37 protein-coding genes and 4 pseudogenes are annotated in these 46,076 nt (G+C 46.1%); 14 read left to right on the plus strand and 27 right to left on the minus strand.

The window, feature by feature from the left end; all coding sequences use genetic code 11:
• Positions 1 to 140: 140 nt before the first annotated feature.
• The 3 genes and pseudogenes from RAC86_RS07890 to RAC86_RS07900 form a co-directional block, all read right to left on the minus strand.
• Positions 141 to 473, minus strand: coding sequence for a YckD family protein (locus RAC86_RS07890; protein ID WP_014112608.1), 333 nt, complete (start codon positions 471 to 473; stop codon positions 141 to 143).
• Positions 474 to 555: 82 nt separating this feature from the next.
• A pseudogene (locus tag RAC86_RS07895) lies at positions 556 to 929 on the minus strand (RDD family protein).
• Positions 926 to 1,105: pseudogene (locus RAC86_RS07900) on the minus strand (hypothetical protein); the annotation flags it as partial. The pseudogenes RAC86_RS07895 and RAC86_RS07900, both read right to left, overlap by 4 nt.
• 237 nt (positions 1,106 to 1,342) lie before the next feature.
• Between RAC86_RS07900 and RAC86_RS07905 the strand changes: the two are divergent.
• Entirely contained in the window at positions 1,343 to 2,206 is an 864-nt protein-coding gene (locus RAC86_RS07905; RefSeq protein ID WP_072565723.1) for a transporter substrate-binding domain-containing protein, read from the plus strand.
• A gap of 9 nt (positions 2,207 to 2,215) precedes the next feature.
• The gene (locus RAC86_RS07910; RefSeq protein WP_072565722.1) at positions 2,216 to 2,896 is read left to right on the plus strand and encodes an amino acid ABC transporter permease; all 681 of its coding nucleotides are present in this window, start codon (positions 2,216 to 2,218) and stop codon (positions 2,894 to 2,896) included.
• A gap of 46 nt (positions 2,897 to 2,942) precedes the next feature.
• Here RAC86_RS07910 and zinU read toward each other — a convergent pair whose 3' ends face one another.
• The 5 genes from zinU to RAC86_RS07935 form a co-directional block, all read right to left on the minus strand.
• Positions 2,943 to 4,136: a zinc metallochaperone ZinU gene (gene zinU, locus RAC86_RS07915; protein WP_014112603.1), complete on the minus strand. Its 1,194-nt coding sequence runs from the start codon at positions 4,134 to 4,136 to the stop codon at positions 2,943 to 2,945.
• Between the two features lie 37 nt (positions 4,137 to 4,173).
• Positions 4,174 to 5,346 carry an NAD(P)-binding domain-containing protein gene (locus RAC86_RS07920; protein ID WP_072565721.1) on the minus strand — a complete coding sequence of 391 codons (1,173 nt, stop codon included), beginning with the start codon at positions 5,344 to 5,346 and terminating at the stop codon, positions 4,174 to 4,176.
• A gap of 82 nt (positions 5,347 to 5,428) precedes the next feature.
• Positions 5,429 to 6,013, minus strand: coding sequence for a L,D-transpeptidase (locus RAC86_RS07925; protein ID WP_072565720.1), 585 nt, complete (start codon positions 6,011 to 6,013; stop codon positions 5,429 to 5,431).
• Positions 6,010 to 6,924 carry a GTP cyclohydrolase FolE2 gene (gene folE2, locus RAC86_RS07930; protein WP_072565719.1) on the minus strand — a complete coding sequence of 305 codons (915 nt, stop codon included), beginning with the start codon at positions 6,922 to 6,924 and terminating at the stop codon, positions 6,010 to 6,012. Before folE2 ends, RAC86_RS07925 begins: the two co-directional genes overlap by 4 nt.
• A gap of 115 nt (positions 6,925 to 7,039) precedes the next feature.
• The gene (locus RAC86_RS07935; protein ID WP_014112599.1) at positions 7,040 to 8,245 is read right to left on the minus strand and encodes an MFS transporter; all 1,206 of its coding nucleotides are present in this window, start codon (positions 8,243 to 8,245) and stop codon (positions 7,040 to 7,042) included.
• Between the two features lie 165 nt (positions 8,246 to 8,410).
• On the opposite strand from RAC86_RS07935, the gene nirB reads away from it, so the two are divergent.
• The 5 genes from nirB to cobA all read left to right on the plus strand — a co-directional run bounded on the left by nirB (position 8,411) and on the right by cobA (position 17,266).
• A complete protein-coding gene (gene nirB / locus RAC86_RS07940) occupies positions 8,411 to 10,726 on the plus strand; it encodes a nitrite reductase large subunit NirB (protein ID WP_072565718.1) in 2,316 nt (771 codons plus the stop codon).
• A gap of 6 nt (positions 10,727 to 10,732) precedes the next feature.
• Complete coding sequence (gene nasC, locus RAC86_RS07945; protein ID WP_072565717.1) at positions 10,733 to 12,865, plus strand: assimilatory nitrate reductase catalytic subunit NasC; 2,133 nt, start codon at positions 10,733 to 10,735, stop codon at positions 12,863 to 12,865.
• 120 nt (positions 12,866 to 12,985) lie between these two features.
• Positions 12,986 to 15,403 carry an NADPH-nitrite reductase gene (gene nasD / locus RAC86_RS07950; protein ID WP_072565716.1) on the plus strand — a complete coding sequence of 806 codons (2,418 nt, stop codon included), beginning with the start codon at positions 12,986 to 12,988 and terminating at the stop codon, positions 15,401 to 15,403.
• Positions 15,404 to 15,434: 31 nt separating this feature from the next.
• On the plus strand, positions 15,435 to 15,755 hold the full coding sequence (nirD, locus tag RAC86_RS07955) for a nitrite reductase small subunit NirD (protein ID WP_024120163.1): 321 nt from the start codon (positions 15,435 to 15,437) through the stop codon (positions 15,753 to 15,755).
• A 59-nt stretch (positions 15,756 to 15,814) separates the two neighbouring features.
• Entirely contained in the window at positions 15,815 to 17,266 is a 1,452-nt protein-coding gene (gene cobA / locus RAC86_RS07960) for a uroporphyrinogen-III C-methyltransferase (protein ID WP_072565715.1), read from the plus strand.
• Between the two features lie 27 nt (positions 17,267 to 17,293).
• Here cobA and ffoR read toward each other — a convergent pair whose 3' ends face one another.
• Positions 17,294 to 18,304, minus strand: a complete 1,011-nt coding sequence (gene ffoR / locus RAC86_RS07965) for a ferredoxin--NADP(+) reductase (RefSeq protein ID WP_072565714.1) — start codon at positions 18,302 to 18,304, stop codon at positions 17,294 to 17,296.
• A gap of 162 nt (positions 18,305 to 18,466) precedes the next feature.
• Here ffoR and RAC86_RS07970 point away from each other — a divergent pair, with 162 nt between their 5' ends.
• The 3 genes from RAC86_RS07970 to RAC86_RS07980 all read left to right on the plus strand — a co-directional run bounded on the left by RAC86_RS07970 (position 18,467) and on the right by RAC86_RS07980 (position 21,167).
• The gene (locus RAC86_RS07970) at positions 18,467 to 19,321 is read left to right on the plus strand and encodes an alpha/beta fold hydrolase (protein WP_072565713.1); all 855 of its coding nucleotides are present in this window, start codon (positions 18,467 to 18,469) and stop codon (positions 19,319 to 19,321) included.
• Positions 19,322 to 19,420: 99 nt separating this feature from the next.
• Positions 19,421 to 20,305, plus strand: coding sequence for a permease (locus RAC86_RS07975; protein WP_072566806.1), 885 nt, complete (start codon positions 19,421 to 19,423; stop codon positions 20,303 to 20,305).
• A gap of 4 nt (positions 20,306 to 20,309) precedes the next feature.
• Complete coding sequence (locus RAC86_RS07980) at positions 20,310 to 21,167, plus strand: TIGR03943 family putative permease subunit (protein ID WP_072565712.1); 858 nt, start codon at positions 20,310 to 20,312, stop codon at positions 21,165 to 21,167.
• Positions 21,168 to 21,203: 36 nt separating this feature from the next.
• Here the strand turns inward: RAC86_RS07980 and putR are convergent, their stop codons facing one another.
• From putR to RAC86_RS08015, 7 genes are all read right to left on the minus strand, one after another.
• On the minus strand, positions 21,204 to 22,439 hold the full coding sequence (putR, locus tag RAC86_RS07985; RefSeq protein ID WP_072565711.1) for a proline utilization transcriptional regulator PutR: 1,236 nt from the start codon (positions 22,437 to 22,439) through the stop codon (positions 21,204 to 21,206).
• Between the two features lie 152 nt (positions 22,440 to 22,591).
• Positions 22,592 to 24,046 (minus strand): sodium/proline symporter PutP, encoded by a 1,455-nt coding sequence (gene putP / locus RAC86_RS07990; protein ID WP_072565710.1) that lies wholly within the window; start codon positions 24,044 to 24,046, stop codon positions 22,592 to 22,594.
• Between the two features lie 91 nt (positions 24,047 to 24,137).
• Positions 24,138 to 25,685: an L-glutamate gamma-semialdehyde dehydrogenase gene (pruA, locus tag RAC86_RS07995; protein WP_003224827.1), complete on the minus strand. Its 1,548-nt coding sequence runs from the start codon at positions 25,683 to 25,685 to the stop codon at positions 24,138 to 24,140.
• Between the two features lie 16 nt (positions 25,686 to 25,701).
• On the minus strand, positions 25,702 to 26,613 hold the full coding sequence (gene putB, locus RAC86_RS08000) for a proline dehydrogenase PutB (RefSeq protein WP_072566805.1): 912 nt from the start codon (positions 26,611 to 26,613) through the stop codon (positions 25,702 to 25,704).
• A 187-nt stretch (positions 26,614 to 26,800) separates the two neighbouring features.
• Entirely contained in the window at positions 26,801 to 27,583 is a 783-nt protein-coding gene (locus RAC86_RS08005) for a nucleotidyltransferase domain-containing protein (protein WP_014112589.1), read from the minus strand.
• A gap of 84 nt (positions 27,584 to 27,667) precedes the next feature.
• Positions 27,668 to 28,624 (minus strand): cephalosporin C deacetylase, encoded by a 957-nt coding sequence (gene cah / locus RAC86_RS08010; RefSeq protein WP_014112588.1) that lies wholly within the window; start codon positions 28,622 to 28,624, stop codon positions 27,668 to 27,670.
• Positions 28,625 to 28,695: 71 nt separating this feature from the next.
• Positions 28,696 to 29,670 (minus strand): LysR family transcriptional regulator, encoded by a 975-nt coding sequence (locus RAC86_RS08015; protein ID WP_014112587.1) that lies wholly within the window; start codon positions 29,668 to 29,670, stop codon positions 28,696 to 28,698.
• A 117-nt stretch (positions 29,671 to 29,787) separates the two neighbouring features.
• On the opposite strand from RAC86_RS08015, the gene RAC86_RS08020 reads away from it, so the two are divergent.
• The gene (locus tag RAC86_RS08020) at positions 29,788 to 30,549 is read left to right on the plus strand and encodes a class I SAM-dependent methyltransferase (protein WP_014112586.1); all 762 of its coding nucleotides are present in this window, start codon (positions 29,788 to 29,790) and stop codon (positions 30,547 to 30,549) included.
• Between the two features lie 26 nt (positions 30,550 to 30,575).
• Here the strand turns inward: RAC86_RS08020 and RAC86_RS08025 are convergent, their stop codons facing one another.
• Positions 30,576 to 31,136, minus strand: a complete 561-nt coding sequence (locus RAC86_RS08025) for a shikimate kinase (RefSeq protein WP_003224806.1) — start codon at positions 31,134 to 31,136, stop codon at positions 30,576 to 30,578.
• Positions 31,137 to 31,443: 307 nt separating this feature from the next.
• Here RAC86_RS08025 and tmrB point away from each other — a divergent pair.
• Positions 31,444 to 32,037: pseudogene (gene tmrB / locus RAC86_RS08030) on the plus strand (tunicamycin resistance ATP-binding TmrB).
• 272 nt (positions 32,038 to 32,309) lie between these two features.
• Here tmrB and nadE read toward each other — a convergent pair.
• The gene (gene nadE, locus RAC86_RS08035; protein ID WP_014112583.1) at positions 32,310 to 33,128 is read right to left on the minus strand and encodes an ammonia-dependent NAD(+) synthetase; all 819 of its coding nucleotides are present in this window, start codon (positions 33,126 to 33,128) and stop codon (positions 32,310 to 32,312) included.
• Between the two features lie 132 nt (positions 33,129 to 33,260).
• On the minus strand, positions 33,261 to 33,857 hold the full coding sequence (locus RAC86_RS08040) for a DUF1989 domain-containing protein (protein ID WP_014112582.1): 597 nt from the start codon (positions 33,855 to 33,857) through the stop codon (positions 33,261 to 33,263).
• Between the two features lie 129 nt (positions 33,858 to 33,986).
• On the opposite strand from RAC86_RS08040, the gene RAC86_RS08045 reads away from it, so the two are divergent.
• Complete coding sequence (locus tag RAC86_RS08045) at positions 33,987 to 35,327, plus strand: amino acid permease (RefSeq protein WP_003224799.1); 1,341 nt, start codon at positions 33,987 to 33,989, stop codon at positions 35,325 to 35,327.
• 1 nt (position 35,328) lies between these two features.
• On the opposite strand, the gene RAC86_RS08050 is transcribed toward RAC86_RS08045, so the two are convergent.
• The 3 genes from RAC86_RS08050 to RAC86_RS08060 form a co-directional block, all read right to left on the minus strand.
• Positions 35,329 to 36,090 (minus strand): YqcI/YcgG family protein, encoded by a 762-nt coding sequence (locus RAC86_RS08050; RefSeq protein ID WP_014112580.1) that lies wholly within the window; start codon positions 36,088 to 36,090, stop codon positions 35,329 to 35,331.
• Positions 36,091 to 36,159: 69 nt separating this feature from the next.
• Entirely contained in the window at positions 36,160 to 36,789 is a 630-nt protein-coding gene (locus RAC86_RS08055) for a LysE family translocator (protein ID WP_014112579.1), read from the minus strand.
• 74 nt (positions 36,790 to 36,863) lie between these two features.
• Entirely contained in the window at positions 36,864 to 37,328 is a 465-nt protein-coding gene (locus RAC86_RS08060; RefSeq protein WP_061187021.1) for a MarR family transcriptional regulator, read from the minus strand.
• A gap of 112 nt (positions 37,329 to 37,440) precedes the next feature.
• Between RAC86_RS08060 and bmr3 the strand changes: the two genes are divergently transcribed.
• Positions 37,441 to 38,979, plus strand: coding sequence for a multidrug efflux MFS transporter Bmr3 (gene bmr3, locus RAC86_RS08065; protein WP_072565709.1), 1,539 nt, complete (start codon positions 37,441 to 37,443; stop codon positions 38,977 to 38,979).
• A gap of 41 nt (positions 38,980 to 39,020) precedes the next feature.
• On the opposite strand, the gene RAC86_RS08070 is transcribed toward bmr3, so the two are convergent.
• From RAC86_RS08070 to RAC86_RS08090, 5 genes and pseudogenes are all read right to left on the minus strand, one after another.
• A complete protein-coding gene (locus RAC86_RS08070; RefSeq protein WP_072565708.1) occupies positions 39,021 to 40,646 on the minus strand; it encodes an L-lactate permease in 1,626 nt (541 codons plus the stop codon).
• A 31-nt stretch (positions 40,647 to 40,677) separates the two neighbouring features.
• Entirely contained in the window at positions 40,678 to 41,643 is a 966-nt protein-coding gene (locus RAC86_RS08075) for an L-lactate dehydrogenase (RefSeq protein WP_014112575.1), read from the minus strand.
• A gap of 173 nt (positions 41,644 to 41,816) precedes the next feature.
• A complete protein-coding gene (gene amyE, locus RAC86_RS08080) occupies positions 41,817 to 43,796 on the minus strand; it encodes an alpha-amylase (RefSeq protein WP_072565707.1) in 1,980 nt (659 codons plus the stop codon).
• Between the two features lie 171 nt (positions 43,797 to 43,967).
• A pseudogene (locus RAC86_RS08085) lies at positions 43,968 to 44,535 on the minus strand (DUF6773 family protein).
• Between the two features lie 115 nt (positions 44,536 to 44,650).
• Positions 44,651 to 46,076: YfcC family protein (locus RAC86_RS08090; protein ID WP_377885485.1), on the minus strand; the 1,426-nt coding region annotated here is incomplete at its 5' end.

Genomic DNA, 46,076 nt, shown 5'->3' on the forward strand with positions numbered 1-46,076 from the left:
TTCCATCATACACACCCCTTTATATCTCATTATACGATATAACTGACTACTACGACATTATTTTCTAAAACTTTACTCATTTATTACAGGAACTTTTTCACAATAAAAAAGCACCCAATTCCCATTGGATGCTTACCGTCTTAATGTCTTTTTTCAAATTTATGCTGATGAGGATGGGGCTTTGGAACAAAGCCGTTTTGTTTCATCATTTCAAAGTGTTTGTCCATGTGATTTTTGATGTGTTCTCCTCTTTCTTTAGGCAGGACACCGTATTGCACATACTTTGAGATTACGTCTTTGCGCTTTTTTAATATGTCTGCTTCCAGCTGTTCAATTTCTTTCTTTTGCTGATCTGTCAGTGTGACATTTGCGGGAGGCTGCTGCTGTTTTTCAGCGGCTTCAGCTGTGCCGGTCAGAGATATGACAGCTGCGGTTATGAACATTGTGATGATATTGATTTTTATCCGTTTCATCCAATTTATTCCTCCAATCCTATTTTTCATATGTTTTGCTGCATTGCATTTTTTATACATGCAAAAGAAAAAGAGCGAACCATTATTCGCTCTTTCTGATCTGTTCATCAGTATAAAGTTCTTCTTCACCCAGGGGCGCGTAAGTGACATACGTTCCCGCGATTAAATCATGCAGTGTCCGTTTGTCTTCTCGGACGCCGATCAGAATCAGGCTGGCGATCAAGCCGAGTCCGAAAGTTATGCCGTAAACCAGACCCGCAACAATAACCCGCAAAAACATCGTTAACAGGCTGACCTGTGATCCGTCTTTTTTTACGATTCTGATACCGCAGATTCTTTTTCCGATAAGGTAGCCGTTCCAAAACCAGGCAGCAAAAGATGCACCGAGACAATCATGTAATCCAGCAATGAAGCTCCTAATCTAATCCGGAATCCGGCTGGTTTGTAAATATTCATTTGACTCCCCCATATGTCTTCAATATGACTTTGATGTTTCCATCTTCTTTCTTATCGAATATATCATATGCCTTAGGGCCATCAGCAAGACTTAATTTATGCAAAAGATCGATTTCATGCTTCTTGACCATTTCATACAGCATTGGCATTAGATGAATAACGAGTGCCCGGCCCACTGGTGTAATGGCATCCTGGATCTGGGATCAGCTCAACATGCTCTTTTCCTTGATATGTCAGTGCTTTCATCCTTGGACAACTCCTTTATTGTCACTGGTTCCCTGTACATCCGCTTTTAAACGCTCACACGCTTTTGTATACACAATTCGAACTTTTTGAAAACGTCATCAACATATTGCAACCCCTTATGTTCAGTGCTATCTTTTTAGTTGATTAACAGATTGGGGGAAACATAGGTGAAATCATTCATGCAATCCAAAGCCGTTATATTCAGTTTCACAATGGCTTTCTTTCTTATATTGGCAGCCTGTTCCGGCAAAAATGAAGCCGATTCCAAGGATACAGGCTGGGAGCAGATCAAAGACAAAGGGAAAATTGTTGTCGCTACATCAGGCACGCTTTATCCCACTTCTTATCACGATACCGATTCTGGTTCCGATAAGCTGACGGGCTATGAGGTTGAAGTCGTTCGTGAAGCGGCAAAACGCCTGGGTCTGAAGGTTGAGTTCAAGGAGATGGGCATTGACGGAATGCTGACAGCGGTGAACAGCGGCCAGGTTGACGCAGCCGCAAATGACATCGATGTGACGAAGGACCGCGAGAAGAAGTTCGCGTTTTCCACTCCATATAAATATTCATACGGCACGGCAATCGTCCGAAAAGACGATTTATCAGGGATTAAAACGCTTAAGGATTTAAAAGGGAAGAAGGCCGCTGGCGCAGCTACGACAGTCTACATGGATGTAGCGAGAAAATACGGCGCTCAAGAAGTGATTTATGATAATGCGACCAATGAGCAGTATTTAAAAGATGTCGCCAACGGACGCACTGATGTCATTTTAAACGACTATTACCTGCAGACACTTGCGCTCGCAGCATTCCCGGATCTTAACATTACGATCCATCCTGACATCAAGTACATGCCGAACAAACAGGCGCTTGTCATGAAAAAAAGCAATGCAGCACTTCAGAAAAAGATGAACGAAACATTGAAAGAAATGAGCAAGGATGGCACTTTGACAAAGCTGTCGAAACAATTCTTCAATAAAGCAGATGTATCAAAGAAACTGGATGTCGACGTTCAGGACGTTGATTTGTAATCGGACGCCATGATAAATACCATTCAGTGGGAATATATTTTCAACACAAAGCTGGCCATTGAATCGTTCCCTTATGTCATAAAAGGCATTGGATATACGCTGCTCATCTCTTTTGTGAGCATGTTTGCGGGAACGGTGATCGGCCTGTTCATATCACTCGCCAGAATGTCTCAGCTTGCCTTGTTAAGGTGGCCGGCGAAGCTCTATATCTCATTTATGCGAGGCGTTCCGATTTTAGTGATCTTGTTTATCCTTTATTTCGGATTTCCTTATATCGGCATTGAATTTTCCGCTGTCACAGCCGCTTTAATTGGCTTTAGTCTTAACAGCGCCGCCTACATTGCAGAAATTAACCGTTCAGCCATTTCATCCGTTGAAAAAGGACAGTGGGAAGCCGCATCCTCTCTCGGCCTTTCCTATTGGCAGACGATGAGGGGTATCATTTTGCCGCAATCGATCCGTATTGCGCTGCCTCCGCTTGCCAATGTATTGCTCGACTTAATCAAAGCGTCCTCTCTCGCTGCAATGATTACAGTGCCGGAATTGCTCCAGCATGCGAAAATCATCGGCGGCAGAGAGTTTGATTACATGACCATGTATATTCTGACCGCTCTCATTTATTGGGCCATCTGCTCAGCAGCGGCAGCTTTTCAGAATATCCTTGAGAAAAAATACGCTCATTATGTTTAAACAAACGTTTTATTAAAAAAGCCGCTCCTCAGGAGACGGCCTTTTTCTATTGATTCAGCTTCCACTTGAACGGGTCCTCAAACAGCGACCAGTCGGAATCAAATTCGTACTCAGTCAGCAGGCATTGATCAAGCTCTTTCGTGATCGCTTCTTCATCCAAATCTGTTCCGATAAACACAAGCTGCGTCAAGCGGTCGCCGAATTCCGGATCCCAGTCCTCCAAAATTTCGGGCTCCTGCTGTTTGACTTGCTCCTGCTCAAGCTTTGGCAACGCCGCCACCCAATACGATACTGGCTCAAGCGTAACCGACGGTCCTGCTTGCGACATCAGCAAAGCGAGATTGTTATGCGAGGCGCACCAGACGATTCCTTTGGCACGAACCACGTTCTTTGGCATTTGATCCATCCAGCGATAAAACCGTGTAGAATGAAACGGCAAACGTCTTTTATACACAAATGAAGAGATGCCGTATTCTTCTGTTTCTGGGGTGTGTTCCGCATGGCCTGCTGTCAGCTCTTGAATCCAGCCTGCTGACCCGCTCGCTTCCTCGAAGTTAAATAACCCTGTATGCAAAATCTCCTGCGGTTTTACATTTCCTTTGACGGAACGAATGAATTTGGCTCTTGGCTGCAGTGTGCGAAGCACTTTTTCAAGCTGTTCGAGCTCTTGCTCACTGACCAGGTCACATTTATTCAAGATCAAAACATCACAAAACTCTATTTGATCGATCAAGAGGTCGGCAATGTCTCTTTCATCCTCTTCCCCCAGCGCTTCTTTGCGATCCAGAAGGCTATCGCCTGACTGATAATCATGCCAAAAACGGTTGGCATCAACCACTGTCACCATCGTATCCAGCTGACAGAATTTTGTAAGGTCGATCCCCATCTCTTCATCGATATAAGAAAAAGTCTGAGCCACCGGGATCGGTTCACTAATTCCTGTCGATTCAATCACGATATAATCAAACCGCCCGTCTTTTGCCAGCTTCTCGACTTCAATTAATAAGTCTTCGCGAAGCGTACAGCAAATGCAGCCGTTTGACATTTCCACAAGCTTTTCATCTGTTCTGGAAAGGCCTCCTTCCTGCTTAACCAAGCCTGCGTCAATGTTCACCTCACTCATATCGTTGACGATGACCGCTATTTTTAAGCCTTCACGATTTTGCAGAATGCTGTTCAGCAATGTTGTTTTTCCAGCGCCAAGATAACCGCTCAGTACGGTAACCGGAATTTTTTTCATACTAATGTCCTCCCTTATAAAATAGAATCATTACGATTTAATTCGTATGCTTCGCCGTATAGGCAATGGTGTAAGCAGCTTTTCGTGCTCCGGAAATATTTCTCGCTGTCGGCCCGATTTCTAATTCAGCAAAGGCTCCCATCACATATAAGCCTTTTCCCCATTGCAAATCCTTGCCAACAATCGGAAAACCGCAGCCTGCATAAGGCAATTGCTCCGCTTGCGCTGCTCTCTGTACCCAATCGAACCGGCTGATGTCCGAGGTAAAACCTGTTGCCAATGCGACACGCTCGTATTCGTATCGCGATTCGCTGGTTTTACAGTGTATCTGTATCTTGCCGTCATCTGTTTTTTGGCAAGAATCAATTTCATCCTGAATGACTTTTATTCTGCCCTCCTCCTTATAGACAGCAAGTGTTCTTGAAATGTCCTTTGGAAAAGAGCCACGATGTCTGGCGCTTGTAATCCATTGCCTTCGCTTTTGATAGTCAGACGTTTTACTGAATGCTTTCATATATTTCGGACCAAGCCATCCTGGATCACTATCGAAGTCATAGATCCGGAACGGATGCCTCACCAGCATCGTCACATCATGGCCGTCATCTGCGAGCTTTATGGCGTAATGAGCCGCCGTTATCCCTCCGCCCACAACTGCCATTTGCACACTTTCATTGCTTACATCGTGCACCTCTCTGTCAAACACATGATAAATGCCGTCATTCTGATATGGTTTTGTCCACTCCGGCCAAGAAGGCTGATGAGAAAAACTCATGGCTAAAACCACTCGTTCCCCCGTGAGAGTTCCAGCGGTATCTGTCTCCGCTTCCCACAACCCGTTTTTCCTTCTCAAATTTGTCACCATGCCTGTTTTCCATGCTTGATCAATATGTATCTCATTCAGCACAGTCTCGCAGTGCTGATTGAAGAGCGACAGCGAGGGCCTCTTATATCTTCCAAAGAATACTTCCGGCCATTGGCTTTTATCCGCATACGTTTGCAGGCTGAACGGCTCTGTGTCTACATGATGAACCGATGGAGAGCGCAAGTATTTCATCTGAATGCGGCTTGTGTTTCGTTTCCAGCATTCAAGAGGCCGTTCATGGGGATCAATGACAGCAAGATCCTCAATCGATGCCCTTCCGCTTTTCACCAGATGCACAGCCAAGGTTGTGCCTTGGATGCCGCCGCCAATGATCAGCCATTTATACATGGGAGAATCTCCTCTCTACAAAACGTAATTATTACGATTTAAATCGTATGGCTTTTTTTCCTTTTTGTCAACCGCTTTCCATTCAAGCGATCACAACTTTTGTATGTTCAGGGATGTTTTCATATATCCATTTCGCATCTGGGATGGCCAGCCTGATACATCCATGAGATGCCTTCACCCCTAGTTTTTTCGCTTCTTTTTCGATGACTTTTTTATCCTTTGTCATCGGCACACTGTGAAATAGAAATTCGCCATGGTTTTTCCATGAGACCCAGTATTCCGCACCTTCCTGATATCCTTCGGAGAAAAACCATTCTCCCCGTTCAGGCTCTATATAAAAGGTGCCCTTTGGCGTAGCATCATCTTTTGTTTGATCCAGTCCTGACGAGACAATCATTGTATATAAGGTTTTACTTCCTTCTTTGATGTAAGCCTTCTGGTCTTTCACGTCTACATCAATCCAGACATGTTTCTGCTTGATATTCGGGTATTCACCGCCTGATGGTTTGGTCCAATCGATGCTAGTTTTTTCTGTCTTTTGGTCGGACGTTACGTGCTCTGCTGTTTTCTTTGTATCAGCGCTTGCGTGTTCTTCCGCATGATCAGAGCAGGCTGACAGCAGGCTGGCCGGCACAAGAACAGCAACAAATAATAATAAGAGTTTCATATTCTATCCTCCTGTTTCGAAAAACGCAGCTTCGCATAGGCATCGTGGAGATGGATTGATTCTTCATTGCGGCATTCAATCTCAAAGGCTGACACCCATTCAAGCTCATACAAATCCGCGGCAATCAGCCGGGCGAGATCCTCAACAAATCTCGGATTCTCATATGCTGTTTCCGTCACGGCTTTTTCATCCGGGCGCTTAAGAACCGGATGCAGTCTCGCAGAAGCATTTGATTCTGCGGCGTCAAGCAAATCAGCTTTAAAATCGCTTGGAAGCGATACTGCCGGATGAATATCAGCCCAAATGCTGACCGTCCCCCTCTGATTATGAGCGCTGTATTCACTGATTTCCTTGGAGCAAGGGCACAGGGTCGTTACTTTCGCTGAGATGCCGGCACGCTGTTCAAACGGCTGATCTTCGCGATGGGTGACAGACATCAATATGTCAGCATGCATCAAACCCGCTTTCTCAAGCTTCGGACTTTTCCGTTCGAAAAACCATGGAAACCGCACTTCGACTGAAGCTGATGACTGGTCCATGTTTTCTGCAAGCTCTTTCGTAAATTGCTGTAGAGAGGAAAATGAGAGAATCCAGCCGTTTTGATGATAGATTTGGAGCAGCTCTGTTAACCGGCTCATATTAATCCCCTTCTGATTCCTCCGCAAATCACAAGTCATTGTAAAGTTCGCAGTCGTTGTTTGCTCAGCAGGCGTCATGGCAGAAGTGATTGTGACCGGATGGGACACATTAGCGACACCTACATGCTGAATGTCAAAAAAATAATCCTTCCTGATATTTTGCAGATCCTTCATTTTCTCTTTTTCTACAGGTTTCTCGCCTTTTATCGGACTGACCGACCCAAAGTATTGAAGACGTTCCGGTTTTCCCGGAAGCGGCATTTGTTGATTCAATCAGAAAACTCCTCTCATTAACAAATCGTAATAATTACTATTTATTTTGATGGGTTCACTGATTAAAATCAAGAGAAAATAAAAAAGACACGCACAAATGCGTGTCCGTCAAAACCTAAATATCAGCGGGGCTGCTTTCCGCGCTCCAGCTTTTTCTCCAGTAATAGCCTGCGGCAAGCACGAGCGCAAACGCCAGCAGCGCGATACAGGAAAACGTGATAAAACCGATAGCATATGTGCCTGTCATCTGTTTTAGCGATCCTAAGATGTTCGGCAGGAAAAATCCTCCTATGCCGCCGGCCGCGCCGACGATTCCCGTCACCATGCCGATTTCTTTGCGGAAGCGCTGCGGTACGAGCTGGAATACGGCTCCGTTGCCCATTCCGAGCCCCATCATTCCGACAAACAAAAGAACGATGACCATTGAGAGAGACGGCAGGCTGCTGACCCCAGCCATACACAGGGCCACGATGACAAACAATACAGAAAGCACTTTTGTGCCGCCGACACGATCGGAAATCCAGCCCCCGACAGGCCGGAAAAAGCTTCCCGCCGCCACACATAATGTAACGAAATCGCCCGCGTGAATTTTTGACAGCTGGTATTGATCGACAAAGAAAATAGATAAAAAGCTTGATAGCCCGACAAATCCCCCGAATGTGACACTGTACAGCAGGCAGAAAAACCATGTTTCCTTTTGCCCGAACACATGCAGATAGCTTTTGAGCGGCTGCGGCGCCGGCTGTGCAGGGGAATCCTTTGCCATGGACACAAAAAGAATAAAGACGATCAGCAAAGGAATAAGCGCAATTCCCATAACAATGTGCCAGCCGAACTGCTCTGCAAGACGCGGGCCAAACAGGGTTGCAAACAAAGTGCCGCTGTTCCCCGCGCCGGCGATCCCCATCGCAAGCCCCTGCAAATGAGGCGGATACCACCGGCTTGCCATAGGCAGCGCAACGGCAAAGCTTGCCCCCGCCACGCCAAGCAGAATCCCGATGGCATACAGCTCAGGCAGCGAGCGGCCGCCAAATGTCCCCCACAGCAGCGGAATCATTGTCACCAGCATCCCGATCATTGCCGTTTTTTTCGGTCCGATTCTGTCCGTTAAAACACCTAAAATGATACGAAACACAGATCCTGATAAAATCGGCACAGCCACGATAAGCCCTTTCTCAAATGGGGACAGGCCAAAATCCTGAGAAATATAAACACCCAGCGCCCCAAGCATAACCCATATCATAAAACTCACATCAAAGTATAAAAAGGAACAGAGCAAAGTGAGTGGATGACCGCTAGTTTTCAGTTCCGACAGCTTCATAAGATTCCCCTTTCTTGACCCTTAATTATTTTAAATTTTCTGAATCAAGAATATATGACCATTTTTTTCTGGAAAAGACATGTGTAAGTTTTTGTGACACGTTTAATGCGTTAACAATGCATTGTGACATAATTTTTAATAGGAGAATCAAAGGAGGTCTGGCACATGAAGAAACAAAGATTGGTGTTAGCAGGGAACGGCATGGCCGGAATCCACTGTATTGAAGAAGTTTTAAAGCTGAATCGCCAAATGTTCGAAATTGTCATTTTCGGAAGCGAACCGCATCCCAACTATAATCGCATTCTCTTATCCTCTGTATTGCAGGGTGAGGCGTCACTCGATGACATTACACTGAACAACAAGGATTGGTACGACAAGCACGGGATTACGCTTTACACAGGCGAAACGGTTGTTCACATTGATACAGTTCAGCAGCGGGTTATCACGGACCGGAAACGCACCCATTCTTATGACAAATTAATAGTGGCAACAGGCTCCTCCCCTCATATTCTCCCCATCCCCGGGGCGGACAAAGAAGGCGTCTACGGATTTCGAACAATAGAAGACTGCCAAGCGTTGATGAGCATGGCCAAACACTATCAAAAGGCAGCGGTGATCGGAGCCGGCTTATTAGGACTGGAAGCAGCAGTCGGTTTACAGCATCTCGGCATGGATGTCAGCGTCATTCATCACTCTGCCGGCATTATGCAAAAACAGCTGGATCAAACGGCGTCGAGGCTGCTGCAGACAGAGCTGGAACGGAAAGGCTTAACCTTTCTTTTGGAAAAAGACACCGTATCCATTTCTGGCACCTCGCGGGCAGACGGCATCTGTTTTAAAGACGGCTCTTCATTGAAAGCTGACTTGATTGTGATGGCGGCTGGCGTGAGGCCGAATATTCAATTGGCTGTGTCAGCCGGAATCGCAGTGAACCGCGGGATCATCGTGAATGACTACATGCAGACGAGTGAACCGAATGTGTATGCCGTCGGCGAATGCGCCGAGCATAACGGAACGTTGTATGGTTTGGCAGCCCCGCTTTATGAACAGGGAAAAGCTCTCGCCAAACATATTTGCGGTGCTCCATGTGAGGGGTATCAAGGGTCAGCACCATCTGCAGCTTTAAAAATAGCTGGAATTGATGTGTGGTCAGCTGGAAAGGTTCACGAAGATGAACGCACGACGAGTATTAAAATCTACGATGAACAAACAGGCATTTATAAAAAAGCACTCTTTGAGGATGACAAACTGGCCGGCGCTATTTTATTCGGAGATACACGTGACAAGCAGCGGTTTCTCGACAGCCTGCTCAAACAAAGAGACATCTCCATTGTCAAAAAACAGATCATCGAACCCGAGAATACCGGCACTTTATTTGATTCCATGTCTTCCAGTGAAACGATTTGCCAATGCAACTCAGTGACGAAAGGCGCGATTGAAGAAGCGGTACACACGAAAGGCCTAACAACTGTTGAGGAAGTGAAGCACTGCACCAAAGCATCCGGTTCCTGCGGAGGATGCAAGCCGCTCGTTAAAGACCTTTTGAGGCACATGACCAGCAGCGAATATACAGAGCCCGCCGTCACTCCTTCGTTTTGCGGCTGTACTGATTTTACAGAAGACGACATCATTGCCGAGCTTCAGCGCAGGCCATTCACTAATCCGGGAGAAGCGATGAGCCAGCTTGGCTGGAAAACGAATAATGGATGCCGCAAATGTGTTCCGGCGATTCAATACTACCTGGAAATGCTTCATCCCGGTTTTGTTCAGCCTGAATCAGCTGCCGAAGATACATACATCCTGATTCCACAAATGTACGGCGGGCGAACGAATGCGGAGCAGCTAAGAAACATCGCCAATATCATCGAGGCGTACAGCATCTCCGACGTATCCATCACTCACGGCCAAAGACTGAAGCTTTCCGGGATCAAACCCGCGGATCTCCCAAACATCAAAAAAGACCTGAAAATGCCCGTACGCTCAAACGAACACCACCGCACGCTGCAAAGTGTCAAAGCATGTACATGCGGACAAAACCGATCGATTCAACAGCTGGCAGCCCAGATCGAGAGACATCTTGAGATGCTTTCCATGCCCGCTTATATTTCTATCAGCTTATCATGTGAAACAGACTGCACCGATGCCGCCATACAAGATGTCGGCGCGATTCGAACGCAAGCTGGCTGGGACATTTACATCGGCGGCGTCCGGGGAACTCATGCCCGTTCCGGAGCTCTGTTTTGCGTTACTGACAACGCAGACAGCACTGCCAGCATGATCAAAGGACTGATCCAGTATTACCGTGAAACGGCTCATTACTTAGAAGCCGTTCATCAGTGGATGGACCGTCTCGGGATCGTGCATATCAGAGAAGTGCTATTTGAAGAGGAGCTTAAGACACAGCTGCTGGAAAGCCTCCAAACAGACCTGTCACTGATTCAAAACCCGCCTGTACAGGCTGGCGCACATAAGAAAGGATGAGGCATTTTGACTGAACGACTGCTTAGATATTTCCGTGATAAACAGCAAGACATCCAATCAGAAAAAACGTATGACACCCAATGCCCGTTTTGCAGCATGCAGTGCAAAATGCAGCTTGTGGAACAAACCATCGTCACACGGAAAAAGTACACAGCGATCGGGATTGATAATCCTACGACACAGGGCCGATTATGCATGAAGGGCATGAACGCCCACCAGCATGCCCTGAACTCCTCCCGCATCACCCGGCCGCTGCTGAAGAAAAACGGTGAATTTATGCCTGTTTCCTGGGAAGAAGCACTGAATCATATCAAAGACCAAGTGACTATGATTCAACAAGAACACGGCCATGACGCCATGGCTGTATACGGAAGCGCCTCGATTACGAATGAAGAGGCATATTTGTTAGGAAAATTCGCGCGGGTGGGCTTACAGACAAAATACATCGACTACAACGGGAGACTTTGTATGTCCGCCGCAGCAACCGCAGCCAACCAAACATTCGGCGCGGACAGAGGCTTAACGAATCCCTTATCAGACATTCCCCACACCCGTGTGATCATTCTGGCCGGCACCAATATTGCGGAATGCCAGCCTACGATTATGCCGTATTTTGAAAAAGCGAAAGAAAACGGTGCTTACATCATTGCCATTGATCCGCGCGAAACAGCGACAACGAAAATCGCCGACCTTCATCTGAAAATCAAACCCGGCACAGACGCCGCCCTTGCCAACGCTCTCGTCAAAATCATGATCGACGAACAGCTCGTAAACGAAGATTTCATTCGATCACGAACAAATGGATTCGAAGAGCTGAAACAGCATACTGACGCGTTGAGCCTGAATGATATCTCCGAACAGACGAGTGTTCCGCTGGCGCACATGCGAAAAGCCGCTGTGAAGTTTGCCAAGGAAACATCCGGCATGCTGTTTACAGCCCGCGGGATTGAACAGCAAACCGATGGAACAGCGGCTGTGAAAGGCTTCTTAAACATGGTGCTCATCACAGGAAAAATCGGCAAACCTTACTCGGGCTATGGGGCGATCACCGGACAAGGCAACGGGCAAGGCGCCAGAGAGCACGGCCAAAAAGCCGATCAGCTCCCGGGCTACCGTTCTATTGAAAATGAAGAACATCGGTCGCATATTGCGAAAGTGTGGGGAATCCATCAGGATGATTTGCCGCGAAAAGGTGTCTCAGCTTATGAAATGATGGAAAAAATCAATGACGGTGACATCAAAGGGCTGTTCCTCATGTGCTCAAATCCCGCTGTCTCCAGCCCAAATGCAAATCTCGTGAAAAAAGCTCTGAGGAAACTGACATTCTTTGTCGCGATCGATTTGTTTATTTCTGAGACTGCGAAATACGCTGATGTGATTTTGCCCGCCTCCTCTTATTTAGAAGATGAGGGCACCATGACAAATGTCGAAGGCCGCGTGACATTAAGAGAAGCAAGCAGGCCGTGTCCCGGTGAAGCAAAGCATGATTGGCAGATCATTTGTGAGATCGCATCCGCTCTCGGGAAGGGCCGTTATTTTTCTTACACGTCAGCAGAGGATATTTTTAATGAATTGAGAGAAGCAAGCCGAGGCGGGATTGCTGATTATTCAGGCATCACATACGACAGGCTCAGACATGAAGGCGGCATTCACTGGCCGTGTCCAGAACCTAATCATCCCGGAACCGGGCGCTTGTTTACAGACTCATTTGCACATCCGGATCAAAAAGCAGCATTAAGTGTGATCCCAAACGAACCGGCTGTTCCAAAAGAGAAGCCGACAGCCGATTATCCGCTGTATTTAACGACAGGCCGAGTCATGTCTCATTACTTAACAGGCGTCCAAACGAGAAAAAGCGCCGCCCTTACCGCGAGACACTTTGAATCTTTTATGGAAATCCACCCGCAAACAGCGGCGTCCTTCCATATTGAAGACCGTGTTCTCGTAAAAATAGAATCGCCGCGGGGAAGCATCACCGTCCGCAGCAAATTATCAGAACAAATCAGAAAAGACACCGTTTTTGTTCCCATCCACTGGGCAGATGCTCAAAATGTGAATGATTTAATCAGCGAAGCCTTAGATCCAGCCTGCAAAATGCCCGGTTTTAAGGTATGCGCCGTCCGAATCAGGCCTATTTAAATTTTTCATAAAATTTTTAGAACTTTTCGTATATTTTGTTACATTTTATAACATGTATCTTAAATATTCCTTTTTGCTGTGCTACGCTGGAAAAAACATTGATAAGGAGCGGATCATCTGATGGGAAAAAAACAGCTAGTTCTTGTTGGAAATGGAATGGCCGGGGTAAGGGCCATTGAAGAGATACTGAGTGTTGCAAAAGACGAGTTTCAGATCACAATTTTCGGTGCCGAACCGCATCCCAACTACAACCGAATCCTTTTGTCAAAAGTGCTTCAAGGCGATACAGATATTAAAGATATTACGTTAAACGATTGGGACTGGTACGAAGAAAACCATATTCAATTATATACAAATGAAACAGTTATTAAAGTGGACACCGAAAACAAAACCGTCATCACAGATGCAGACAGAATACAGCCTTATGATGAACTGATCCTGGCTACGGGTTCTGTCCCTTTTATCCTGCCGATTCCGGGCGCAGACAAAAAAGGCGTCACAGCTTTCCGGGACATAAAAGATACAGACACGATGCTTGCCGCGTCAAAACAATATAAAAAAGCAGCCGTCATCGGCGGAGGCCTGCTTGGTTTGGAAGCCGCACGCGGACTGTTGAATCTCGGCATGGACGTGTCCGTCATCCACCTCGCCCCATTCCTGATGGAACGCCAGCTTGATGCAACGGCAGGACGCCTGCTGCAAAACGAGTTAGAAAAACAAGGAATGACCTTTTTACTTGAAAAGCAAACCGAAGAAATTGTCGGTGATGACCGCGTCGAAGGCGTCCGCTTCAAAGACGGAACAAGTATTGAAGCTGATTTAGTCGTCATGGCTGTCGGCATCCGCCCGAATACACAGCTTGGCGCAGAAAGCGGCATTCCGGTCAACCGCGGAATCATTGTCAACGATTATATGCAAACTGAAATCCCGCACATTTATGCGGTCGGCGAATGCGCTGAGCACCGCGGAATCGCATACGGGCTCGTGGCGCCGCTCTATGAACAGGCAAAAGTGCTGGCGAAGCATATTTGCGGCATCGAAACAAAACCGTATGAAGGCTCCATTCTCTCCACTCAGTTAAAAGTATCAGGCGTCGAGGTCTTCTCTGCCGGTGACTTTAACGAATCAGATGAGAAAAAAGCGGTTAAGGTTTTCGATGAACAGGACGGCATCTATAAAAAAATCGTCCTGAGAGGCAATCAAATTGTCGGTGCTGTTTTATTCGGCGACAGCAGCGAGGGCAATCGCCTGTTTTCTATGATTCAAAAAGAAGCCGATATCACTGAAACCTCTAAAATATCAATCTTACAGCCTCTCAACCAAGAAGCAGGCACAAGCATTACCGCAGCGATGAGCGACGATGAAATCATCTGCGGCTGTAACGGCGTGTCAAAAGGTATGATTATTCAAGCCATACAGGAAAAAGGCTGCTCGTCAACAGACGAGATCAAAGCATGCACCGGTGCATCCCGCTCATGCGGAGGCTGTAAGCCGCTCGTAGAAGAAATCCTCCAGCATACGCTCGGATCAGACTTTGATGCTTCAGCGCAAAAAGAAGCGATTTGCGGCTGTACCACATTGTCGAGAGATGAAGTCGTAGAAGAAATCAAAGCCAAAGGGCTGTCACATACAAGAGAAATCATGAACGTGCTCGGCTGGAAAACGCCAGAAGGCTGTTCAAAATGCCGACCGGCCCTGAACTACTACTTAGGCATGATCAATCCAACCAAATACGAGGATGACCGGACATCCCGCTTTGTTAACGAACGAATGCACGCCAATATTCAAAAAGACGGAACATATTCAGTCGTGCCTCGGATGTACGGAGGCGTGACCAACTCCACAGATTTGCGCAAGATCGCAGATGTCGTCGACAAATATGAGATCCCGCTCGTGAAAATGACTGGCGGTCAGCGAATTGATCTCATCGGCGTGAAAAAAGAAGACCTTCCGAAGGTATGGGAAGATCTTGATATGCCGTCAGGCTACGCGTACGGAAAGACACTGCGCACAGTAAAAACATGCGTAGGCGAGCAATTCTGCCGCTTCGGCACCCAAGACTCCATGGCACTGGGCATTGCGCTTGAGAAAAAATTCGAAGGGCTGAACACGCCTCATAAAGTGAAAATGGCCGTGTCTGCCTGCCCGCGGAACTGTGCGGAATCCGGCATTAAGGACCTTGGCGTTGTCGGCATTGACGGAGGCTGGGAGCTTTATGTCGGCGGAAACGGCGGAACTCATTTACGTGCCGGTGATTTGCTGATGAAGGTGAAAACAAATGAAGAAGTCTTAGAATACGCAGGCGCTTACCTGCAATATTACCGGGAAACCGCGAACTATCTGGAGCGTACTTCCGCTTGGCTTGAGCGCGTCGGTTTATCCCATGTCCAATCCGTGTTAAACGATCCGGAAAAACGGCAGGAGCTGAACGACCGAATGAATGAAACACTCTCTGTCCACAAGGATCCGTGGAAGGGCTTTTTGGATAATAAACAAACCTCTAAAGAGTTATTTGAAAATGTCGTAACCACATCGTAATGACAAAAACAAACATTAAGGAGGAATGGACATGGTAAACAAAGACGTAACAAAAGTATGTATCGGAAAAATTGAAGAATTGCCTGAACAATTAGGCAAAACAGTGTATATTGAAGATAAGGAGCTCGCAGTTTTCAAGCTTTCAAACGGAAGCATCCGCGCCATCGAAAACCGCTGTCCGCATAAGGGCGGCGTCCTGGCAGAAGGGATCGTCAGCGGAGAATATGTTTTCTGCCCGATGCACGATTGGAAAATCTCCTTAGAAGACGGAATCGTCCAAGAACCAGATCACGGATGCGTCAAAACATACGAAACGCTGATCGAGGGAGAATATGTTTATCTCGTATATTGATCAAAAGACCGGATCACTTTTAAGTGATCCTTCATTTTTTACAGTGACGGAAGGATGACATGATCATGAAGAACGGAATCGTATATTTCGTGGGAGCGGGCCCCGGAGATCCAGGACTGCTCACCATCAAAGGAAAACAGGCGCTGGAGGAAGCAGATGTTATTTTATATGACCGGCTCGCCAACCCGAAGCTCCTCGAATTCGCATCACCGGACTGCCAGTTTATTTATTGTGGAAAACTGCCAGACCGCCATTTTATGAAACAAAGAGAAATCAATGCCCTGCTGGTTGAAAAAGCATCAAAGGGGTTAACCGTCGTCCGTTTAAAAGGCGGAGATCCAAGTGTATTCGGCAGAGTCGGCGAGGAAGCAGATGCTCTCCATGAGCACGGCATCCGTTATGAAATGGTGCCGGGGATCACTTCCGGAATTGCAGCGCCGCTATATGCGGGCATCCCCGTTACACATCGGGATTTCGCATCGTCTTTTGCCATGATTACTGCGCATGATACATCATTAAAAGGCACGCCGAATCTCGACTGGGAAGGGCTTGCCCGAAGCGTTCAAACCCTAGTCTTTTACATGGGCGTCAAGAATTTATCTTATATTTGCCAGCAGCTCATCGCATACGGAAAATCGCCTTCTGTCCCTGTCATTGTGGTCCAATGGGGTACGTGGGGCCGCCAGCGGAGTGTGAAAGGATCGCTAGAGAACATTCAGCAAAAAGTACAGGAACACCAGATCACAAACCCTGCGATTATCGTCATCGGAGATATCGTCAATTTTCAAACACACAGCTGGTTTGAAAGCAAACCACTCATCGGCCAGCACTTGATGGTTGTCACTCATGGCGAAGATGAAGATCCGCTTGCAGACAAGCTGCGTGCTTCCGGTGCTGATGTCATCGAATGGCCGAAATGGCGGACTGAGAGCATGCCTGTCAATGAAGAGATTCTTCAAAAGATCGGCACCTTTGAAGACATTTTTTTCACATCGCGCCATGCAGTTTGTGAATTTTTCCAAGCGCTGGCTTCCAAGAAAATCGACATCCGCCAGCTGACAGCCCGACTGAGTGCAGCATCTGAGCAAGCAAAGACGGAGGTTGAAAAACGGGGTTTTCTCGTCTCCGCCATTCAGCCTGATTCAGAAAAACGTCTTGTTGTCGGGAGCCGGCATACAGTGGAAAACATGCAGAAGCATGAGTCCTGTTCGTTTTATATCACCCATGAAAACGTCATAGATGATCGGTTCACCCACATGATTCAGCGAACCATCAGTGAATCTCCGCTGTACATGATCGTATGCCCGAGCAAACCGTCCGTTCAGCAATTGATCAGCACAGGCGAACAAATTGGCATTTCGCCGGAACCCGCAGCAAGCCGACCTCCCATCGTCTGCATAGGCGATGACTCAGTTGCCGGCGCTTATGGATTCACAGCGGTCCAAAAGCAGGATGAATTGTTGGCTTTTATTCAAAATCAACAGGCGGAAAAAAAGCTTCTTCATAGCTGATTGCGGCAGCCCTCTTTAAGGGCTGTTTTATTTATGCACCAATTTTTTGTGATGGGTTGAATACATCGCCATATTTTCGGCCTTAGGGTCCAAATAAGCCTTCGCGCTGTTGACCGCTGTCGGCCCTTCCGTAAAGCCGCCGGCAATCAATCTCAGTTTACTTTCATAAAAAGCCGCGTCACCCGCCACAAACACACCCGGAAGATTCGTCCGCATATGTCTGTCCGCTTTCACCCTGCCTTCTTCAATCTCAAGCCCCCACTCCTTCATCGGTCCGAGATCAATTTTGAACCCATGATTAATGATCAGCTCGTCAACCTCTATGTCTTCCCTCTGGCCAGACGCAGTATGACAAACAGTCACACTCTGGATGCGCTCTTCATCGCCGCTCAGCTGCCCCAGACGATAAGGAGTGAGCACCCGCACCGATGATTGCTTCATCTTCGTCACGCTGCTTTCCATTCCACCGAATTCCTCGCGCCGGTGAACGACAGTCACAGACGCCGCAATCGGTTCCAGCTCATTGGCCCAATCGACCGCAGTATCACCGCCGCCTGATATCACGACCCGCTTCCCTTTAAACGCATCAAGCTTCTCCACTCCATAATGAAGGTTTTTGCCCGCATACCGGGTCGCATCCTCACTGTCAAACTCATTAACCTCAAGCGTTCCCATGCCGACAGCTAAAATCACGGTATGTGTATAATGCTTTTCTCCTTCAGAACCTGTCAGCACAATGGTGCCGTCTTCCAAGCGTTCAAATCCGATCACACGCTGATTCAGCACGATGTCAGGATCAAACGTCGCCGCCTGCTCCTTCAGCTGCTCGATCAGCTGTTTTCCCGCAATCCCCGGTATTCCACCGATATCGCGAATGATTTTCTCAGGAAAGAATAAAGACACCTTCCCTCCGAGCCGTGGCAAAAATTCGATTACTTTCGTTTTCAGCTCCCGCATCCCGCAGTAAAAAGCCGTAAACAGCCCGATCGGCCCCCCGCCTATAATCGTAACGTCATATATCTCTTGATTCTCAGCCATCCGTCCTGCCTCCGTTCACATCTATATCAAAACCACTTTAATTGAGAATGAATATCAGTACAAAGTATATCATATTTCCCGAGCCTTTGTTTATTCATTTCTTCTCCTTGTGGTAAATTGTTGAAAACTCTATAATAGGCAGAAAACAAATAGGAGAAACAGATGAAAAGACGAGTCGAAATGATCACTATCGAAGGACATACACTAGAATATTCTGTAACAGGCAAGGGAGCCCCCATTTTTGTCATGCATGGCGGGCATTCAAATTGTTACGAGGAATTCGGGTACACGGCGCTGATTGAGCATGGGTATTCCATTATCACGCCTTCAAGGCCCGGCTATGGACGAACGTCAAAAGAGATTGGAAAAAGTCTTGCCGACGCCTGCCGTTTCTATGTGAAGTTATTAGATCATTTACAAATCGACAGTGTCCATGTGTTGGCCATCTCAGCAGGAGGGCCGAGCGGCATATGCTTTGCCTCACATTATCCGGAAAGGGTAAACACTCTAACCCTGCAATCCGCGGTCACCAAGGAATGGCTCACCCCCAAAGATACTGAATATAAAATGGGGAGAATCCTCTTCCGCCCGCCGGTGGAAAAGTGGATATGGAAGCTGGTTTCTCATCTGAATAACGCCTTCCCGCGTTTCATGTTTCAAGCCATGAGCCCGCAATTCAGCACACTTTCGTTTCAGCGGATCAAGTCCCTGATGGATGAAAAAGACATAGAAGCATTTCGGAAAATGAACAGCCGGCAGCGCTCAGGTGAAGGATTTCTGCTTGACTTGTCACAAACAGCCGCTATCTCTTCAAAAGAGCTGCAGGCCATCTCATGCCCCGTACTGATTATGCAAAGTGTTTATGATGGGTTTATCGACAAGTCACATGCACATTATGCAAAAGAACATATTCCTGACGCTGTTCTCTGTTTGCTTCACTCATGGGGGCACCTGATTTGGCTCGGGAAAGAAGCTGCTGAAACAGATAGAGTCATACTCGGCTTTTTGGAATCCTAAACAAAGTGAAACGATCCTTCCCCCTCCTCCGTCAAACAAGCAGTGCCTTTTTTTCTGGTATCATAAGAGAGGCAGCTTACCATGAGCGGAGGTTTTATTGTGACAGCACAATCATCTTTTCTTCAGCTGAATTCTATTTTTATCAGCATTTTAATAGAAGCCATTCCGTTTATTCTGATTGGCGTCATACTTTCCGGAATCATTCAAATGTTTGTTTCTGAAGAAATGATTGCGAGGATCATGCCGAAGAACCGCTTTCTCGCCGTTTTATTCGGTGCGCTGGCCGGGGTTTTATTTCCTGCCTGTGAATGCGGCATTATCCCGATTACGAGGCGGCTCCTGTTAAAGGGGGTTCCTTTGCATGCGGGCGTTGCTTTCATGCTGACAGCGCCTATCATTAATCCTATCGTTTTATTTTCTACTTTTATTGCGTTCGGGAATAGATGGAGCGTTGTCTTTTACCGGGGCGGACTGGCGCTCGCCGTTTCGGTGATCATTGGGATCATCTTATCCTATCAATTTAAGGATAACCAGCTGTTAAAGCCTGATGAACCCGGACATCACCATCATCATCACCATAGCCTGCTTCAAAAGCTGGGAGGGACCTTGCGTCATGCCATTGATGAATTTTTCTCCGTGGGGAAATACTTAATCATCGGCGCCTTTATCGCAGCCGCTATGCAGACATACGTCAAAACATCCACTCTGCTTGCGATCGGGCAGAATGATGTATCCTCTTCCCTCGTGATGATGGGTCTAGCGTTTGTCTTGTCGCTTTGTTCAGAAGTTGATGCGTTCATCGCGTCTTCCTTCAGCAGCACATTTTCATTAGGATCGTTAATCGCCTTTCTCGTCTTTGGTGCGATGGTGGACATTAAAAACCTATTGATGATGCTTGCGGCCTTCAAAAAACGATTTGTTTTCCTGCTGATTACGTACATTGTCGTAATTGTCTTAGCGGGATCACTACTGGTAAAGGGGTGATTGGATGTTTCGTCTATTGGTGCTGATGGGATTTACGTTTTTCTTTTTCCATCTGCATGCCTCAGGAAATCTAACAAAATATATCAATATGAAATATTCCTATCTTTCCTTTATTGCGATCTTCCTGCTGGCCATTTTGACAGCCGTTCAAGCATATGTATTTATCAAATCGCCTGAAAAAGGCGGGCATCACCATGATCATGATTGCGGGTGCGGCCATGATCACGAGCATGACCATGAACAAAACAAGCCATTTTATCAGCGTTATTTGATTTATCTTGTTTTTCTTTTTCCTTTGGTGTCGGGCATCTTCTTTCCGATTGCGACGCTTGACTCATCCATTGTTAAAACAAAAGGGTTCTCGTTTAAGGCGATGGAAAGCGGAGATCATTACTCCCAAACACAGTATTTGCGGCCTGATGCCAGCCTTTATTATGCGCAAGACAGCTATGACAAACAAATGAAACAGCTGTTTAATAAATATTCCAGCAAGAAAGAGATTTCTCTGACCGATGATGATTTCCTAAAAGGAATGGAAACCATTTATAACTATCCGGGTGAATTTCTCGGACGGACGATTGAATTTCATGGATTTGCTTACAAAGGAAACGCGATTAACAAAAACCAGCTGTTCGTGTTGAGGTTTGGCATCATTCACTGTATCGCTGATTCCGGCGTGTACGGGATGCTTGTGGAGTTTCCGAAGGACATCAACATCAAGGATGATGAATGGATTCATATAAAAGGCACTCTGGCCTCTGAATATTATCAGCCATTCAAATCAACTCTCCCTGTTGTGAAAGTGACTGACTGGAACACCATTAAAAAACCTGATGATCCGTATGTTTACAGAGGATTTTAAGTGAAGACGAAACCAGTACAAGTACTGGTTTCTTTTTTATTTCTTTTTCATCAGCATCAAATCAAGATAAAGCTGGCATCGTGTTCTGAAATCGCTTAAATCGATCGACGTCATTTCATTAATCTGTTTGATGCGGTAATTCAATGTATTTTGGTGAATAAACAGCTGTTCTGCTGCTGGTTTTGTTTTGCAGTTGTTGAGGAGATAGATTTCCAAGGTTTTAAGCAGCTCGGTGCTGCTTTCTTGGTCTTTTGCTTTTAATAAAGCCAAATCCTTATTCTCATATTCTAAAAATTCATTTTTCTGTTCAATGCTTTCTAAATAGCGGTAAATGCCGAGTTTGGCATATTCATATGGAATGTTTTCCTGATTGCCGGTGATTTCTGCGGCTTTGATGACTTCAAGTGCTTCTGTATAGCTCTTGCCGAGTTTTAAAAGGTGATCATATTCGTTTCCGATACCGATATAAATAGGGGTAGGTATTTTCTGAAAGTGAAAATGTGTTAACAGCTTATTAATAAATTCTGAAGCTGCCGAGGAGACGGAGCTTTTTTGGGAAAAACTCGCTACGACGATGACAATATTTGATTCGATCGTTAAGACATGACTGACTTTATCCCGCAAATTCAGGTACGACCTGATATTTTCCTTTAGATCCTCAACCGCTTCCCCATCCCCATTCGCGGCGTGCAGGATGACAACTGAAAACATGGAAGGCAGCACGGTGTTGATTCTTTCGGCTTCCCGTCTGAGTTCCTTCTCAGTGGTAAATTGCTGATAGATCGCCCGTTTGATGAGATCTTCTGCTTTTTCTTCCTTTTCCTGTTTCAGCTTGTTCGTTTTATAAATGATTTTCCCGACATGGAAAGAGGTCTCATACAAAAAGTCGAGTTCTTCTTCCGTCAGATTTTGGTCCAGCTCCTGAACCCAGATGTAGCCCATGACTTCCCCTTTGTGCTTCGCACTCACGACTACCCTCTGGTTTAACCCAATGCTTTCAATTTTATTGACGCGAAAAGGCTCAGGTTCGGTTTTCAGTTTTTCAATGATTCCGTCCTTCAAAAACCTCTCAAAAATCTGAACCGGACATTTTTTCGAAAAAATAGTCTGCTGGTTGGCAGAATCAAAATGGTTAATATAGTAAGAATTATAGGCTAACAAAAAGAAATCCGCGCTTTCCAGTATGACTGGTTTTTGCAGTTCATAACTGATAAAATCAATCAGCTTATCAACATCTGAAAATGAAAAAACTCTCTCTAAAAGCTCTTCCATACCTTTTTCTCCTATACTTTTTTTACTTTAATCATATCCATACGGGGGCTTTTTGTATAGAAAAAAATACGTTTGTTTCCAAAAGAAAAAAACAGCCGTTTAAAAGGAGAAAAGAGGAAAAAGGGACAGCCCCTTCCTCCTCCTTTCGATCTTTATTGTGACATTGTATCTTGGTAGTCTTTAAACTGGTCTTCGACAGCTTGTGACGGAGCCTGCGTCAATACACTGACGATAAAGACAGATAATAGACTCGCAGCAAAACCAGGTATGATTTCATACAGAAAGTCCGAAAGACCGGCATTCGCCCAAATGATTACAGTTGCTGCTCCCACAATCATGCCGGCGAGTGCCCCCCATTTGGTCATTCGTTTCCAAAACAGACTGAGCAGTACGACCGGCCCGAATGATGCACCGAAGCCCGCCCAAGCGTAGCTTACCAATCCAAGGATTGTATTATTTTTCTCCCAAGCAAGGAATAATGCGATGACAGAAATCACAAGCACAGCCATACGGCCCAAAAACACCAGCTCTTTATCAGAAGCTGAGCGTCTGAACATCGACTTATACAAATCTTCTACCAGAGAGCTTGATGTTACAAGCAGCTGGGAAGAAATTGTACTCATAATCGCGGCCAAAATAGCTGAAATCAGAAAACCTGTGATAATCGGATGGAACAAAATATTCCCTAATTGAATAAAAATCGTCTCAGGGTCCTTCAGTGTCATGCCATTCTGATGGTAATAAGCGATTCCGCCCAAACCGGTCAGCACAGCGCCAACTGCCGACAAAATCATCCAGCCCATTCCGATTCTGCGCGCTCTTTTGATCTCTTTGACAGACGTTATCGCCATAAAACGCACAATGATATGCGGCTGTCCAAAGTATCCCAAACCCCAGGCAAACAAAGAAATAATGCCAAGGACGCTTGTTCCTTTGAAAATATTAAACATATCTGGATCAACAGAGCGGATTTCAGTAACTGTTTCACTTGCTCCTCCCGTGTGGAAAAACGTAACGATCGGAACAAGGATGAGTGCGGCAAACATAATGATCCCCTGAACAAAATCTGTCCAGCTGACTGCCAAAAAGCCGCCAAACAGGGTATATACCACAACAACACCAGTCACAACCCACAAGCCTGTATGATATTCCATCCCCAAAATACTGTTGAATAAAACGCCGCCGGATACCATTCCAGACGAAACATAAAATGTGAAGAAGACTAAAATCACAATCCCTGAAAACAGTCTCAGCAGCTTCGAATGGTCTCCGAAGCGATTCTCAAGGAACCCGGGAATTGTGATGGAATTCCCCGCTTGTTCAGTGTAGGTTCTCAGCCGAGGCGCAACGTAGAGCCAGTTCGCCCATGCTCCAAGGCAAAGTCCGAACACAATCCAAATACCGCTCAGACCTGTTGAAAACATGGCACCCGGGAGCCCCATCAGCAGCCAGCCGCTCATATCGGCAGCACCGGCACTGAGAGCGGTTACCGCCGGACCCAAAGAGCGTCCTCCAAGCATGTAATCCGTCAGATTCGACGTACGCTTGTAAGCAAAGTAGCCGATCAGCAGCATCCCCGCCATATAAATACAAATCGAAATAATCAGCTGTGTGTTTTCTATGGCACTTCCTCCTCTTTTTTATGGTATATGGATGAAATGGACATCCCCGCAGGGAGGATGCCCATTTAGTCCCGCTTTAGAACATTTCACTGATTGTTTTAGCCTGCATGTGCAGTGCCAAGTAATCCGGTCCGCCTGCTTTTGAATCCGTTCCGGACATTTTGAAGCCGCCAAACGGATGGTACCCGACGATAGCGCCTGTACAGTTGCGGTTGAAGTACAGATTTCCGACATGGAATTCCTGTTTCGCACGCTCAATGTGCTTGCGGTTGTTTGTGATAACTGCGCCTGTCAAACCGTATTCAGTATTGTTTGCGACTTCTAAAGCTTCATCAAAGTTTGACACTTTAGAAAATGCAACGACAGGTCCGAAAATTTCTTCCTGCATGAGTCTTGCTTTCGGATCAAGGTCAGCGAAGATCGTCGGTTTGATGAAGTATCCTTTCGAATCGTCACCAGTGCCGCCGCTTACTAAACGCCCTTCCTGTTTTCCGATCTCGATATAGCTCATAATTTTATCATAAGAACCTTGGTCAATGACAGGTCCCATATAAACATCCGCACTGTCAGGTTTTGCTGTTACTTTAGATTCTGTAATTTCAATGACACGCTTCAATACCTGATCATACACTTTTTCATGGACTACTGCACGTGAACCTGCAGAACATTTTTGTCCCGCAAAGCCGAACGCTGATGTAAAGATGGATTGAGCTGCCAATTCAATGTCCGCATCCTCATCGACAACAACCGTATCCTTACCGCCCATTTCAGCGATAACACGCTTTAAGTGCTGCTGGCCTGGCTGAACCTTCGCCGCGCGTTCGAAAATTCTCGTACCCACTTCTCTTGATCCCGTAAATGTGATAAGGCTTGTTTTTGGATGGTCAACAAGGTAGTCACCGACTTCCGCTCCGCTGCCTGGAACAAAGTTGACTACGCCTTTTGGCAATCCGGACTCTTCAAGGACCTCAACGAATTTTGCAGCAATGACAGGTGTAGCACTCGCAGGTTTTAGAACTACTGTGTTTCCAGTAACGATCGGCGCCACTGTTGTTCCTGCCATGATCGCAAACAAGAAGTTCCAAGGCGGAATAACAACTGTTACACCAGTTGGTGTGTACACATATTGGTTTTTCTCGCCTTCACGGCTGTTGACCGGTTTGCCTTTTGCCAGTTCGATCATTTGGCGCGCATAATACTCCATGAAGTCAATCGCTTCAGCTGTATCAGCATCTGCCTCGTTCCAAGGCTTTCCTGCTTCTTTTACAAGCAAAGCGGAGAATTCATGTTTTCTTCTGCGGACTTTGGCAGCAGCGCGGAACAGGACAGCCGCTCTTTCTTCCGGAGACGTGTATCTCCACTCTTCGAATGCCTTCGCAGCCGCTTCAATCGCTTGCTCAGCGTGCTCTTGAGAAGCTTTTGACACTCGGCCGACGACTTCTTCTTTATCAGCCGGGTTGATCGAAACGATTTTCGCTTCTGTTTCCACTCTCTCGCCGTTAATGACTAGCGGATAGTCTTTTCCTAAATATTCGCTTACCGTCGCAAGCGCTTTTTTAAACGCTTCCACGTTGTTTTGATCTTGGAAATTTGTGAATGGTTCGTGTTTGTAAGGTGTTGTCATGATAATCTCTCCTTTTTTACTTCTTTGTCATTCCTTTGAAAGCAAATGCAATGTTTGACGGACGTTCTGCAAGGCGTCTCATAAAGTAGCCGTACCAATCTTCGCCGTATGGCAGGTAGACTCTCATGTTATAACCTTCTTTTACGAGGTTGAGCTGGGTTTGCGACCGCATGCCGTACAGCATCTGAAATTCAAACTTGTCATTGGCAATGCCATTTTCCTTGGCAAGCTGCTTTGTATAGTCGATCATTTTGTCGTCATGTGTGGCAATCGCTGTATAGTGACCGTTTAAGAGCTGCTTTCGGATGATTTTTTTGTAATTTTCATCGACATCGCTTTTCTCCGGGTAAGCTACTTTTTCTGATTCTTTATAAGCTCCTTTTACAAGGCGAAGGAACGGGTTTAAAGAATCCAAATCGTCAATATCTTTTTCCGTCCGGTACAGATAGGCTTGCAGCACTGTGCTTACATACTCGTATTTCCTTCTGAAATCTTTGAAAATATCAAGCGTTTTCTGGCATCTGACTTCATCTTCCATGTCAATGGTGACCATGATTTTATGCTTCTCGGCCGTCTGAAGGATTTTCGTCATATTTTCATACACCAGATCCATATCTATATCCAGACCTAAAGACGTCATTTTTAAAGAAACGTGTGAGTTCAGCTGCTGATCCGCAATGGTTGCAATGGTTTGAATGCACTCTTCCGTACGCTCCCGTGCGACCTCGGCGCTGTTCACAAACTCGCCTAAATGATCGACAGTAACTGACAAACCTTGGCTGTTCAGCTGTCGAATGGTCGGGATTGAACTGTTAAAATCATTCCCGCCAATAATTTTACCCGCTGCTACTCTGCTTCCCCAGTTCTTTGCCATTTTATTGAGAAAGCCGCTTTTGGATAAAAATAAGAAAAAATCTCTTGTGATCACTTCCAACCTCAACACCCCGCAATCTAAGAAGTATTTGTATGAGTTTATTGTAAATGGACAAAACCGACGTTCACAATATTCTCAAAATACAAAGATTCTGATTATTTTTGTGGGTTTGCCACAATCAGATAGTTAGAAAGTCGGGGAATTCTGTCGAACAAAGGAGAAAAGGAAGCGACAAAAAACATCAGCTTCCTCCATCCTTCCACACTTCTTCAACCGTATTCAAAAGCAAACGATTCAATTCAGGTGTCATATCCTTTTGTTTTGCTTTCAGCGTTTTTGCTGCTTCCATGATTCTTTCGATTTCCGTTTCAATGAATTCGTGAATGACTTGAATTCTTGCTTCGAGATCAAGCTCTTCGCCTCTTCTTTTCCGTTCAAGCAAGGTTTCCATTTCTGCCTTCAGCTCAGGGTCAGTCACAAGTTCATTCATCAAAACAGTAAAATCCATTGGCGGAATCGTTCCGTGCTCTTCAATCCATTTGCAAGCCAAAATAGGCCGAAGCACGTAGAAATACTTTTTGATTTTGACCTCTTGCCCTTGAAGGTAATCTTTGACGTTCCTTCTCGCCATATTGATATAGTGATACACGCTTGCTTCAGGCTTAAATGCCTCCGTCCGCAGTTTTCTTAACTGCTCTGCAGTCGTAAATGCTTCGTAGTACACAATGTCTGAGGACAGCCATTCAAGGAGCGGAGGGTTTGACTTTTTGAAGAGGCGCAGCGTCTTTCTCAGCTCCCAGCCGCTGATATCCAGCAAATCGTGAATCGGTTCCTCAATGACATCACGCTCCTGCTCAATTGAAAAATACCATTCCTTTTTCGGCACATAAATAAAGCGGACATCGTAATCACTGTCCTGCGACGGGAATCCCCATGCGCGGCTTCCTGACTCAACGGCATATACGATTTTGACTCCGTATGACTGCTCGATTCGTTTTAATTCATCAATGATCCTCTGTTTCATATCTATTCGTCTCCAGTCTGTTCTCATTCCGGCAGTTTGCAGAAAAAAAACCGCCTGATGTTGTGCGGCGGCTTTTCACGTTTATCAGCCTTTAAGATGCTGCTTAAAGAAAGCAAGTTTTTCTGTTTGAAAGGCAGGGATATACTCATGCCCGAAGTAGCGGTACACCTTGAGCTCTTTCTCTGTCTCCAAGTGGTTGTATGCGGCAAACACGGTGGACGGCGGCGTGACCTTGTCAATCAGACCGATCGACATCAGAACAGGGACCTTCACTCGGTCAGCGAGATTCATAATATCGAAATATGAAAGTGTCTTCATCGCCTTCTCTTCCGTTTCCGGGCTGCCATTTCTTCTAAAGAAGGAATTGATTTCAAGGTACGGCTGTTCAAGCGCCACATCAATGGCCCGTTCAAAGTTGCTTAAATAAGGATAATCGGCAACCGCGGCTTTCGGAATGTCTGACAGAGCTGCTGCGGCAATGGTTAAGCCGCCTCCTTGGCTTCCGCCTGTCACACCGATTCTTGCTTCGTCAACTTCGTCAAAGCTGCTTATGACTTCAAGCGCGCGGACAGCGTCCAAATAAACGCCCCGGTAATAGTATGTATCTTTATCAAGGATTCCTTTCGTCATCCAGCCCAAAGCATGACCATGCGGAGAAATAGTCGTATCCTCGCTGCTCTGCTGGCCGCGGACAAGCATGCCGAATGCGGCGTAACCGTGGAGCGCCCAGTTTACCATTTCATGAATCTCACCGTCATAGCTAGCGTTGTAGCCATGATATTTGACGATCGCTGGATGCGGGCCTTCCTTGTCAGGCACTGCGTACCATCCGGCAATGCGGGCGTTTCCGAAGCTTTTATATGTGAGGCGGTACACCTTAACTCCATCAGCAGGATAATCAACCGGCTGTAAATCAGGTGCTGCTTGGACTTTCGCAAGTTCGTCCAAAGACGATTTCCAAAACTCAGAAAAATCGTTCGGTGTTGTTTTTTCAGGCTTATACGTTTGCAATTGGTCGAGCGGCAGATCGAATAGTTGCATTTCCGATTATTCCCCTTTGTTTTATAAGATTTAGTTTGTATTCCTATACTACCACGTTTCGGATTTGTTTTCTAAATATTTTCACTTTTGTTTTCCAGACAGCCTTCATCAAACGTTTGTTTAAGACTTTCCCGGCTCAGTTCCATAAAGGCCTGGGCTGTCAGACTGACATAGCGGTTCTTTAAAAACACAAAGACGAGGGTTCGTGATGGCGCGGATTGAATGGATAAATAGATCACACCCGGATCTTTATCCCTTCTGACCATATTCGGCGCCATTGTCACACCTAAGCCGTTGGCCACAAGAGATTGGGCGGTTTCAATATGGCTCGTTTTAAAGGCAGTATTCGGCTTAAAGCCGCTTTCCGCACAGAGATCGAGAACTGTCCTGCGAAATCCGAAACCTTCTTTTAACAGAATAAACGGCACGTGCCTTACCATTTCAAGCGGCACGCACGGCTGGCGGCCCTTCTCACCTTCCAGCGCTTTCTCAATCAGCGCGGCCATTTCCGGCGGCATCCACCTTTGTTTTTCCTTCGGCACTGCGAGAACAATCGGTTCCGTGAGCAAGTGTGTAATGGAGAGCCGTTCATCCTCGATCGGCAAGGATAAGACAGAAAGGTCAACCTCTCCCTTTGCCGTCATCTCCTCTAAAGAAACCGGATCTTTTTCAACAAGCTGAACCTCCACATGAGGATAACGCGCCAAAAACTGCTTTAGCAGAGGCGGAAAGAGATATCTTCCTGTTACAGCAGGAATCCCAATGGAAAGCTTGTGCCCCAGTCCTTGCGACCGCTCCTGCATCTCCCGGAGCAAGTCATCTTTTGAACGAATGATGTCCTCGGCTTTTTCAATGAAACGCCGGCCGTGGGGTGTCAGCGTAACAGAGCCGTGGGTTCTGTGAAAAAGGGTAAGACCCAGCTCAGCCTCAAGCTTTTTGATTTGCTGGCTAAGAGATGGCTGAGCGATATGAAGATGCTCTGCCGCCTTTGTAAAGCTTTGGCGCCGGGCGATTTCCGCTGCATATTCCATCACTTTAATATCCATTTCAGCCTCCATAGGTTGAACCTATCGTTTTTATCATTTTTATATCTTGGACGAATCATAACAGAAATTGCTAACATAATCCATATCATCATTTACAAAAAAAAGGAGCTGGTTCACATGAGAAATGAAACACCGTTTTCTAAAAACGCCGAGATGTACCGGGATGAGAAGGTATTTGCCGAGGGGGAAGATTTAGGGTTCATGATCAAAACGGCGGAATGCCGGGCTGAGCAGCGGGTGCTGGATATCGGAGCGGGTGCTGGCCATACAGCGCTGGCATTTTCCCCATATGTACAGGAGTGCATCGGTGTTGATGCGACGAAAGAGATGGTAGAGGTTGCCTCCTCCTTTGCGCAAGACAAAGGAGCGGGAAGCGTACGCTTTCAGCAAGGAACGGCAGAGTCACTCCCCTTCCCCGACGATTCATTTGATATCGTCACCTGCCGATACGCGGCCCACCATTTTTCAGATGTCCGCAAAGCCGTCAGCGAAGTTGCACGCGTGCTGAAAAAGGACGGACGTTTTCTCTTAGTCGATCATTACGCGCCTGAAGATCCCGTTCTTGATGAGTTTGTTAATCATTTGAACCAGCTTCGAGACCCTTCCCATGTCCGGGAAAGCTCATTATCAGAATGGCAGTCGATGTTCACTACTAATCAGCTTGAGTACCAAGAAATCCAAAAGTGGAATTTGCCGATTCAATACGAAAGCTGGATCAAACGGGGCGGAACTCCCGCCGACCGGGAAAAGCAAATCACCGCCCATCTGAATGACGCATCAGACGAAGCGCGTGACATGTTCCACATCAAATTGAATCAAAACGGACAGCCCGGCTCCTTTTGTTTAAAAGCGATTTTGATACAGGGCATAAAACGATAAAAAAAGCCGTGCGCACGGCACGGCTTTTACATTGGCTGATAAAGATCCCAGCCGATTTTTAATGTCTCTACAATGTAATCAGCAACCTCTTCCGGAGAAAGGTTGTCTGTTGCAACTTTTGAATTGTGTTTGTCGTAAATGACTTTTCTTTCGTTAAACAGCTGTTCCATTTCATCCATTGAACGGTTATGCAGCACAGGGCGGCTCTCGATTAATAAGTCCGCTCGCTGCTTCCAGTTCTCCCATGACAGGTCCAGATGGAGCACGAGACAGTTTTCCAGACAGCACTTTCTGATTTCCTCTTGTTTAAAAGACCCGCCGCCCAGAGAGACGATTTTGAATCGTTTATGACGGCAGATGTCTAAAATATATTCCTTCTCCGTTTTCCGGAAAAAGTCTTCTCCCTTTTCCTCAAACATTTCAGGGATTGACATGTTGAAATCCTTTTCGATCTCTTGGTCAATATCGATAAAATCTCTATATAATTTTTTAGCGACCAATTGGCCGATTGTCGTTTTTCCTACACCCATGAATCCGATCAGGACGATATTTCTTTCTCTTACTGGGATGGCTCGTTTAGCGTTCATCTTCGGCGAAATCCTCCTAAGGAATGAAATTTTTATATTCATTATATGCTTATTTTACGAATATTTATATAGATACCGGCTTGCCCGTCCTTTTCCGTTCAAGCTTTACCCGGGATAGCCTGCTCTTGGTTGTTCAAACGTTTTTGCCTGAATGACATTCATTGTACAACATTTCCGCATATATTTTAATACTTCGACGCAAAAAAGCACTAAAACCTTTCAATCTCACTGCCTTGATTGTTTTTCCCGCTGGCTCTTCGATCGAAGGGTCTTTTTTTTTATGATAAATAAGAAGGGAGAAATGTCGATGATCATATGGATAAACGGGGCTTTTGGTTCCGGAAAAACACAAACAGCTTTCGAACTGAGCAGAAGGCTGAAACCATCTTACGTGTATGATCCTGAGAAAATGGGTTTTGCACTGCGCTCCATGATACCGCCGGAGATCGCGGAGGACGATTTTCAAAGCTACCCCTTATGGCGGGCGTTCAATTACAGCTTGCTGGCCTCCCTGACCGATACATACCGCGGCATCATCATTGTGCCTATGACGATTGTACATCCTGAATACTTTTATGAGATCATCGACAGGCTTAGACATGATGGCAGGACAGTTCACCACTTTACACTAATGGCTTCAAAAGAAACCTTGTTAAAACGGCTGCGAACAAGAGCAGAAGGAAAAAATTCATGAGCCGCCAAACAAATCGACCGCTGCATTGAAGGATTGGCATCACCAATCTTTGCGGATCACCTCCAAACAGACAACATGTCAATTCAGGATGCGGCAGAAACCATTGCCGCAAGAGCCAATCTTACATTAGCCCCTGACACGAGAGGCAGCCTCCGAAGGTTCACCGACAGATTGATGGTAAAGCTGAATCATATCCGCATCAAATAAAGATCCCGCACATGATAAAATCCTAAAACGGTTTACGTTTTAGGATTTTATCATCTTTTTTCAGCTTGATTGAAAACCCTTGAAGTCTAGAAAGGACGAGCATTGGAGCAGACTTTCACAGGATGTGATGATGGCGGCGTTTAGGCAGGACGCCTGAGCGATTAGCCGCCGTTCCTTTCTTAACCCGTGAGCACCAACACGCAGGACTGACAACGAATGCGAGGATTGCCGACACGCTGAAAAGCCCGCTCCGAGAGCGGGCTTTCTTTATCCTATTTCCACCAGTCATCAAACATAGACGCCGGAACCTGACGTTTATGCTCAGTTATGCTGTAGCGATTTTCCAGCGCTTCTGACACTTTCGCTGATACTTCTTTTCCTTCGAGATAATCGTCAATTTCCTCGTAAGAAATGCCTAGCTCTGTTTCATCCGCCTGCTGCGGTTTTTCGTCGAGCAGATCGGCAGTTGGTTCTTTTAAGTATAAGCGTTCCGATGCACCCAGCTCTTTCAGCAGGCTTTTTCCTTGACGCTTCGTCAATCCAGTCAGCGGCAGGAGGTCCGCTCCGCCGTCACCATACTTCGTAAAGAAACCAGTCACAGCCTCAGCGGCATGATCCGTGCCGATGACAAGAAGGCCTTCTTGGCCGCCGATCGCGTATTGAGCGATCATTCTTGTTCTCGCTTTTACATTTCCTTTATTAAAGTCAGTCAGCTGATCACCGGTTTCCTGCTGATACTGATCAGAAAACGCGCTGACTGTGGACTTAATGTCGAACTTCCATGATTTATCCGGCTTAATGAACTTCAAAGCAAGCTGGGCATCGTCTTCATCCTGCTGTGTACCATGCGGAAGACGGACCGCGATAAATTGAGCGTCTCCGCCCTCCTCGCGAATACTTTCCACCGCAAGCTGGGCCAGGCGCCCCGCGAGAGTTGAATCCTGTCCACCGCTGATTCCTAACACAAAGCCTTTAGCGCCGGTTTTTTTCAGATATTGTTTTAAAAAATTGATTCGGTCCTCAATTTCTTGCTTTGGATCAATTGAGGGCTTCACATGTAATTCACGCATAATCTTTTCCTGCATGCTCATCCCAATCATTCCTCCTGTACAATTCGCTGTTTCTTATTTGATCATTTCCCCAAATTGATGAAAATGAATCATGACAATTATGTATCCCTATTAAATATAGCACAGGTCTTGATTCACAGTGAACAAGAGAGATCAGCTGACTTCCACCCGTATAGACGTTACGCTATCGCCATTGCACTTACCTTTTTCTATCGGGCAGGAAGAAAACGCGACAACCAAATCCATTTCCGCCCGCAGCCTTACATAATCCCCGGCATTCGAAAGCGGCGTTTCTACAGACAAGTTCCCTTTCTCATCAAGGACAGTATTCATAAAAATCGCAAACGGGTAATGCATGTGAGGCTTCGGTACGCCAAATTGCTCAAGCGCACGGTTCATATTGTCATAGCACGTATCCTGAAACTCATCTTTTTGCTTCCCATATAAGAGTCTGTTCATATCAGGACGGCAGGCGGGAAGCAGCAAATCATGCTTGCCGACCGTATCTTCAATTAGCGTCAGCATCGGTTTGTATAGATTCGAGTAGATATGATCGTTGACTTTCACATGAATGGAATGATTAGCATCAATCGTTGCTCCCTGATCAAGATGCTCATAAAAATCCTTGGCATGGTACGCAACAAAATCAGCAACCTGCTGCCCTTCTACATCAACCACCTTTAAAATCTGCCCCTTTTTCAGCTTCAGCCCAAGCCCTTTTTTCGGCTCCACGATATATTGCTGTGTCATTGCTTCGCTCCTTTTTTCATTAGTATGAGCGTTCTCCGCCTTCCCCATGTAAAAAGAGGCAAAAATCCGATGTATATAAGCTTCGGGCGGGTCGCAATCTAACCTTAGATAAAAGGGGTTGAAATGATTATGAGTCAAACAAAAAAAGACCAGCAAAAAGGAAATTTGGCCTGGTGGCAGCTATCATTAATCGGTATAGGATGCACGATCGGAACAGGATTTTTTCTCGGTTCCAGCATTGCAATAGTGAAAAGCGGTTTTTCCGTTCTGCTGTCATTTCTGATCGGGGCGATCGGCACGTATTTTGTATTCGAGCAGCTTGCCAAGCTATCGGCAAAACAGCCCGAAAAAGGCTCGTTTTGTGCATATGCGCGAAAAGCGTTTGGCAGATGGGCCGGCTTCAGCAACGGCTGGGTGTACTGGTCATCAGAAATGCTGATTACCGGAAGCCAGCTGACAGCCATTTCGCTATTTACGAAGCACTGGTTTCCTCAAGTGCCGTTATGGGTGTTTGCTTCAATCTACGCGGTACTTGGGCTACTGATTATTTTCACCGGACTGTCTGTTTTTGAGAAGACTGAAAACGTACTGGCAGTCATCAAAACAGCCGCTATTTTTATGTTTATTGTGATTGCCATCCTGGCATTATGCGGTATCCTGTCTGGCGGAAAGCACGATGTACAGGTTCCAAATAAGACGAGTGAGTTTTTCCCATATGGCGCCATGGGGCTTTGGACAGGTTTAATCTACGCGTTTTACGCCTTTGGCGGAATTGAGGTCATGGGGCTGATGGCGGTTCACTTAAAAAAACCAGAGGAAGCGTCTAAATCAGGGAAACTAATGCTGGCGACGCTGGCGATTATTTATATTATTTCGATCGGACTGGCCTTGCTGCTGGTTCCATTAGACATGTTTACTGAGCAGGACAGCCCGTTCATTACGTCGTTAAAAGGATATAACCTTAAGATCATCCTCGATATTTTTAACGGGATTTTCATTATTGCCGGGTTCTCAACCCTCGTCGCTTCACTGTTTGCGGTTACGACATTGCTATGTACGATGGCTGATGACGGAGACGCGCCGAAATGCTTTACTTTAAAGGAAGGCAAAAAAATATGCTGGCCGGCGCTAGGACTGACGTTTGCGGGGCTTGTTCTATCCATCATTCTGTCTTTAGTGCTGCCCAAAAACATTTATGAGCACATGACGACAGCAGCGGGGCTAATGCTTTTATACACTTGGCTGTTTATCCTGTTCTCCAGCAAAAAGCTGACTGATCCCGAGGGAATGGGGAAAACGCAAATTTATTTAGCGATGATCCTGATTGCTGCGGCTGTGTCCGGCACACTGTTTGAAAAATCAAGCCGGCCCGGTTTTTTTGTAAGCATAGGTTTTCTCGTGATCATTGCCATCGTTACGATGATCTATCAAAAAAAGCAGGGACATAAAGACCGCCCTGCCAGCTCGTGATTTATTTCATTTTGTTGAACATGTTCTTTAAATAAGAAAACGGACACTTCGATACCTGTTTTTCGTCGTCACGGAGGAAATACTGTTTCCATTCGCGATTATTCTTTCCTCCGTACCAGCCTAATTGCGGGTGAACCGGAGCTTGATCGTAGGCCTTTAAACGGGATCGGATCAGCCTGCTCATGTTGCGGCCAAAAGCGGTTGATCCATTTAACTCTTCAAACACCCATCTTGGCTGAAACGTGATCATAAAATAGGGAAAGCTCCGGCTTCTTCTCGCTTCGTGCCCCGGTGTAGCGCACAAAATAAAGTACGGCTCGCCGTCAAAACAAAACTCCCATTTATAATGCTCGGGATCGGCCGGAATGTCTTCCGGCCACTCTTTTTCGTCCTGGTGACTCAGTCTATTTAAAAAGCTCCAAAACAGCTCTTCATACGCTTCAATCGAATAGTGCTCAGCCAAATCTTCCGGTGTATCAAACAACACAACGAGGGATGCATACTTTCCCGTGTCCCGCGATATCTTGCCGTACTCCGCAAGCAGTGGTGCCAGTTCCTCCGCTGTACGGTTTTCCCGCGGATCTCCGGCAAAAGTAATACGAAGCTGATCTGTCAGAAACGCCTGGCGTCCGGGAATGCACGGAAACGTATCCGCGTCATCCGCCACAGTTTCTGCCAAAAGCTCAAAAGCGATTCTTTGCCATTCAGGGAGTTCAGCTTGATTACGTTCCAGAAAACTTTTGGTGTAAATCCCATTCACCATTGATCCACCTCCAGTATCATCTGGATACTATATTAAAACTGGAGACGGCAGGTGACTGTCCTTCATGAATCAGCCCAATAACTGTCTGATGCCTTGATAACCGAAGTAAAAGCCAAATATAAGGAGGGATACACCAGCGATTCCGGTCAATCCTCTCAACAGCTTTTCATGAAGCAGATTTCTGAACATGCTGGCTGTAATCGCCATGCAAAAATCCCAGATTAAAATGCCGATCATGATGCCGGAGCTATAGATCAGAAGCTGATTCATATTGTAGGCCTCTGCTGTTTTCGCAAGTATGCTCCCATAAATTCCGAGCCAAAAAAGGATGCTCAATGGATTTGACAGTGAAATGAGAAAACCCGAAGCGAATGTTTTCCTATATGACACTTTTCCTCGCGAGCTTCGCACATCCATCGGTTCTCTGACATTTTTCAGCGTTTCAATTCCGGTATAGGTCAGAACAAAAAAGCCGAAGAGCCACAAAAACGTTTTTACAAATGGAGCGGTCAAAAACTGTGAAAGCCCGAAATAGATAAAAAGCATGTACAGTCCGTCCGCTGTCATGGCGCCTAAACCAAAAATCCACGCATGCCAAAAACCGTTTTTAATTCCTTTGTCTATTTGCGCCGCATTCACTGGTCCCACAGGCGCAGACAAGGACAGTCCCAGCACAATATAGCTCAAAAAAATGTTCACCGGCCCGTACTCCCTTCTCTTACGTAACTTGTACAATTTATTCGGGAACGGGCCAAGCTATGCACAAAAATCGCTTACTGTTTCAGACGTTTAAGTTCTTCCTCCACAATATCGGCGGCTTTGCCTACGAAACTGAAAATGAGTTCTAGTTCTTCTTCTGTATACTCACGGCACAAATCCATCGTCGACTCTGACAGAGAACGGAACAAATCCTTTACATGTTTCTTTGAAGCGGTCAATGGGACGATTATGACTCTTCTGCGGTCGTTCGGATCCTTTTCACGAGCCACATACCCCGCTTTTTCTAGCCGGTCAACAAGCGCCGTGACCGAACCTGTGCTGAGGCCCGTCTTTTTCCCCAGCTCTCCGGCAGTCATCGGCCCTGCTTCATTTAAGATGTCAGCTGATTTTAAATCGGTGGGAAACAGACCGAGAGCTTGAGCGGCTGCCTGATGAAACAGAACCGTTCTTGTGCCCAATTTCCGAAAAAGCTGAACGGCAGTCTTTTCCAACTCACTTCTGGAATTTCTTGTTGACAACTGACAGTCCTCCCTATAAAATCGAATTTATCTTGATAATCGAGATATTTAATAATCAAACTATTATCATGATATCAGAACTTACATAGAAAAGTAAGAGGAGGTAGAACAAATGGACACAACATCAGCAAAACAGGCTTCCACCAAATTTGTGGTCCTCGGTCTCCTGCTGGGCATCTTGATGTCGGCGATGGACAATACGATTGTTGCCACCGCGATGGGCAGCATCGTAGCGGATCTTGGAAGCTTCGATAAATTTGCTTGGGTGACGGCGTCTTATATGGTGGCGGTCATGGCTGGGATGCCGATTTACGGCAAACTCTCCGATATGTACGGCCGAAAACGTTTTTTCCTGTTTGGACTTATTTTTTTCTTAATCGGGTCGGCTTTATGCGGGATTGCACAGACGATGAATCAGCTGATCATCTACCGGGCCATTCAAGGGATTGGAGGCGGCGCGCTCCTGCCGATTGCCTTTACCATTATCTTTGATTTGTTTCCGCCGGAAAAACGCGGAAAGATGTCCGGCATGTTCGGTGCTGTATTCGGATTATCCAGTGTTCTTGGGCCGCTGTTAGGCGCGATCATTACAGATTCGATCAGCTGGCACTGGGTGTTTTACATCAATGTACCGATCGGCGCATTGTCATTGTTTTTCATTATTCGCTACTACAAAGAATCTCTGGAGCACAGAAAGCAGAAGATTGACTGGGGCGGCGCGATTACTTTAGTCGTATCAATTGTATGCCTGATGTTCGCTCTTGAGCTTGGCGGCAAAACTTACGATTGGAATTCCATTCAGATCATTGGCCTGTTTATTGTATTTTCCGTTTTCTTCATTGCCTTTTTTATTGTGGAGAGAAAAGCGGAAGAACCGATTATTTCTTTCTGGATGTTTAAAAACAGGCTGTTTGCCACAGCACAGATTCTCGCTTTCCTGTATGGCGGAACATTCATTATTTTAGCGGTATTTATTCCAATTTTCGTTCAGGCAGTATACGGCAGCTCAGCGACAAGCGCGGGCTTCATTTTGACGCCGATGATGATTGGGTCAGTCATCGGAAGCATGATCGGCGGGATCTTCCAAACGAAGGCAAGCTTCCGCAATTTGATGCTGATATCTGTTATCGCTTTCTTTATCGGCATGCTGCTTCTTTCTAATATGACGCCTGACACAGCACGGGTATGGCTGACAGTCTTTATGATGATTTCAGGCTTTGGCGTAGGCTTTAACTTCTCCCTGCTGCCGGCGGCATCGATGAACGATCTTGAACCTCGTTTTCGGGGAACGGCCAACTCTACAAATTCATTTTTGCGGTCATTCGGCATGACCCTGGGCGTCACCATTTTCGGAACGGTGCAAACAAACGTATTCACAAACAAGCTAAGCGACGGCTTCAGTGGCATGAAAGGCTCATCAGGCTCAGGCGCTGCGCAAAATATCGGCGACCCGCAGGAGATTTTCCAAGCAGGAACACGTTCCCAGATTCCTGAGGCAATCCTGAATCGCATTATTGACGCGATGTCATCAAGCATCACATATGTCTTTTTACTCGCTTTGATTCCAATTGTCCTCGCGGCGGTTACCGTTTTGTTTATGGGAAAAGCCAGAGTGAAAACAACAGCGGAAATGGCGAAGAAAGCAAATTAACAAAAAAGCAGTACATGGCTGACATGTACTGCTTTTTTCGATTACAACCCTAATTTTGCAAGAATAAACGTCCATATACAAATGATCAATAACAGAATCAGGCTATACGCCACTGTCCGTTTAAACAGTTTAGATTCCTTGCCTGTCTGGCCAACCGCTGCGGCAGCGATGGCGATGGACTGAGGAGAAACAAGTTTTGCCATCACCCCGCCCGCCGTATTTGCAGCTAACAGCAAATCAGAACCCGCACCGATCTGCGCTCCGGTGACAACCTGTAAATGTCCGAATAAAGCGTTATTGCTGACAACTGAACCGGTAATGAACACGCCGATCCAGCCGAGAACGGGACTGACAAACGGGAACAAGTCTCCTGTTTTCGCCAGTGCTAATCCAATTGAAGAGCTGAGCCCTGCGAAGTTGGCCAGATTGGCAAATCCCATCACGAAGCAGATCGTCATAATCGGCACCCACAGCTCTTTTCCTGTCTCCTTCAAGGAAGCAAAGGCATCCCGATAAGAGAAATTTTTGCTGAACAGCCCTGTCACGATGACCGCCGCTAAAATCGCTGTACCAGTCGCTGACAGCAGGTCGACTTTAAAGACTGCATCTAACGGCATGGCAGATGGCGCAATCGGCGGCATTTTCATAATTTGCTGATGCAGGAAAGGCATTTTCAATAGGAGCGTTGTTTGATATAACAATCCGCCTTCTTGGAAAAGCGCTTTGAAGGCAGGAAGGCTCCAGATTGTGATCGCTGCAGTTAAAATGTAGAAAGGAGACCACGCTTTTGCAATGTCTGCGGCACTGTATGCTTTTTTCTCACCAGTCTCGCCGGCTCCTTCCTCCCGGTAAATCTCTTTCGGCTGCCATTTGCGGAGGAAGAGCGCAAGCCCGCCCATACTGAATAAGGCCGCCAAAATGTTTGCTAATTCGGGTCCGAGCACCGCCATTGTCAGTGTCTGAACCGCTGTATACACACCGCTCACAACCAACAGGGCAGGCCATGTCTGTTTGATTCCTTTCATTCGGTCTAATAGGAATACAAGCAGAAACGGAATCAAAAATGAGATCATCGGCAATGTCCACATCAATGTCCGTGACAGCTCAAGAACAGACAAATCACCAATCTGCGCCCCTGTGATTACAGGAATCCCGATCGCCCCAAAGGCTCCAGAGGCTGCGTTCGCAATCAAGCAGAGAGCCGCCGCTTTTAACGGTTTAAAACCAAGTTCGACGAGCAGCGCCGCACTAATCGCAATCGGAACACCAAAACCGGCCGCGCCTTCTAAAAACGCGTTAAAACAAAAACCTATTAATAATAGCTGTAATCGTTGGTCAGGCGAAATGCCGGCAATGCTGGAACGAATAATGGTAAATTTCCCGGTTTTCACTGCGATTTTATACAGCCACACCGCCATCAGAACGATGTAGCCAATCGGCCACAGCCCGCTCCCGATTCCTAGCAAAACAGAAGAAATTGCTTTTTCAACCGGCATATGAAATGCCAAAACGGAGACGAAGAAACTGACGGCTAAGGTAAGAAATGCCGCAAGAATGCCTTTCATTTTAAAAACAGTTAAAGCCAAGAGAAAAAAGAGAATCGGAGTGAGCGCCACAAGTGCGCTCACATACTCGTTTCCAAACGGATCATACAACTGCTCACACATTGACAATCAGCCCTTTACTCTATAGTTGCGATTAGTTGACCTTTTGTTCTGCAAAATGAGGTTTTAAAATGTTTTTAAGGACGCCTGCGCTGTGAAGGAACTGTTCTTTTTCTTTCTCATTTAAGTTCAGCTCAGTGATGCCTGCAATACCTCCGCGGTTTACGACAGCCGGAACGCCGATGTACACGTCGTCTGCGCCGTATTGTCCGTCCAAATATGTGCTGACAGTTAAAATGCTGTTTTCATTATGAAGAATGGCTTTTGTAATGCGGGCAAGGCTCATCGCAACACCATAATAAGTCGCACCTTTTTTCTCAATGATATGGTAAGCGGCGTTTTTCACGTCATCTACGATCTGGTCAAGCTCCTCTTGTTTATACGCATCGTTTTTCTCAACGAGTTCACTGACCGGCACACCACCGACATTCGCGTGGCTCCAGACAGGAAGCTCTGTGTCGCCGTGCTCTCCGATAATATGCGCGTGCACGTTTTGAGGCGCTGCGCCAAAGTATTCGCTCAGCATGTAACGGAATCTCGCAGAATCTAGTGTTGTGCCGCTTCCGATCACCCGCTCTTTTGGCAGGCCGCTGAATTTCCATGTAGCGTAAGTCAGAATATCAACCGGATTTGTCGCGATTAAGAAAATGCCGTCAAATCCGCTCGCCATGACTTCACTGACGATACCTTTGAAAATCTTTAAGTTCTTTTCTACTAATTCAAGGCGTGTCTCTCCAGGTTTTTGGTTTGCTCCGGCGCAGATGCAGACAATATCAGCATCCTTGCAGTCTTCATATGTTCCGTAAGATGTTTTGACCGGTTGCGGCGCAAACGCCTTTCCGTGGTTTAAGTCCATCACATCGCCCATTGCTTTTTCTTTATTTAAATCAATGACCACAAGCTCATCTGTGATCCCTTGGTTTATTAACGCAAATGCATAACTGCTTCCAACAAAACCCGCTCCGATTAAAGCTACTTTATTTACATGTTTGTTCATCATTAATCATCCTTCCAGGGTATGTTTTTCTTTGATGTTTGTTTGTGAAGTATTTCACATTTATATTGTGCAACATTTCACAAACTATTGCAAGAGAAAAGTTTTGTCTGATTTATGAACAAAAAAAGAAACCATCAAGGATGGTTTCTACCGGTAAGTCCCGTCTAACCTTGCCCTCAATGAGGAAGAGAACCGCTTAAGCCAGAGTCGTTATATAAGCCATTTTGCACGTAATCAAAGCCAGGCTGGTTCTGTCCGGGCACTTGGACGCTGCCATTATTAAAAATCACTTTGGCGTTCGTTGTATCCGTATCCGCAGGCAGCGTCAGCGTGTAAATTCCATCTGCATTCTTAGTCATTGCTTTTCCCGGCCAGGATCCGGTCAATTCTATTGCCCGGCCCCCATCATGTTTATAGATATAAGCATTTACTTGGCCCCAATGATTTGGATTTTGATAGCCAATGGTTTTGGCCGCAGAAGGGTCTCTTTTTACAAAGCTGTATCCCTGAGTCCTCGTTACACCATCACTGTTCGTTCCTGTTAACGTGATGGTGTATGTTGTGCCAAACGGATCTCCTTTTCCGATCGTTAAGTGGTCTCCATCCTTAAACGCTGTCTCTTGCCCATTATTGATTTGATAAACGGCTTTTGTTGTATTCGCATCTGCACGCAGAGTGATCGTCAGTTGATCGTTGAAAGAATGTGTTACACCTGTTTTGACATTCTCAAGGAAGACATGAGGCGCATTTGCAATATCATCAGAATAAAGAACAACCACAGATCTGGCATTAATCGTGCCTGTCAATTTGCCGTCTGTTACTTGAAATGAACCGTTCCCAGCTTTATTATCATACCTGCCATCAGGTAATTTCGTTGACGTATTGATGGTGACAGAAGATGAACCTGCATTTGCCAGCACAACGCCGTGCGAACCGCGCTGATTCATGAATATCTGGTTGTTACCATTCGGGTTCGAGAGTTCCTCAGGCTGTCCATCCATCACATTGTGAAATCTATTGACCGCAGTGATAGCCTGATCTTCAAATAAAGCACTCCCACGATCGCCTATTTGGCTTTTCCCCGGGAATCTGACACCATTTCCGCCGCCCTCAGGTCTGGAAAAGAAGAGAGGCGTACTGCCTGAGCGAGAAGCAATCACTGCCCAGCCTAAGCGAATATCGTCATCGCTCATCCATGTAGACTCTTCCTCATCATTGGCATACGTATCATGCGATTCCACCCATGTGACTAACTTGTCGGCAGACACCTCTGATGCATAATGGGAGATATTCGACACGCTAAGATTGCGATTCTTTAACGCGGACCTTATGGAATGTCCATAATTAGATGCTGTCACATTCATATAATTCGCATATGCAGCATCTCTGGAGGCACTATCTTGCAGGATTTCTCCGTATTGGAACTCCGCAGATGTATTTGTGATATTCGGCCAAAATTGACTGCCGTAATTCCCGTCATCCGGAAGCTCTATATGTTTGGCCGCATCATATCGAAATCCGTCTGCGCCGTCATTCAATGCTCTTTCTAAGAAACGTTTCAGATAGGACTGTACTTGTGTATTTTGTGTATTCCAATCATATAGCCCCAGCAATGAATTCTGCGTGACATCCCATCGATCGGACCAGTTTTTAATTTGTGTGTTTCCATGTGTCCAATTTGGAATACTCTTAATCTCATTGGAAATCGCGGCATAGTCACTGGTGGTATGATTGATAACCGCGTCAACAATGACCTTCACGCCATATTCTTCAGCGGCTGCGCACATTTCTTTAAATTCTTGTTCAGTACCTAGGTAACGGTTGCCAATTTGATATGATGTCGGCTGATACAACCAGTACCAGTTCGACATGCTTTTATTTCCTTGGTTCCCTTCCTTTACTTGGTTAATCGGAGACGTCTGAATCGCTGTATATCCTGCATCATGAATATCCTTCATATTATGTTTTAACGTATTGAACGACCAATTCCAAGCATGAAGAATTGTCCCGCTTTTGATCGATGGCGCTGCCAGCTCATTCGATGTGTTCTGTGTTTCAGCATTCGCAGCCGCCGGTCCTCCCAGTACCAAATGAAACAGCAATAAAAAACCAGCGAATAACGGCAGTAAAGAGGTTTTGAATCGTTTTTCAAACATTCTTGACACTCCTTATTTGATTTTTGAAGACTTACTGCGGAGTCAAAAATCCCTCTTACTTTATTCTTCCGCTTCCTCCTTTCAAACTAATGTGAAGACTGGAGAATTTTGTTAACGCTTACATGTTAAATTATCACAATCACTCTATCAAAACAACTTGATAGAGTGAATTCAAATCAATATTCCTATAGAAAAAGCTGAACGGAACTGTGAGCGTTTTCCCTCACTAAACAAAAAAAGAAACCATCTATCAAGATGATTTCTTCTTTACTTCTTCTTTTACCGCTCTTCTGTAAGCCAGCTTCACAATCACGTACCGAAGCAGGAACAGAACGCCGCCGCAGACGATAAAAAGAAGGATCATTTTCAGCCAAGCGAAGAATGTATGGGGAATCCCCCTGTCGTACATCGTAAGCACCACTACCGCAAAGGCGACCGCAATTGATTCTATTCGCTGCTGCTTCACCCGTTTTTGCAGTTCTTCTTCGGTGTCTATTCTCGGCATGAGCATTCCACATGCTACTGCCCTGATGCAGTAATATAAGATAATGATGAACAAAAACACAAGGCTTGCAGCCCATTCTTTAAACGGAAATTCAAACATAATGCCGCGGATGATCACATCAAGCAACGCAAAAGCTCCCGCTATCATCCCAATCTCCGACCAGATTTTTTGTTCTTTTTTTACTCTCTTATTTTCCCCATTCACGCCTGAAAGTCTATTACGCAGATTATTCATGACCTTCCTCCCGCACTTTTACGAATGGCTTATGGCTTACATGTTACAATAACAGCCTGCGCTTCTGCAATGGATAACTTAAAAGCCCGCCGTACAAGCCGGCGGGCAGCAATCGTTAAAACGGCCCCCAATTGATCATGACACCGATCACAATAAATACAAGTCCGATCAAGAACCAAATCAGAGCAAGCGGCACCATAAACCGAAGCCACTTGACGTACGGAATGCCGCTGGCGGCAAGCACCGCCATGAGAACGCCGGATGTCGGGTTCACACAGTTGACGACTCCTTCTCCAAGCATAACCGCTTCCACCGCAACCTGTCTCGTAATTCCCATCAAATCAGCGAGCGGCGCCAGGATTGGAATAAATACAACGGCTTCCCCAGACCCTGAAGAGATGAGAAAATGAAGCAGCGCACTGGCGATATACATGCCGATCGCACCGGCAATCGGGCTGAATCCATCCAAAAGCGAAGCCAAAGCATTGACGACTGTATCGAGGAGCTTGCCATTTTCAAGAATGACGGAAATGCTTCGTGCCATCCCGACAATCAGTGCCCCGTACACGAGGCTTTGGCAGCCCGTAATGAAGGTTTTGGCAATATCGTTTGCCGCAAGCCCGCCTATTAAACCGGCAAGGACAGAAATAAAAATAAACGTAGCAGCCATTTGGGAATCAGACCAGCCCAGCTTTAAAGCGCCGTATAAAAATCCAATCAGCGACAGTCCCGCTACAGCCAAAATAAGCTTATGGCGAACAGTAAACGGCACTGACTGATCTTCTTCTTTACCGGCTTCGCCCATTCCTGCCGCAGGAAACCAATCTGTTCCTAACACACTGGCATCTTTTGATTTTTTTAATTTTCTCGTATACAAATAGATATAAATAATAGAAGACAGCAAAAAGCATATGTATATCACAACTCGCAGGCCGATCCCCGAAAAAAGCGGCAGCTCCGCGATTGATTGCGATAAACCGAGCGGGGACGGCGATAAAATAGTAGAGTTAAATCCGGCATAGCAGCCGATGTAAATAACAGCGGCGCCCGCGACTGCATCCCATTTTAAGGACCGTGCGACAATGAGGCCGATGGGGATAAATCCAATTACTGAATTCACGACAATTCCGGTTGTTCCGAGAATGGAGAACAACGCGCCCACAATACAAATAAATAATAATTGCTTTGTGCGGAATTTGCTGATGACGTTGTAAATCAGGCCGTTGATGGCACCCGTTTTTTCTAAAATGGCAATGGTGCCGCCTGTGAATAAAATCAGAAAGATGATTGGTGCTGATCCGACCATTCCATCCTGAAGAGACGTAAAAAAGCTGATCAGGCTGACCGGAGACTGTTCAATAGAATGATAGCTTCCCGGAACAGCAGTGGTGACATCCCCCTTTGTCACGCGGTCAAATTCACCCGCCGGCACAATATACGAGGCAATGGCGCAAATGAAAGCAATAATAAATAAGAGGACATAGGCGTCAGGCATTTTAAATGTCGTTCGTTTTTTCTTAGGCTGTGTTTCGGCTGCTGGC

It is taken from the genome of Bacillus sp. LR_5 (assembly GCF_042709275.1).

Bases quoted from the DNA above. Each gene is read 5' to 3' on its own strand.
- RAC86_RS08050 (WP_014112580.1), bottom strand. From the start codon at position 36,090: ATGGTGAATGGGATTTACACCAAAAGTTTTCTGGAACGTAATCAAGCT.
- bmr3 (WP_072565709.1), top strand. From the start codon at position 37,441: ATGGACACAACATCAGCAAAACAGGCTTCCACCAAATTTGTGGTCCTC.
- RAC86_RS08075 (WP_014112575.1), bottom strand. From the start codon at position 41,643: ATGATGAACAAACATGTAAATAAAGTAGCTTTAATCGGAGCGGGTTTT.
- putR (WP_072565711.1), bottom strand. From the start codon at position 22,439: ATGGAAGAGCTTTTAGAGAGAGTTTTTTCATTTTCAGATGTTGATAAG.
- nirB (WP_072565718.1), top strand. From the start codon at position 8,411: ATGAAGAAACAAAGATTGGTGTTAGCAGGGAACGGCATGGCCGGAATC.
- nadE (WP_014112583.1), bottom strand. From the start codon at position 33,128: ATGAGCATGCAGGAAAAGATTATGCGTGAATTACATGTGAAGCCCTCA.
- RAC86_RS07970 (WP_072565713.1), top strand. From the start codon at position 18,467: ATGAAAAGACGAGTCGAAATGATCACTATCGAAGGACATACACTAGAA.
- RAC86_RS07920 (WP_072565721.1), bottom strand. From the start codon at position 5,346: ATGTATAAATGGCTGATCATTGGCGGCGGCATCCAAGGCACAACCTTG.
- RAC86_RS08020 (WP_014112586.1), top strand. From the start codon at position 29,788: ATGAGAAATGAAACACCGTTTTCTAAAAACGCCGAGATGTACCGGGAT.
- ffoR (WP_072565714.1), bottom strand. From the start codon at position 18,304: ATGGCTGAGAATCAAGAGATATATGACGTTACGATTATAGGCGGGGGG.
- RAC86_RS08015 (WP_014112587.1), bottom strand. From the start codon at position 29,670: ATGGATATTAAAGTGATGGAATATGCAGCGGAAATCGCCCGGCGCCAA.
- RAC86_RS07980 (WP_072565712.1), top strand. From the start codon at position 20,310: ATGTTTCGTCTATTGGTGCTGATGGGATTTACGTTTTTCTTTTTCCAT.
- RAC86_RS08040 (WP_014112582.1), bottom strand. From the start codon at position 33,857: ATGACACAGCAATATATCGTGGAGCCGAAAAAAGGGCTTGGGCTGAAG.
- RAC86_RS07935 (WP_014112599.1), bottom strand. From the start codon at position 8,245: ATGAAGCTGTCGGAACTGAAAACTAGCGGTCATCCACTCACTTTGCTC.
- RAC86_RS08070 (WP_072565708.1), bottom strand. From the start codon at position 40,646: ATGTGTGAGCAGTTGTATGATCCGTTTGGAAACGAGTATGTGAGCGCA.
- cobA (WP_072565715.1), top strand. From the start codon at position 15,815: ATGATCATGAAGAACGGAATCGTATATTTCGTGGGAGCGGGCCCCGGA.
- nasD (WP_072565716.1), top strand. From the start codon at position 12,986: ATGGGAAAAAAACAGCTAGTTCTTGTTGGAAATGGAATGGCCGGGGTA.
- amyE (WP_072565707.1), bottom strand. From the start codon at position 43,796: ATGTTTGAAAAACGATTCAAAACCTCTTTACTGCCGTTATTCGCTGGT.
- RAC86_RS08025 (WP_003224806.1), bottom strand. From the start codon at position 31,136: ATGAACGCTAAACGAGCCATCCCAGTAAGAGAAAGAAATATCGTCCTG.
- RAC86_RS07910 (WP_072565722.1), top strand. From the start codon at position 2,216: ATGATAAATACCATTCAGTGGGAATATATTTTCAACACAAAGCTGGCC.
- cah (WP_014112588.1), bottom strand. From the start codon at position 28,624: ATGCAACTATTCGATCTGCCGCTCGACCAATTGCAAACGTATAAGCCT.
- RAC86_RS08005 (WP_014112589.1), bottom strand. From the start codon at position 27,583: ATGAAACAGAGGATCATTGATGAATTAAAACGAATCGAGCAGTCATAC.
- RAC86_RS08045 (WP_003224799.1), top strand. From the start codon at position 33,987: ATGAGTCAAACAAAAAAAGACCAGCAAAAAGGAAATTTGGCCTGGTGG.
- zinU (WP_014112603.1), bottom strand. From the start codon at position 4,136: ATGAAAAAAATTCCGGTTACCGTACTGAGCGGTTATCTTGGCGCTGGA.
- pruA (WP_003224827.1), bottom strand. From the start codon at position 25,685: ATGACAACACCTTACAAACACGAACCATTCACAAATTTCCAAGATCAA.
- RAC86_RS07925 (WP_072565720.1), bottom strand. From the start codon at position 6,013: ATGAAACTCTTATTATTATTTGTTGCTGTTCTTGTGCCGGCCAGCCTG.
- nirD (WP_024120163.1), top strand. From the start codon at position 15,435: ATGGTAAACAAAGACGTAACAAAAGTATGTATCGGAAAAATTGAAGAA.
- RAC86_RS07890 (WP_014112608.1), bottom strand. From the start codon at position 473: ATGAAACGGATAAAAATCAATATCATCACAATGTTCATAACCGCAGCT.